Genomic DNA, 57,671 nt, shown 5'->3' with positions numbered 1-57,671 from the left:
AAATTCATCGCCTAATGCGAATAGCAGCAAGCCTGCACCGGCAGAAACGGGCAAAAAAGCAAAGCCACTATCAACCAATAAGGTGTTACTTGCTTGGGTTAGCCAACTGGGCAGCCCTTTTACCAGTCGCCAAACCATCAAAATAACAAACATCGTCAGCAGACCAACGATATTGGCGGCTTTTTCGATACCGGCCCATTGGCAAACAATAACGGCGGATTCACGAACCACCACAACCAGTATCAGCGTCAATATTAACGCCATCCATAAGGGTATGTTCGAAGAAGAGGAAGGCTTCATAAGCAATTTTGGCCAAATAAAATATAACAAGAGAAGGTATAAATGGGAGCTAATAAAAGTACATAGCATTTAATGCTGTGACTATAAAAAATCCTACTGCATCAATAGCTAGTAGTATTAATAACTGCGCAACTTAGCAACTGAGTGTTACTGGTATTATTTTTCGGATGCGTTTTAACATAGAGATTCTAACAGCTGCTTTTTAAATGTAACATTTTAACGCAATCATAGAGCCTGATTATATAGAGAGTAGGCGCACTAATAAAGCCTAAGCGTAGATTGCAGGTATGATAAGGGTATGAAGCAGTTTTAAATCTCTCATACAACAGTAACTAAGCACAGGGCATATAAAAAGGACGCTATCAAATAATAGCGTCCTTTTCTTAAATATCATTTAGAGTAAATGGTTTGAGGCAAAGCTGCTTAACTCTGCGAATCAGATTCTTGTGCCGCAGAATTTAACGCTTCAAACTCGGCAAAGGCATTTTCTTCTTCTGCCGTTAAAGATTCTTCTTCTCCAGTGTTAATGTCTTCATCAATCTGTTCAAACTCTTCAAGTATCGGCATTAGCAATGTTGCCTGTGCCAACGGCAAGACATCTAACGGTTTTAAATTGGCTTGACCTAATAGCTGCTTAAGCCTGTCGCTTGGCAGACGAATGGTTAAACATTCATGACCATTATCATCATAGCTTTCTTCTAAAATCACGCCAAGCTCATACAAGGTGTTTTTAAATTGACCCGCATTATAAGGTAGGGTCAAATCAAAGGTGGTCAAAGTGCCCATTAATAGCTGCTGCACAGCAAGTGACAGCTCTTCCATACCTAAGTTTTCGCGAGAAGAGACATAAACCCGATTTGGCTGACCTTCCTTAGCATAGCCAATGTGCGCAGGCTCATCAGTGATATCAATTTTATTGTAAACGTTGAGCACAGGCACATCGTTGTCGATTTCAGCAAGTACGTCTTTTACCGCTTGAATCTGCTCGTGCATATCTTCACTAGACGAATCGATAACATGCAGTAGTAAGTCGGCTTCTAACGTCTCTTCTAAGGTTGCATGGAACGACTCGACCAGTTCATGCGGCAGATGACGAACGAAACCAACGGTATCGACCAAAACCACGCGACCGACGCCTTGCCAGTCTAAACGGCGCAAGGTCGGGTCAAGGGTGGCAAATAATTTGTCCGCTGCGTAAATGTTTTCATCAACCAAGCGATTAAACAGGGTAGATTTACCCGCGTTGGTATAACCGACGAGTGAGATAGTCGGCACGTCTGATTTTTGCCTACGCGCTCGTCCTTGAGCACGAGTTTGGCGTACTTTTTCAAGTTTGGTTTTTAGCTGGGTTACACGCACTTGTAATAAGCGGCGATCTGTTTCAAGCTGGGTTTCACCCGGTCCACGTAGACCAATACCACCTTTTTGGCGCTCCAAATGCGTCCAACCACGTACCAAACGTGTCGATAAATGATTCAGCTGCGCAAGCTCAACCTGTAGCTTACCTTCGTAAGTACGGGCACGCTGGGCAAAAATATCTAAAATTAAGCCTGTACGGTCAAGGACGCGGCATTGTACCAAAGCTTCAATATTACGCTCTTGTGATGGCGATAAATTGTGATTAAAAAGGACGATATCAGCGTCGTGTTCGCGTACCAATTCTGCTATTTCTTGTGCTTTACCGCTACCAACGAAGTATTTGGCATCAGGACGTGCACGTGAGCCTGTGACCAGTGCCAAACGATCGGCACCAGCCGAATCTGCAAGTAGCTCAAATTCATTTAGATCATCAGGATCTTGAATTTGGCGGATGTCTAAATGTACTATAATGGCGCGCTCGCCACCTTCATGTCTTTCAAAATAATCCAAAGAGTATCACCTATGTTATTAAGTAAATAGATGGCTAATATCGGTTTGTTAAGCGTCGCTATAGCCTTCGTATGACCCTCTATATGTGGTCTTATCACTTGATATTAAAGCGTATTAAGGCAATTAGCCATACTTTTATGTTACAGCGTTTATTATTAAATGTTTTAATAATGAAAGTATGAGGGTTTTCGGAAAGAAGCTATTAACGACAAGGTTGGCTTTTCTAAACGTGCTAATCTGTCGAGCGGTGGTAAAGTAAAAATGAGAGGCGTAAAAATGAGCTGATAGCTAACTATTGCAAAATATTAACAAAAGCCACTCATAACTCAGTGTACAAGTCGTCACTGAATGAATAAATTTTGTTATACTCATGACGCTTGTTTACGAGATATAATCATACGTTTTTTAAGCAATGAGCTTTTTAGCCATATAAGCTATTTTAATAAATAGGCTTTTTAATAAATAAGTTTTTAACCACGAGGGACACAGATGAGCCAATCTAAGTCAGGCTTTTCACTCAAACAGCAATTAGGTCGCGGCAAACAAATCGCTGGCATGACCACCACTATCGCTGGCGGACTACGCGCCGCCCAACGTATTGGTGCCTTTAAACAGCCACCACGCGAAAAACTGCCGCGCTATATTCAAGCGTTTTGCCGAAAAATGGCAGGTTCTTTTGGCGTACAGGTCGTGGCAGTCGAGCGCGTAGAGCAACACCATGGTCTATGGGTTTCTAACCATGTGTCATGGATGGATATTCCGGTAGTGGGTACGTTGAGTCCTGCTTTTTTCTTATCAAAAGCTGAGATTGGTGATTGGCCGATATTTGGTAAGTTGGCGCATGCCGCAGGGACGGTATTTATCGAGCGTGGTTCCGGTGATGCTGGCACGGTCGCTGCCCAAATTGCTACCTTTTTAACCAAGGGCTTTTCGGTTATCTTTTTTCCAGAAGCGACCACCACCGATGGCAAAAAAATTAAGCGTATCCACGGCACCTTGCTACAAGCAGCGATAGATGCGGACGTTCCTGTACGCCCGCTAGTGATTGCTTATGTGAATAAGGACGGCACTTTGAGTGAAGCGTTACCTTATTACGGTAAGCTGACGATGAAACAAAGTTTAAAAAAGGTGCTTGATAGTAAAGATGTGACGGCTTTTGTCTTACCGCTTGAACCGATAGATCCTAAAGGCTTGAGCAAAAGTGAGCTGACCGATTTATTACAAGCGCATATGCAGGAAGGTTTGGCGGAGTTACACTCACGCGTATTAACGAAAGTAGCTAAAGTAGCTAAAGTAGCTAAAGTATAAGCAAGCATCAAACGGTCTAAAATAGAAAAGCTTTAATAGAAAAAGTAGTCATAAAAAAGGCGCAAATCTTAGTAGTCAATACTAACGATTTGCGCCTTTTTCTTTGCTATACCAATACCTGAGCGTCAGGTTATTGAAAGCTGAACAATATCAATCTATGACCACGTAAAATTATGGTGACGGATTAGGATGCTGGGTATGTACCGCTTCGATAGCAGCTAAGACGTCTGCGCTTAAAGTTAAGTTGATGCTATCAATATTGGATTGCAGCTGCTCAGTGGTGGTCGCCCCGATGATATTACTGGTGACAAACGAGCGCGAATTGACAAAGGCCAATGCCATTTGCGCCATATCCAAACCAGCATCTGCTGCGATTTTGGCATATTTGGCGGTGGCTGATAGTGCTTCTTCATTGGTATAACGAGCAAAGCGATCATACATCGTCAGGCGCGCGCCAGTAGGACGTTTACCGTCAAGATATTTACCAGACAATACCCCAAAGCCGAGCGGCGAGTAGGCAAGTAAACCGACATTTTCACGATGGGCAATCTCTGCCATGCCAACTTCATATACGCGGTTTAGCAAACTATAAGGATTTTGCACCGTGATAGGCGCGATTAAAACATTTTTTTCCGCTTCCCACAGATAGCGCATCAGACCCCAAGCGGTGTCATTGGATAGTCCATAAGCACGAATGCGACCTTTTTTAATCTCATCATTTAGTGCTTGGATAGTCTCTAAAAAAGGCGTCAAGTCATCTAGCGGCTGCGCTGCCATCTCTTCAGTATAACCGAGCTGGCTAAAATAATTGGTTTGACGCTCAGGCCAGTGTAGCTGATAAATATCAATATAGTCTGTCTGCAGGCGCTCAAGATTGCCATCGATAGCGCTACTAATATGCACGGCATTAAAACGCGTTTGACCGTCACGTAAAAAATTCATCGGTGATATTTTACTGGCAAGAATGACCTTGTTACGCTGTTTGGTTTTGTTAAACCATGTGCCCATAAAGCGTTCGGTATCGCCTTGTTTGTCTTTATCAGGCGGTGATGGATACATTTCAGCGGTATCCCAAAAGTTCACGCCTGCACTAAGTGCCATGTCCATCTGAGCATGCGCATCGCTTTCGCTATTTTGCTGTCCCCACGTCATCGTTCCTAAGCAAATTTTTGAAACTTTTTCATTGAGTTGCGGCAGTGTTTGATATTGCATGTATCTGTCCTTTTTGATTTTAATACAGAGCTATTTTTATACTACATCAGCTTGATACCCGTGACGCCCGGTGGGGTGACTTGGAATATTTTTACTTTAAAAAGTACCGATTGACCAGCAAGTGGATGGTTGAAATCGACTTCTACTTCGTCATCATTGATGGCACTAATGGTACCGGGCAGAGTGTTTTTGCCTTTGTCTTCAAACTCGACCAGCATACCGATTTCAGGATTGTCAGCGACCAAGGCAAATTGGGTGCGGCTAAAATGCTGGATGTTATCAGGATTCCACTCACCAAACGCTTGCTCAGGTTCAAGGTGAGCGCTACGCGTATCGCCAGCCCGTAGGTTCATCAGCACTTGCTCAAAGCCTGGCAATAAGCTCTCATCGCCAATCGTCAGCGTCACTGGCGCATCGCGGTTAAAGGTTGAATCAATCATCGTACCGTTTTCTAGCGATACTTCAAAATGCAGCTTCACAAGGCTGCCGTGAGTGATACGAATGTCTTCATTAGGCGTGATAAATTGAGAGTCGGTCATAGTAATGTGTCTTTTATAGAATAGGATTAAGAGGGTTAATTATAATAGAGAGTTTAGCATAGCCTATAGACTAAACCTCTTGATGTGACGGATATGTGTTAGGCCACTTTTATAAGCTGTTACCGATATTTTTACCAATCTATTTCATATGTCTTTTTAAAAAATTAATAAATACAATGCGTTAATATCTCGACTAAAAATTATAAACAATTAAAGTTGTTCAAGAATGAAATTAAGTTGACATTATCTTTCTTAATGTATATAAATGTAAACTTAATTTAAGCAACGTAACTTATCTATTAATAATTGTAAGTTAAACAACTTCTGAGATGATTATGAAAAAAGCGGTTTTAGTAATTGGAATGTTCGCATTATTGGCTCAAGGGTGTGCTACGCCACATGTTGTACAAACTAAAAAGGTAAGTGATGTTAATTTATCTTGTCAGCAAATTCTTAATGAAATAGCTGAAGCTGATGACTTTGAGCAAAAAGCACGTGCTGAGCGTAAAGCGACTGGTAAGAATGTAGCTGCCGCAATTTTATTTTGGCCAGCTTTGATTGGTACCTATTCTAATACTGAAGAAGCTATCAATGCGGCAAAAGATCGTCGCAATAATTTGACCAACTTGTATGAGCAGAAAAAATGCCGTTAATACCTTAATGTCTTGTTAAGGTATTTTTATGGTCACTAAAAAGCTAAGAGTAAAGCTCTTAGCTTTTTTTATGAGTGCAGGAAAGTTATATACTAGTTGTAAAAATAATCGATGATAAAAAACTATGAATATGAAAACGAAAAACCTAAGCACTAAACAACAAGGTCATATTAAAAAATGGCAGGACGATAAAGGTTTTGGTTTTATCGAAACCGCTGTGGGCGAGTCGGTATTTTTTCATGTTAGCGCGTTTAAAGCCCAGCGTCGTCCCGAAATTGGCGAGCAAGTGGTTTTTATAGTGAGGCAAGACAATCAGGGTCGCTTGCAGGCAAAGGATGTGCAAGAGCTCAGCTTTGTGCAGCAAAAAATGGCGCAAAAGAACCGCCAAATCCGGCAGCGGAATCATAAACGCAGCGCCCAAGCCGACTTTGAAGCAGGCCAAAAGAAACGCTTGTTTCTTGGCATTGGCTTTTATGGGGTTTTAATTTTATTGGTGGTCATGAATAAGCTAAACTGGCTGGTACTTGCTTGGTACGCGGTATTAGGCGTCATAACCTATGGCATGTATGCCAAAGACAAAGCTGCTGCTCAAAGTGGTGCTTGGCGGACGCCTGAGTCAACATTGCATCTGCTAAGTGCGCTTGGCGGTTGGGTTGGGGCGATGGTCGCGCAAACCTACTTGCGTCATAAGTCGCAAAAGCCTGAATTTCGTATTACTTATTATTTAACTGTGATTATTAATTTGGCAGGATTGTTGTTTATATTGGCGGGTAAAGACTTTGCATTCTTGGCAAACTTGCCATTTGATTAAGTTTTAGCATATACAGTGATTAAAGTATTGAATAACTGCCTAACTCGTCATTATTAAATGCTAGTTTTAACCAAATGACTATCTATTGCTAACTGATAGATGACAATAGCGGCTTTTATTATTGTTATGATACTTGAGAATTAAATAGAACCATTTGAATACTTAACGTAGCAATAACTTTAAAGAGGAAACTAATGAGTAATAACAATAATAATGCTAACGAAGTTGATTTAACACAAGATATTTTTACAGCCTTAATCGACAATCATGAGATACAGCGGGCTTTATGCGATAAGCTTGAAAGCACGAAAGATGAGGCGCAGCGTAAAGCCATTTATGAAGAGTTAAAGCTTGAATTACACTCGCATGCGGCGGCAGAAGAGCGCCATTTATATGTGCCCGTCATGCAGCATGATGATGGGCTTGATTTGTCTCGGCATGCCATTACTGAGCATCATGAAATGGATGAGATGATGGAAACCTTGGATGATGGGCGTATTGGTAAAGAGAAGTGGGATAGCACCTGTGCAGATTTGATTCATAAGGTACGCCATCATTTAAAAGAAGAAGAAAACAAGTTTTTTAAAGAGGCGAAAAAGATTTTAGATAGCGACTTGCAGCAACGCCTTGGCTCATTGTATCAAGTTGAGTATGCTGAGTTTAAGCAAACACATGCAGATGATGCATGATTACGTTGTTTTAAATGTATGAATGAATTGCAACGTTCAAAATAAAAAACCACTATTGCTAGTGGTTTTTTTATGTTTAATGATTTTATAAATATCGCTTTAAATCGACTCTAACACTTGTTTATAAACAGCGGCATCGCTGGCTGAAAAGCAGCAAAAGATAACCTCGCGGATAGAGAAATTAGTCGCCTGTTCTAGAGCATTTAACACATAATTTTGCACTGTATCAATTGCTATTTTGGTTGCTTTATCCAGCGGGTAACCATAAACACCGGTACTAATAGCGGGGAAGGCAATGCTGGTAAGATTGTGCTTGACGGCTAAATCTAGTGAGTTTCGATAACAGTTGGCAAGTAGCTCTGGCTCATGTTGATTGCCGCCATGCCAAACAGGGCCTACCGTGTGAATCACATATTGACAAGGCAGCTTAAACGCTGGACTGATTTTAGCATCGCCTGTCTGGCAACCATTCAATGTACGACAAGATGCTAATAACTCACGTCCAGCTGCCCGATGAATCGCGCCGTCTACACCGCCGCCGCCAAGCAAACTTGAATTGGCAGCATTGACAATGACATCTATATTTAACGTAGTGATATCAGCTTGTATCACTGATAAAGTTACGGTATTACCACTATTATTATCATCAATGTCGTCAGACGCTGATATTTGCTTCTGGGTAATAGGTTTTATTGGGTTATTAGACGTTTGACTATCAGACATGGCAGCAACCTTTTTATATTGAACTGATCATACTTTAGCGTTTTTCGCGCCATTCGACTATAGGGCTTACGTTATCGATAAGATTCGATATGCTATCTCTCGACAAAAACGCAAAAAAAATAGGCTACCGATTTGGTAGCCTATTTACAAAGTCATCTTATTTATATCATTTAAGCATCACGCTTTTTTTCCAAAAACAGCATATCAATAACAATCAACGCCACACCAATACAAATACCGATATCGGCAATATTAAAGATTGGATAATGCCAAACGTCCGCATAATGCACATGGATAAAGTCAATCACGTGACCATGTAGCAAGCGGTCAATCAGGTTACCAATGGCGCCGCCAAGCACCAAGGCTAGACCCAATGATAACAACTTGGCTTTACGCGGTGCTTTCACCAAATAGCCGATCAAAAATAGCGACATGATCAATGCAAGTCCAGCAAAGAACCACTTTTGCCAACCTGCTTGATCTGCTAAGAAACTAAACGCCGCGCCATAATTGTAAGCAAGCGTCCAATTTAAAAACGGCTCAATCACGGGCACTGGCTCGAGGAAGTTTAGCTTGGTTTCAGCCAACCACTTCGTCCACTGATCAATAATAATTACAACCAGTGATAGCAAGTACCACATAAAAGCGCGACTGCCATTAGCAACCATTTTTGGTGTCTTATTCAGGCGACTTTTGGGTGTGGTTGAGCTGCCCGTGGTCGCATGGGCAGGTTTAGGCGAATGATCAACATCCACCTGCGGCTGCTTATGTTCCGATGAGTCTGTCGGATTAGGCGTAGAGTTAGGCGCTGATTTAGGCATAATGGCGCACCTCGCCGTCGCCGCTGACGTTGGTCACGCAGCGTGCGCATAACTCTGGGTGCGTACTATCTGTACCGATATCATCGCGGATATGCCAGCAGCGTACGCATTTAGTACCAGTGGCGGCGCTGACTTCGACTATTAAATCGACTGATTCATCGGCATTGTTATCAGTTTGGGCAGTATTGTTTTGACTGTCAGCAGGGGCAGCGCTCATTGGCTTCAAAGTTGCGCTACTGGTGATTAGCACAAAACGTAGCTCTTCGCCAAGCTTGGCCAAGCTTTCATGCATCGCACCATCGGCATATAAATCAACGCCAGCAGATAAGTTGGCATTGATGATTTTTTCACCGCGTGCGGTTTCGATATGTTTATTGACCATATCTTTTGCCTGCATGATACGTTGCCAGTCATCGGTACTGATGGCGCTTAGCTCAAACTCTGGGAAGGTATACCATTCTTCGGTAAACACGTATCCTGCGTCATTGCCGTTTTTACCTTCCAATACTTCCCACGCTTCTTGCGCGGTGAATGACAAAATCGGCGTAATCCAACGAATCAACGCATGAGCGATATGGTAAATCGCCGTTTGCGCAGAGCGACGCGGCTGTCCATCAGTTTGGGTCGTGTACTGACGGTCTTTGATAATATCTAAATAGAAGCTGCCTAAATCCTGCGAGCAAAACGCAGTGATATGCTGGGTGACTTGGTGAAAGTCCATCGCATCATAGGCGCTAATGATTTGTGCTTGTATCGTCTGCGCACGCTCAATGATAAATTTATCAAGGCTGACCAGCTCATTAATATCAACGCTATTGGTCGCTGGATCGAAGTCATCGGTATTAGCCAGCAAGAAGCGCAAGGTATTACGGATACGGCGATACATATCGATGGCGCCTTTAAAGACCGTTTTACCTGCGCTCATCTCATAACGATAATCGCTCGACGCAATCCACAAACGCAGCATATCCGCGCCGGTTTTATTGATCTCGTCTTGCGGCGTGATGATATTGCCAAGTGATTTACTCATCTTGCGGCCGTTTTCATCGACGACAAAACCATGGGTCAACACTTGCTTAAACGGTGGGCGCTCGTACATCGCCTCAGAGGTAAGTAGTGACGTCTGGAACCAACCGCGATGCTGATCAGAACCTTCTAAGTACATATCAGCAGGATTGGTTAATTCATCGCGCTGCTCAAGGACGGCAAAATGCGTCGTTCCTGAGTCAAACCAAACGTCTAACGTATCCGTTGCTTTATCATAATCAGCGGCTTCTTCGCCTAAGAAATCTTCACAGCTGGCATCAAACCAAGCTTCTACGCCGCCAGCATCGATTTTTTGTGCAGCAACTTCCATCAGCTCAAGCGTATTAGGATGCAGCTCGCCGGTTTCTTTATGAGTGAAAAAGGCAATCGGCACGCCCCATGTACGCTGGCGTGAGATACACCAATCTGGGCGACCGGTCATCATCGCTTCGATGCGGTTTTGTCCCCATGCTGGCGTCCAGTTGACCTTAGGGATATCGGCAAGCGCACGCTCACGCAAACCTTTGGTTTCCATATTGATAAACCACTGCGGCGTTGCACGGAAAATAATCGGCGATTTATGACGCCAGCAATGCGGATAGCTGTGCTCAATTTTGGTATGGCTGATTAAATGACCGTTATCATTTAAGGTAGCGATAATTTGCGGATTGGCTTTATAGATATGCTCGCCTGCAAATACCGCCGCGCTCTCTAAATAAACGCCCGTACCACTTACTGGGTTTTCAACGGGCAAGTTATATTTCAGGCCAACGATATAATCGTCAAGACCGTGACCAGGGGCCGTATGGACGAGGCCAGTACCGCTATCGGTGGTCACGTGATCGCCTAGGATTAGTGGTACTTGGCGGTCTGCAATCAGTGGATGCTGGGCGCGCAGACCTTCAAGCTCGCGTCCTGATACCGTTGCCAATACGCCTTGATTGCTAAGTTTAAGCTCGCTTAATGCGGTTTCGACAAGTTCAGCGGCTAGTAACAAGTTACCTTTTTCAGTTACGACCACACTATAGTCATGCTCAGGATGTACGGCGATTGCTTGGTTAGCAGGTAGCGTCCAAGGTGTCGTGGTCCAAATAACGGCTGCGATATTGCCGTCAATTGCACTTAATGCTGCAACCTTTTCGGTATCAAGCACATCAAAGCTCACATAAATAGCGTCAGAGACTTTGTCTTGGTATTCAACTTCGGCTTCAGCTAGGGCAGAGCTACAGTCTAAGCACCAGTTAACAGGCTTCATACCGCGGGTTACGTGACCGTTGTCATAAATTTTAGCAAGTGCGCGCACGATATTGGCTTCTTGATGGAAGTTCATCGTTAGATAAGGGTTGTCCCAATCACCAAACACGCCTAGACGTTTAAAGTCTGCCTTTTGCAGCTCAATCTGCGTGCTTGCATACTCGCGGCATAGACCACGAAATTCGGTCGCAGAGACTTTTTGACCGACTTTGCCAACTTTAGCTTCGACCTTTTGCTCGATAGGCAGACCATGACAGTCCCAACCTGGCACGTAAGGCGCATCAAAACCCGATAAGGTTTTTGACTTCACGATAATGTCTTTTAATACTTTATTGACCGCATGACCTAAGTGAATCTGACCGTTGGCGTATGGAGGGCCATCATGCAAAATGTATTTGGTCGCACCTGTACGCGCCTGACGAATTTTGCCGTACACGTCATCCGCTTCCCATGCAGCCAGCCAATCTGGCTCACGTTTGGCAAGGTTTGCACGCATCGCAAAAGGCGTATCGGCAAGGTTTAGGGTGTCTTTATAATCTTGGCTTGGTGTATCGTTACTTTTATCAGTCATAGAAGGTGTCTTATAAGATGATGGTTAGAGGTTGCGTTTGAAATTCAGGCTTAAGGTTAAATATAATATGGGGCCAAATATTTGATAATCGATGCTAGCCTTTTGCTTAAAAAACTTTACTTAGAAGATATTGCTTATAACGTGTTGCTTATGAATTGCTTATAAAAATAGTTACGTCCATCATAAATACTAATGAGACGATTGCAACAAAAAATATCTTTAACAGATAGCAGAATAATGAGAAAAGTGAATATGATAACGGCAGCTATTATATGACAAAACGCGGAGGGTAAAAAGAGCTGACCAGTATCGCCCTGTTTTTGGCCAAAACCAAGCACTTATGCCAGCATCAATACCTTGTCTATTAAATCATACGTCTGGAAAATTTGATTGTCTATTTATTAGATTATACCTAATGGGCTAAGCGCTAAAAAACTTCTGATAACCATAAGCGCAATTTCAGCGACCAAAGTGGCTGCATACCAGTCAAGCCTTGCGTCATTTCACCATCTTTTAGAACGACATAAGACGGCGTGACTTGCCCTTGCCAATCCGCGAATATCTCACCTTCTTGGTCATTGACGGTGGTAAATTGATAATTATGTTCAGCAAGGTAGCTGTGTAGCTCTTGGTCAGAGCCTGATTTAATCGCAATGGTTACCACAGGATAGTCATTTGCTGCGGCAAGCTTATCTATCGTCGGCGAGGTCACCCGACAAACCGGACACCAGGTTCCCCAAAAATATACCAACGTTGGCTTATCCCGACTCATTGCTGCTAAGTCAACGCTCTGCCCTTGATAGTCGGTCAACTGCAATTGCGGATTGGCTGGCATGACCGGTTGGCGCCACCAGTTAATAGCGGTATAAATGACAGCAAATACCAAGCCATAGATAAGCAGATTTTTAGCAACAGACAATATCTTTTGCTTTGGCGTTTTTTTTGGCGTCTCAAGGCTTTTTTCGATATCAAGGTTTTTTTCAGTATTAGAATCAGTCGTCATAGTGGCTGCTTTTTTGCTCTCAATGTGTTTGATAGATAAAAATAAACGGCTGAATGGTCAGCCGTATTATTCGTAAAATCTATGGAACTGTTATGAGTGGTTACTTTTTAAAATAACCGCTTTTTAAAATAACCGCTTAAGGTTTTTGCGCACGGTCTTGCAGTGGATCGCCGATAAGCACGCTGCCTGAATTTTCACGACGCTCTTCATCGGTCAATTTGCTTGCTGGAATTTTAGCCTTTCTCTTCCATTTTAAGCTAAACAAATCATCACGGCGGTCAAGCAGGTTATGCACCGAGCCTTCATTACGAACATGAATAAGCTTGTCTAAGTTTAAATCAGAGAAGAATACCATTTCGGTATTGGCCGTGGTTTCCGCCATAATCGCATCATGCGGGAAAGCAAAATCTGACGGTGAGAAAATAGATGACTGTGCGTATTGGATATCCAAGCTTTCAACTTGCGGTAAGTTGCCGACTGAACCACAAATCATCACATAGCATTCGTTTTCAATCGCCCGAGCTTGGGCGCAGTGGCGTACGCGCAGATAGCCGTTCTGGGTATCTGTCCAAAATGGGACGAACAAGATATCCATGTCATCAAGCGCCATCAAACGAGCAAGCTCTGGGAACTCAACGTCATAGCAAACTAGGATACCGATACGACCAGCATCGGTATCAAATACTTTGACTTCGTCGCCGCCTTCAATCACCCAAGCGCTACGCTCATGCGGGGTAATGTGAATTTTGCGCTGCTCTTCAACCGTACCGTCACGGCGGCATAGATAGCTGACATTATACAAGGTATCGTCGTCGTCCAAGAACGGCATAGAACCGGTGATGACGTTGACGTTATAGCTGACCGCCAAATGCGAAATCTCGTTTTTAAACCATTCGGTATAACCGGCCAAAAAGCGAATCGCCACATTTTGATCAGTTGATTCACACAAACCCATTAACGGCGCGTTAAAGAATTCTGGCAAACAAGCAAAGTCAGAGTTGTAATCAGCCATAATATCGACGAAAAATTCAACTTGTTGCAACAGCTCTTCAGGCGACTCAACTTCACGCATTTGCCACTGAATACCGCCGATTCTGACCTCTGATTTACGCGTATTGGGCTTATAATCCTGCGGCTCATAATAAATATTTGCCCATTCTAGTAAGGTCGCAAAACCTTTAGATTGGGCATCATCTGGCAAATAAGCCGTCAAAATACGTTTAACGATAAAGCCATTTGATAACTGAAACGACAGCGCAGGGTCGTGAATTTCACGAGCTTCAACGGCTTCAATATATTCACCAGGGGTCAAATCTTGGTGATTGTGATAATTGGGAATACGACCACCGGCTAAGATAGCACGGAAGTTTAACTGGCGGCACAGCTCTTTACGCGCATCATAAAGCCTGCGACCTAAACGATAACCACGATATTCAGGGTCGATTAACGCATCTAAGCCATAAATAGCATCGCCATCCGGATTGTCTCTAATAATCTCTTTATGACCAATCAAATCATCATAAGTATGCGGGTTAGAAAACTTGGTGTAATCAACACGCATCGATAGCACAATACCAATCAGCTCATCATGGTCAAAGAGCGCAATTTGTCCTTCAGGGAAGGCGTCAATTAAGGTATGAATGGTGTTTTTTGACCATGCACCGCCTAAGTTGACATAAACGCGATCCATTAAGGCTTTAAGTTGTGGATAATCTTTTTTCTTAATCTCAGCAATGGTGAGGTGAAAGTCGTCTGGTTTTTCTATCTTACTCATAATGTTCCTGTCTGTCGTTGCTATAAATCAGTGATAATAAATCAGTGGTAATAAATCGGTGTGAATAATAAAGCGATATTCATAGATGTTGATAAAGTGAGTTATAAAAACTCGGCAGTAAAGGGCGTAATAAGCGGTTTGATATTGCTGCATTTACTAAATAAAAAAGCTAGCAACTCATTTTTGCTATAACTTTTCAGATAATAATGTCGAGAAAAATATACCAATAGGCGCATATAATCGTTACAATCAATTATCTTTGTATTTACAATAAGTTATAGTCAATAAGTTATAAACATTGCGTCTGTTATTATTAATTTTAATGAGGCGATTTAGCCCATTTACAAGTGCTTATCTTGGCACTGCATCTTGCCTTTATTTTATAGGGTTTGTGCTGCTGTGCTAATAAATTCATTTTAACTGCTATGACGCTTAATCATGACTGACACTGCGCTGCTTATAATAGCAATTCCCGTAACCAATGACAGTCAAGCGGCGTAAATATTTGCTAGGTTTTTGTGACTTACTATCTTTTATGAATGATGGTTTTATTTGCTTAAGCGTCATCTTATTTAGCGTATTTTTTCAATTGCCTGTTACCGTGACCTTTTAGGATTTTTATTATGCCCCTAACTCATCCTAATGCCTTGAGCAAATTAGATGAAATAGCAGACACGGCCTTGGTGCAGCTGGTGTATGTTAGCAGCTTGACGCTTGCCTCACGGTTGAATGCGACGATATTTGATGAAGTGGAAGGCCACGCGCGTGATTATAATGAGCAGCACGGCATCACCGGTACATTATGTTATGGCAATGGTCATTTTTTACAATGTATGGAAGGCGAAAAAGCGAAAGTCGCGGCGCTTACCCAGCGTATCTTTGCGGATACCCGCCATAAAAATGTGCAAGTATTGCTCTTAAAAACCATCAAGCAGCGTCATTTTTCAGACTGGCGGATGCGTTTGCTGTTTTTGGAGCGTTGGTTGTGGTCACCAACGACTAAGCAGCAAGCCGCTCAACTGTCAGCATATTTGCCATTTGCGCCGCAAGATTGGTCGCCTGAGCGTACCGAGCAGTTTTTGCAGATTATCCAAACCTTTGATACTCCGCCACATGTTAAAGCGGCAGGCATTACTTATAATGCGCTTGGCAATATGGTGCGTCATGTCGCCGCCCCGCATCAAGCCTTTTTAATGGTTCAAGGTTGTTTAAGTATATTGCTAATTATCGCCTTGGTACTGCTTTATTTATCATAAATATCTTATAGATTAACTACTTTCACGCTTTTAATTTTTTATAAAAATGATGCATGGCCAGCTCAATAGTAAAAAAGACGCTAGACTTAACGTTTAGCGTCTTTTTTTTTGTCATCAAACTTTCTAATATTTTGGTCAAGCAATTAATTACATATCAAAAATCTTACCACGGTTCATAATATTATTTGGATCAAAGACTTTCTTAACCTCTCGTAAATAATCAATCTCAGTCTCGCTACGGCTATAATTGAGATACGGCTTTTTTGTCATGCCCACACCATGCTCAGCAGACACGGAACCGCCATACTTTTGCACCGTTTCAAATACGTATTTATTGACGATTTGACACTCGGCAAAGAAATCATCCTTGCTCATGTTTTCAGGCTTTAAGATATTCAGATGCAAATTACCATCACCGATATGCCCGAACCAACAGACTTCAAAGTCAGGGTAGTTACTGCTGACGATATGATCAATCTCAGCGATAAATTCAGGTACGTAGCTGATTAGTACAGAAACGTCATTCTTATAAGGGGTGAATACTGAGATGGTTTCAGAGATGTATTCGCGCAGCTTCCACAGCTCTTCCGCTTGCGCAAGACTCTGACTCATCACCCCATCGACGACCCAACCTTGCTCCATACAATGCTCAAAGATTGCCATGGCTTTATCCATGATAGGCTCATAAGGCGCTTCAAACTCTAGCAGGGTATAAAACTTGGTACGTGATTCAAACGGCTCTTGTACTTGACCGTGCGCCATGAGCTTATCAATCGCTACATCATCAAAGAACTCAAACGCGGTCAAATCGATTTGTGCTTGAAAGGCAGAGAGCACATTCATCACATCATTAAAGCTGTCCATGCCTAAGACCATGACGTTTAAATCTTGCGGCTGACGTTCAAGTTTGATTTGGGCATGAGTGACAAAGCCAAGCGTACCTTCGCTACCGATAAACAATTGGCGCAAATCATAACCAGTCGCGTTTTTTACCATACCGCGGTTAAGCTGCAAGATATCACCTTTACCGGTGACAACTGTGAGCCCCATAATCCATTGACGGGTCATGCCATATCGAATGACTTTAATACCGCCGGCATTGGTGCCGATATTGCCACCTATTTGACTTGAGCCAGCAGAAGCAAAGTCGACAGGGTAGTATAGGTCTTTTGATTCGGCAAATTGTTGCAACTGCTGCGTGACCACGCCCGCTTCAATCTCAACCATACGGTCAGCAGGATAGAATTGTCCGATTTGGTTCATTTTATCCATACTGACGACAATCTCACCATTAGCGGCGACTGCACCAGCAGACAGACCGGTACGACCGCCACTTGGCGTTAATACTACGTTGTGCTCATTGGCAAGCAGTACAATCGCTTGTACTTGCTCGGTGGTCTTTGGAAAGACAATCGCAGCAGCAGCGGGAGCAAAGTGCTTGGTCCAGTCTTTGCCCCAATGTTCCAAGCTTTCGCTATCGGTTTTGATTTGGCTGGCGTCAAACTGATGCACATCAAGCAAGTTGCTTAAGATGCTTTGGACAGCAGTAGTAGGGGTTGTAGCATTGTTTTGGGCGGTAGTGTTGCTTTGGCTAGCTAAAGAAGTCATGGTCAAATCTCGGTAGAAACGTAAGCGCTATGCATAAAAGGGATTATTATATCGCTAAATGGATATAACTCAGCGGTTATAACTGTGTTTATATAAATAATTGAGTATAAATAATTGGGTTTATGGGTTTATATAAGCAACTGGGTTCATATAATTGATATAAGTATAAGTGAGCGCGTGTTGCAATGATAGATAGATATGCGGTCATGCGCCTAACTAGTGTAAGTAATATTCATAATTAAAAAAACAGTTTAATAAAATTTAGATACAGCGTTTGCATGCAAATTTTAAGTACAAGTTCTAAGTGCAAAGTTTAAGCGCAAAATCTAAGTACAGGGTTTAGATATCAGGTTTATATACCGTGATTCACTATAGCATAAAAAGTTTTCAGGCTTGATAAGCAATAATTCATCTAATCTGCTAACATCGCTGCCAAATTTTGTGTAAGATATCCAGACTGTTTTCGTTTCATCCATCATACTTATCCCACTGATGATTTTTATAAGACAATTATAGGACAGTTCTCACATGGCGTTATCACTACAAAAAGACAAAATCCGGTTTTTATTGCTTGAAGGTCTACATGACAATGCGTTAAAAGTATTGGAAGGGGCTGGTTATCATAACATCGAGAATATCAGTCACGCTTTAGATCAAGATGAGCTTATCGAAAAGATTAAAGATGCTCACTTCATCGGTATCCGCTCGCGCACGCAGCTGACGCGTGAAGTCCTTGAACACGCACACAAGCTTATCGGTATTGGCTGCTTTTGTATCGGTACCAACCAAGTCGACTTGGACGCCGCTCGTGATTTGGGTATTCCTGTCTTTAACGCGCCATATTCGAACACCCGCTCGGTTGCTGAGCTGGTATTGGCCGAAGCCATCATGCTATATCGCGGTATCCCTGAAAAGAATGCCACCGTTCATCGCGGCGGTTGGGGCAAGTCTGCGACCAACTCACATGAAGTACGTGGCAAGACGATCGGTATCGTCGGTTATGGCTCTATCGGCTCGCAATTGTCGGTATTGGCTGAAAGCTTCGGTATGAAAGTCATTTATCATGATGTCTTGACCAAATTGCCACTAGGTAACGCCGTGCAAGTAGGTAGCTTAGAAGAGCTATTATCAACCGCTGATATCGTCACCTTGCATGTACCTGATGTACCAAGCACCCGCTATATGATGGGCGCGGCGCAGTTTGCGCATATGAAAGACGGCAGCTACTTTATCAACGCCGCTCGTGGTACTTGTGTTGAGATTGATGATTTGGCGGCAGTGCTTGAGTCAGGTAAAATCTTGGGCGCGGCGATTGACGTGTTCCCGAAAGAGCCAAAATCTGCTGATGAAGAGTTTGAATCACCACTACGTAAATTTGACAACGTTATCTTGACGCCGCATATCGGTGGCTCAACGCAAGAAGCTCAGGCCAATATCGGTCTTGAAGTTGCCGATAAGTTCGTTAGATACTCTGACCAAGGCGATACTGCAACTGCCGTAAACTTCCCAGAAGTTTCTGTGCCGTTTAAAGAAGGCTCGCATCGTTTGCTACATATCCATAGAAACGTCCCAGGCGTACTATCACAGATTAACCGTCTGTTCGCCGAAGCGCACATCAATATCTTAGCGCAGAGCTTAATGACGGAAGGTGATGTGGGTTATCTGGTGATGGATGTTGATTATAACGATTCAACAGCCGCACTTGATCAACTAAAAGACGTTGAAGAAACCATTCGCGTACGTATCTTGTTCTAAAATTAAGCGTTATTATTTAATTTTACGACTGGTATAAAAAAAGAGAGGCTCTATTAATAGAGCCTCTCTTTTTTATGGCTAATCATTTAAACGTCTAACATTCAAAGCAGGGTATGGCTTTAACTGATTAAGCTTTGGCTTTATTCGCAGCTTCCGCTTGACGGCGAGCTTCAATCTTAGCTGCTTTACGCTTTTCTATAACATCCATCACATCGCTACCGATATGCGCTTCGCCACGTTTTTTCGCTAGTTGCATTTGATGCTCGCGCTCACGGAAGCGGGCTTTTTGTTCTTCAGTCGCTTTATCGATACAATGCGGGCACGACTCGCCTTTGATATAGGCGGCACTTTGCATTTCCTCATGAGTAATCGGCATACGACAAGCAAAGCATTGCTCATAGTTGCCTTTTTCTAGGTTGTGATTGACCGACACGCGGTTATCAAAGACGAAGCAATCGCCTTGCCACATAGATTCGCTGGCTGGGATTTCTTCTAAGTACTTTAAGATACCACCTTCTAAATGATAGACCTCTTCAAAGCCTTGCTCGCGCATATAAGCAGTAGATTTCTCACAACGAATACCGCCGGTACAGAACATGGCGACTTTTTTATGTTTCGCTGGGTCGAGCTCTTTTGCCACGTACTCTGGAAACTCGCGGAAGGTTTCGGTATTTGGATTAACAGCATTTTGAAACGTACCGATTTGAACTTCATAATCGTTACGGGTATCAATCAAAATAACGTCAGGATCTGAGATAAGCGCATTCCATTCGCTTGGTTTTACATAGCGACCGACCGATTGTAACGGGTCGATATTCTCAACACCCATGGTGACGATTTCTTTTTTAAGCTTCACCTTAGTGCGATAAAAAGGCTGTGCATCAGTATAAGATTCTTTAAAAGTAAAGCTGCCAATCGCTTCGATACTGCGCAAATAATCTAACACATTATCAATACCTTGGCGGCTGCCAGAAATCGTGCCGTTAATGCCTTCGCTGGCCAGTAATAAAGTGCCTTTGACATCATTATCAAGCATGGTATTTAAAATTGGCTCACGATATTGCTCAAAATCGCTAAAGCGCGTGAACTTATAAAGTGCTGCAACGACGATGTTATTGGTCATGCTATCGTAAGCAGGCGCTGCTTTGTTATCAGTTGTAGTGCTATCTTGGGTATTGCTATTTTTGGTGCTGCTGTCTTGATTGGTACTCATGTTTTTCTCCTGCTGGCTAGGTCGCAAACCTAGTGCATTGGGTTTAAGGTGCTTTTTAAAATTAACGGTTAAAATGAATTGGTAAGATTCATAACACTAGCGCAATTGTGGAATTCGCTAATGCGCGCGTAGTTTAGCAAATTTTGGGAAGATGTTGGAGGTTTTATCATTCTAAAATCTCATAGAAATATGAGAGATAATAAAATTGGCAAACAAAAAAGCCCAGTATGATACTGAGCTTATTTATTAAAGCTTAGTGATTTGCTAAATCTTTCTGATAGATATGCTCTCTGTGATACTGTAAGTAATTCTCATGTTCAGGTGAAATTCTTGATAGTTTCATATCTCTATTGATAGATAAAGCTTTTAGGTCATTATCACTTATATTGCTTGAAATAATTATATGACCAAGAGTATCAAAACTAATTATACCAGCATCAAAACATGAATCTAAGTTTGGAGATAAAAGTAGACCGTTATACAAACTGAGACGTTCTATATCGTTAGACTTAGACCATGGTCTGATATGTGATGCTATTAACAGTCTTGGTTCTTTACAACCAGTAACAGCACAGGCAGTCCAATAATCAATCAGAGCCTGACGAAATTGACCTTGTCCAACACGCGCTCTTATAATAGCGTTTCTTTCAGTATTACTAAGATTCAAATAGCTGCTTACGTCTGCAAGAGCATTTTCTTCCTCCATTTGTGCTGACAGCATCCAAGTAAATGAGTGAGCATCTAACAAGCTAACTTCATTTTTAAGCTCTTCAATTAACATTGCTTTAACGGAATTAATCAATTGTAAGTACGAAGAATAATTCTCCCATGAACAACGTTTACTAGTCTTGAAATCTGTTCCTAATATTACAAAGGCTCTATCAAAATATCTAGGTGCAATAGGCAGGTATTTTGAAGAGTCTTTAATGAAGTAGAGGTAAGCTAAAATAGAATAATTTCTTCCAAAAATTCTAGTCAGTTCATTAAACGATTTTTCATCACTAGACGTATGATAAAGGTTAAATAAGGCAGCCTCGATTTCTTCTGTTTTGATATGATTATTAATCGCTTCATAAAGAGGTTGATGTGGTCGATTTTCAGCACCGTACCGATTTTGCCACTGAACCAAATTATTATTTTGTAATTCAATAGCTTCGATAGTTGCTGATATAATTTTACCACGACCAATATCTGATTTTTTCCATGCTTGAAAAGAAAGCTTATTACGAGCCGTCCTATATATTTGGTTCTTATATCCTTCTTGCTCATCAGTATAGGGGTGAGAAGCAAATGAGACAAAAGATATATTTGACTTTCTTTCTACGAAAATTATAAAGGCTTGATATTGTTTTTCAAAAAGATAAGGATCTAGAGTGGGAGTAAGTGATTGCATAATATTCCTGTAATTTACAGTAGGAAAAGCCATATTAGGTTTAAAAATTGTGTTTAGATAAGTTTGCCTACCTTATATAAACTTCTGGATTTAATAATAAAAAATCCAGCTCAAAGGCTGGATTTTCTATTATTAAATTAATAGCTATTAAAGCTTACTTGCTCTGAAACCAAGTATCGGCTTTGCTACGGGCACTAGCAATGTCTGAGCTTGATAAGTTCAATGCTAGCTGACCGATTTTACCGCGAGCTTTGTTACGTACTTTTTCATCGAGCATACCATCACGGGCAGCCAAGTCGTACCATTTATAAGCATCAACTAGGTTTTTTTGCTTCTCATCTAGCAAAGCAAGCGTATAGCTAGCACGGTTATCGCCGCGCATTGCCGCTTTTTCTAACCAAAGGCGTGCTTGCTGTAGGTTTGGTTGGACACCTTCACCGCGCAAGTACATGATGGCAAGATTCAACTGAGCAGGGGCAACGCCTTGCTGAGCTGCTTTGGTATACCATTGGACAGCTTGTTGGGTATTTTGAGCAACGCCTTCACCTTTTTGCAAACGCTTGGCTAAGTAAAACTGAGCGTGATTGTTACCTTGGGCAGCGCTGGCAGACAGCTCACTGATAGGCATTAGCTCAAAACGTGAGGTATCAAGTGGCACGTTTGATATTAACTCAGCGTTGGCAAGGCCCGCACAAGAAAACAGGGCAGTAAACAACGCAGCTTTTAATAATTTCATAGCAGCTCCAAAATTAGGCAGTTAATAAGCAAAAGATAGGTTGCACCGCTAAAAATTGTCTCGCTAAAGACAGTTAGACGGCGATAACAATTAGGTGAAATCTTGCAATACCAACTTACCTAATCATTAGCAAAATAATTCGTATTGGTAGTGTTTCGTATCGGTAGTGTCCTAGTCGTCCCTGATTAACCCGACAAACGGTCGTAATTAGGGGGTGATTGACACTATTTCGCTAGCTTAACACCCAAACTTACGAAACTCAAATACTAATTACAGGATTTAATTCCTAACTGTACCGCATTGTCCTCAATAAAATCATAGAGTTACTGAAGGGTAAGAAGAAATTAACAATCGCTTAAGATTAAAATAGGTAGTAATGGCGTTAAATTCACTTTAATAAACGACAAAAAATACGATTATTAATCCCGTTTTTGCTTGCTGACGCGATAGATAGCGACGTCTGCTAAAAGGTTGGGTGCTTGGCGTATTAATGCAGTCATCAGCGGGTTATGACCTTTTTCTGAATCACTGACAGCAAAGCGGTTGATGATATGAATATCATGCTGCGCGCACAGTTGCTCAAAGTCCTTAAAGGTACACAGATGAATATTTGGGGTGTTATACCACTCATAAGGCAGCGCTTCTGAAACTGGCATCAGACCTTTTAAGCCCAAATGCAGGCGGTTTTGCCAATGGGCAAAGTTAGGGAAGGTGATGACAGCTTCGCGAGCGACGCGTAGCATATCGAGCAGGAGCACATCAGGCGCTTTTACCGCTTGCAGTGCGCGCGCCATAACGACGGTATCAAAGCTATTATCTGCAAAACGGCTTAAGCCATCATTGAGGTCTTGCTCGACGATAGATAAACCTTTAGTAATGGCTTCATTGATTTTGTCTTTATCAATCTCAAGTCCATAACCGGTCACGCCTAGATTTTGCTGTAAATGGGCGAGTAGCTCACCATTACCGCAGCCTAAATCAAGCACATGCGAGTGCGGTGCAATCCAACGCTCAGCCAATTGATGGTCCATTCTCATGAGCGTGCTCCTTTAGCTATCATGCTATTAGCAATAAATGGCGCGGTCAAAAAGCCTTTAACGGCACCCATATAACGCGGAATATCGAATAAAAACGAATCATGACCGTGCGGTGCATCGACATTAATATAACTGACCGGCTTACCAGTCGCCATTAATGCATCGACAATCTCTTGCGAGCGCTCAGGGGCAAAGCGCCAATCGGTGGTAAATGACACCACCAAATACTGACACTGGGTATGGGCGAAGGCGGCTTTAAGTGCGCTTAGCTCTTTTTCATTGGCAACATTAACGTTATCAGCATTATCAATATGCGCGCTACTTTCTAACGTTTTCTCAGTTTCGTTCTCGGCAGATTCAGCTTTTACTGATGCGGATTCTAATGTTACGGCTGATGGATAGTCACGCGTCGGGTCAAAATAATCTAACGCTTTGGTCATCAGCAGATAGGTATTGGCATCGAAGTTTTCACTAAAGCGTTCGCCTTGATAGCGCAAATAGCTCTCAACTTGAAACTCAACGTCATAGCCATACATAAACTTACCAGATTTTAAATCACGACCAAATTTTGCCTTCATCGCGTCATCAGTCAAGTAGGTGATATGACCAACCATACGCGCAAGAATAAGCCCGCGACGAGGATAAGTACCTGCTTGCAAATAGCGTCCGTCTTTAAAATCAGGGTCGGATAAAATAGACTGGCGTGCAACTTCGTTAAAGGCGATGTTTTGCGCAGAAAGCTTTGGCGTACTGGCAATAACCACGCAGCGTTTTAAGCGCTCTGGATAATCGACCGACCATTGCAGGGCTTGCATACCGCCCATTGAGCCGCCGACAATGGCATGCCACACCTCAATGCCCAAGCGGTCTGAGAGCATGGCTTGGGTTTTTACCCAGTCTTTAATGGTGACAAGGGGAAAGTCAGGGCCATAAACTTGTGGCTCGCTGTTCTCACTATTCTTGTTTGTGCTTTTTTGGCTTGAATTGACGGTGTCAGGATTGATGGTCGTTGGACCGGTAGAGCCAAAGCAGCTGCCGATATTATTGACGCACACGACAAAAAATTGATTGGTATCAATGGCTTTATTAGGGCCAATCATATTGTCCCACCAACCCGCTTTTTTATCGTCGTCACTATGAAAGCCTGCCGCATGGTGGCTACCTGATAAGGCGTGACAGATAAGGATGGCGTTTGATTTGTCGCTATTGAGCGTGCCATAAGTTTCAAATATTAAATCGAATGAGGGCAGGGTGCGATTGCACTCCAAGGTCAACGGCTCAGCGAAATGAAAAGTCTGCGGCGTGACGATGCCAACTGAGCCTACCGAACCGACGGTATCGGTTGCATTAGCGGCATGATTGGTGGAATGCTCACTGGTACTATCAGAACGTGCGCTCAAAGCTACCTCACAAAACAACAGTTATGGATAAAACAATAGTCATGGATAAAAAAACAGTTATAAATAAAACAAACCTAGGATGGCGACAGTAATTGGTCTAACTAGTTTATTGTTATAAGCTTGTCTATTGTATGGCGATGTGCGTAGGAGTACAACCTTCGCGCCAAGTCTTTATTTTAAGCGTCGATTAAGGGCAGTATTAAGACAAGTATCAAGGCAGGTATCAAAGCACATATTAAAGTGTATAACGGTTGCCTTTACTATGCGTTCTGCTCTTATAAAATGCTACACTAAAGGCGAACAATAGCAGCTATTTTAAACCTTATAATATCTCGTTTATAAGCTTCTCTGCTTGCTCGTTATATTTCTATCTAATATATTTCCTGATGATTTAATAAGTGAATAAATAATACTCTATGAAACCTAAATTGCCGCCACGTATTGCCGTCTTGTTAGTCAACCTAGGTACGCCTGATGAGCCGACTGCACCAGCCGTACGCCGCTACCTTAAACAGTTTTTATCTGACCCGCGCGTGATTGAAATTCCTAAATTCTTATGGGCAATTATTCTAAACCTGTTTGTGTTGCCAAACCGACCAAAACGGGTGGCAAAAGCCTATGCTAGTATTTGGGAAGGCGACTCGCCCATTCGCAAAATACTAAAAAGCCAAGTTGAGCTGCTCGAGCCGCGCTTGGCTGATAGCGTGGCGCCATTTCGGGTGTCTGTGCATCCGGCGATGAGCTATGGCAATCCTGGCCTGCCTGATGTGATGGATACCTTGCGTAGCGAAGGCGTTGATCATTTTGTTATCTTGCCATTATTTCCGCAGTATTCGGCATCATCTGGCGGTGCGGTATATGATGCGTTAACCAAATGGACGCTCAAGCAACGTAACTTGCCGAACTATAGCATTGTCAAAGATTACTTTGCCCATCCGCTGTATATCAAAGCATTGGCCAATTCGATTCGCCGCTTTCAAGCGGAACATGGCAAGCCTGAAAAGCTGATGTTTAGCTTTCATGGGATTCCGCAGCCTTATGCTGATAAAGGTGATCCGTATCCAAAACGTTGTAAATGTACCGCCGCACAAGTCGCGTATGAACTTGGTCTGCAAGATGACGAATGGATTATCAGTTTCCAGTCGCGCTTTGGTAAGCAAGAATGGGTCAAGCCTTATACCGATGTGGTGTTAGAAGATTGGGGCAAATCTGGGGTGCGTTCGGTACAAGTGATTAGTCCGGCGTCCTCCGCTGATTGCTTAGGAACACTGGAAGAATTGGCGATTGAGAATCGAGATAATTTTCTTAACGCGGGCGGGCAAGAATATCATTATATTCCCGCGTTGAACCTAGATGAGGCGCATATTGATTTGCTAGAAGCATTAAGCTTGCCTTTGGTCAAAGGCTGGGCAGGAACCTTGGATGGCTGGGCTTAATTGTTTTCTTAAGCCATAAAAAATACCGGACATAATGTTCGGTATTTTTTTCTGAATTATTTTCTATTTTACGAATAGGTGATTTCTAAAAATTGTCATCATTAGAAATCTTTGCCGCATCTCTGTCTGCAATATCAACAATATCAGGATAATCTTTATCGTCTAAATTGTCTTCGACCAACACTTCATCAATCCGAGCTTCATCAATATTTTGCCGATGCATCGGTGTCAGCCCTTGGGTTGCGTCTGTTCCAACTTCTGAGTTATTAAATCCTGCGCTATTATCAATCATATCGTCATTATCAAAGGTGTGCAGCATAGGGTTGTTCAAATCAATCTCTTGGCTACCGACTTCGTTGTCATTCATATTGTCGTCACCTTCAATATGATCCATCTCTTCTGGTAGTGGGGTTTTTGTATTGTCCATGGATATGTCCTCATTATAGTTATAAATGCCATTCACGTTATTATTGGTCATTGGTCATTGGTCATTGGTCATTGGTCATTGGTAAGATCTGCTTATCAGTGTGCCGCGTTATGATGGTAACTGATAGTAGTAAGGTGTCACAGGATGTTCAAAAAATGTAAGAAGGCAAGTCTATAAAGGCAAAAAACGGCTGCCCATATTGAGCAGCCGTTTTTCAGTTGTTATCATTAATAAAGGTTTTTCTGGTTGATAACCTTAGCGAGTAGACAATTTCTGTTAACTGGCTTTGCACGGTGCATGATAATTTTGTTGAGGTAAAAAATGTCTTTCAAACTCACCGAGTTTAAATGTCCATAAATAAATCAAGGCAATCGTATAAACGCCGGTCTCTGCGATTTCTTCTACTATCTCGCCGATACTTTCTGGTATAAAAATGGCATTTTCACCCATATATTCTAACAGTGCTAAGGCAACCACAGCGATATATAGCGACACAGGAACCTTTTTTAATACCATCCAAAGATAACGCCAACTATAAGCTAATAAGCCCACAATCAGCAGATACACCGTTAACAGCACAGCATCTTCCCACCAATCGTACGAGTGATTCATAAATGTAAAACCACTAGGAATCAAGAGCTCGGGTACATAATTCAACTCACGGCGAATCACAGCAAAAAATGTCAATACAGATGCCAACCAAAAATAGTGCCCCAGTTTCAGCTCACTCTGTATCACATATTGAACGCAGCGTAATATGCACGCGATTAATATGATAATACCCGGTAATTCGATGATGCCATCTGCAATCAAAATAAAGCTTCCTAGTTTTCAAAAATGAAAAAAGTGAGCGCACAGGCTCACTTTAAACCGTCATTAATATGTTAAAAATTAATATATATAAAAGTAACGTGTGCTTTTTATACTGCTAAGAGTCATTGCACAGCTATGGCAGAGTATAAACGCCAGTGTTCAATTACCATCTTTAGCTGCATTAATAGAAGCATTAATAGCAATATTAAAGGCCATTATAACTGCCTTTGTTTGCACGATTAATGCGCTTCATCCCAGTTCTGACCACTATCTGTTTCAACTAATAACGGTACAGAAAAATCTACCTGCCAACCTTTTTCAACAGCAGTGTTAGTTAAGACGTCTTGCATCGCATCAGTAATAAGCTTGCTGATTTCATCAACCTTGTTGCTATCGACTTCAAACACCAGCTCATCATGGACTTGTAGCAGCATTTTAGCCTGCTCTTTTGGCAACACTTTATCAACGGCAATCATGGCAAGTTTAATCAAGTCAGCTGCCGAACCTTGTAATGGCGCGTTAATCGCAGCACGTTCAGCGCCTTGTTTGACCATGCGATTGCTATGGCTGATATCAGGTGTATAAAGCTTACGGCCCAATATCGTCTCGACATAGCCTTTATCATGGGCGCTGGCACGAGTATTAATCATATAGTCTTTGACACCTGGATAGCGCTTAAAGTACATATCGATATAGTCTTGCGCTTCACTGCGGCTCATTTGTAGCTGCTTGGCAAGGCCAAAAGCGCTCATACCATAGAGTAGACCAAAGTTAATGGCTTTGGCATTACGGCGCTCGGTCGGGGTGACATCAGTAACATCTTTGCCTAGCACTTCAGCTGCGGTGGCCGCGTGAATATCTAGCCCTTCATTAAAAGCATGCGTTAGGTTTTTATCGCCTGAAAAATGCGCCATCAGACGCAGTTCAATTTGCGAGTAATCCGCGGCTAAAATAACGCGACCTTCTGGCGCGATAAAGGCTTGACGAATTAGGCGGCCAGTGGCAGTACGAATCGGAATGTTTTGTAAGTTAGGATCAGTTGATGATAAACGTCCGGTACTGGTCAGTGCTTGGTGATAGCTGGTATGCACGCGGTCAGTCTCAGCATCTGCAACATTATCAAGCGCATCGGTATAAGTACTTTTGAGCTTAGACAGACCGCGATATTCAAGGGTGATATCGACCAATGGGTGGTCAATTTTTGATAATACTGCTTCGCCAGTAGAGTATTGACCAGACTTGGTTTTTTTACCACCAGGGACGCCAAGCTTATCAAACAGCATCTCACCAAGCTGCTTTGGCGAGCCGAGATTAAATTCTTCGCCAGCGATTTCATAAGCACGTTTTTCAAGCGCAATGATTTCTTCATCAAAACGCTTTGATAGCTCATTTAAAAATGGGCGCTTAATTAAAATACCGTTTGCTTCCATCTGGCAGAGTATTTCGGCGGTTGGAATCTCTAGCTCATGTAGTAATTTGGCGTTATTTTCGTCATCAGATAGCTTCTTATTAAAGACATCAAACAGCTGATAAGTAATATCGGCATCTTCGCAAGCGTAGTCGCTGGCAATATCGATGGCGACTTGGTCAAAGCTAACTTGCTTAGCGCCTTTACCAGCGACATCCTCGAAGCTGATAGTCTGCGTTTGTAGGTAATGTCGCGCCAAGTCATCCATACCATGACGAGTAATGGCGGCATTGATGACGTAGCTGGCAAGCATAGTATCCATCGCCCAGTTATTAGGGCTGGAATGAATGCTGCCTACTAAGTCGATATCATAATGACTGAGAATATGGGCATCATATTTGAGATGCTGACCGATTTTACCGATGTTTGGATTTTCTAAGATAGGTTTAAGTTTTGCTAATACCGTATCGCGATCAAGTTGCTTTGCAGTCAGCTCATCGCCTTCTAGATTATGCGTGAGCGGTACATAATAGGCTTCGTGCGCTTTTACCGCAAAAGACAAACCAACCAATTCAGCCTGACGCCAATAAACGCTGGTGGTTTCGGTATCGATAACGAAGTGCGGTGCGTCTGCTAATAGTTTAACTAAGCTATCAAAAGCGGGCTCATCTAAAATCGTATGCCATGCTCTATCATGACTTTTAATGTCGGTGATATTATCAATAGTGCTTGACTGTAAGGATTTAGCGATTTGTGCTTGTGATTCAGCATCCGCCTGACTATTGGCGACACTTTGCGAACCATTGGCTGGGTGATTGGGGTGATCCAGTGAGGCCAACTCATTTCTAAATTCAAGCTCACTATACAGTGCGCGTAGCTCATCGATATGCGCGCAAGGGTCGGTATTGATTTTTAAATCTTGCCAGTCTTGGCCAATTTCTAAATCAGTAACGATGGTCGCCAGCTGCGCATTCATCGGAATATCATCGGCATATTCGACCAGATTTTTGCCCGCACGCCCTTTGATATCAGCGACGTTTTTGAGCATATTTTCGATAGAGCCATACTCATTAAGCAAGTCTTTGGCCGTCTTTTTGCCGATACCCGGCACGCCTTTGATGCCGTCAGAGGAGTCGCCCATCAGGGTCAGAAAGTCAATCATTTGCTCAGGATTGATACCAAATTTTTCGACCACGCCTGTGCTATCGGTAATTTTACCGGTAAAGCTGTCTTCTAATATCACGCAGTCATTAATCAGCTGCATCATGTCTTTATCACCAGTCGAGATGACTACATGATGGCCTTCAGCGACGGCACGATAAGCGAGGGTACCAATGATATCATCGGCTTCTGCACCTTCGATACGGAGTAAGGGAATCCCTAGGGCGGCAACTAAGCTATGGATATACGGAATTTGCTCAGCCAATTCCACATCCATTTTTGGACGATTGGCTTTATATTCCTCTGACATCGCATGGCGAAAAGTCGGTGATTTGGTATCAAAGCAGACCGCCATATGGGTTGGGTGATAGCGGCGCATTAATTTCAATAGCGCATTCAACGTCCCACGTATGGCATTGGTTATCAGACCTTGAGAGTTTTGCATGGTCTTTGGTAAGGCATGATAAGTGCGAAACAGATAGTAAGAGCCATCGACCAAAATAAAGGGCGGCTGGTTTTTGTCCACATGACTGGTATCCATCGTCGCCACATTTGGCATGGAGGCAAAGTTTGGTAGCGTATTGGGATTAATGGGCGAGTGCGAGTTGTGGTCGTTGGCAGTCATAAAAAGTCACTTATCAAATATGGGGCAGCAAGTATTGAGTAAAAAATTGGATAAAAAGATACCTTCATTATAACGATAAAAAACCTTCTTGCCGAATTGATGGCAAACTAATCAATGGATCGTGGAAATAATAAACAATTACGATGTTGACGAGCTAAATTCGTCGCCAATAAAAAAAGAACCCAGACCAGCTGAGTTCTTTTTTATTTTTAATAGCTGTATATATTTAATAGCTGTATATATTTCATGACATTGTCATTATTAAGCGCTTATTTTACTTCTGAAGTCACTTCGCTATCGACATTACCATGGGTAGCTTTCGAGTATGGGCAGACTTTATTGGCTTTCTCAACCAACTGTTGGAATTCATCCGCTGATAGTTCTGTATTTTCACCAACCACATGGATTTTAACGGCCAATTGAAAATCTAGGCCTTCGCCTTTCATCAAATCTACCGATACTTCAGTAGTAGAATCAAACTTTGCTTTTTCTTCGCCTTTAACTGCCGCAAGTGCACCATCAAAGCAAGCAGCATAGCCCATGGCGAATAGTTGCTCTGGATTGTTGCCTTCTTTACCAGAACCCGGTGCAACCATATTAATCGTCAAATCACTATCTTGCAGGCTTGCTTTACCAGTACGACCGCCAGTAACCGTGCCTTTAGTAGAATATAGAGTTTTCATAACACATCCTTTGTTGTCAGTTTTTATAATTGAAGGGTAAATATTGGCTATCAATCTCGATAAGCCTTTTCTTAATAGGACCTATAGCATAGCAAGCTGCTCGATTAGCGCAATGGGGCAGTAGTAAACATATGCTACAAGTTTGTAAGTGGGTAAATGCATCATGTCTGTCAGGTTAGCGATAATCGAAGCATTTTGATATATAAATCATGAATGTGTTAATGTAAACTCATTGTATAAATGGTCATAGTAAACCCATCAGCATAGATGGCAAAAAACCGAGCTATAAGGACGTTATGTGATGAACGGGTCAATGAAGAAATTAATTGTAATACCAAGTATTTTATCTTTAATGATGATTGCTCTTGTCGGTTGCGAAGAAGATAACGGTATTTATGGCTCGGGCGGCAGTAATAACATTACATTGACCAGCTTTGCTAATAGCTATGATAGCCAAGTAAACGCTACGGCGATTGCACGTATTGATGAGAGCTACCGCACAGGCGCGCGCGAGATTAAAATAAAAAATCTTGTCAATAATTATAGTAATCAGAGTTTAAATACCTTAGATAAAACGATATTGGCAAATAACTTTGAAGGGCGACTGGAAAATAAAAATATTGAGGTGAATGGTCGCACGGTTAAACGTCCTATTTATGAGAAAAACACCAATAACAAGTCTAGCTATGAAATCACCTATAAAACTTTAGATTTATCAGGTGTAAAAGCGGACAGTTATCTTGCAGGGAATACGATAAGCGACAGTCGCGGCATCATTACGAGCTTAAACCATTATCCTAAAATTCCAGCGACATTGGCATTTCCAGCCGGCTCCGTTTGTTATATTCCAGTCGTTACAAGCGAGCGCGCGTTTTTAGCATTTAATGAAAAAGACAAAACCGGTTATTCAGCATTGGACAAGTGGATCGACGCCGCCGAAGCAAGATTTGATGATAACAGAGGCTATAGCACTTCTAAGTTTGGGGTTGGAGCGGACAATAAACAACACGCTGCACAGGTGACGTTTTTTGCCTATAAAAACCAACCTGCTTACCAGTACAACGGCGTTGAATATGCTACGGGCATCTACGAAGCCGATTATGTTGCCAAAGGCAGTAGCAATCCGAACACCAATAGCTTTCGTAGTGTGGTTGATTGCACCATCGTCAATGAGGTTGCCGCCGACTTTTTGGAAAGAGAAATCAAGCGCTATTATTAAATATAAAACCATCTAAACACTCCCTATTTGATTATCAGGGAGTGTTTTTTTATGCGCTAATTCTGCACCCAGACGCTAAATCCGTTACAATATGCCCATTATTGACACTATTTATTTAGATTGATTTCTAAATTAGCCAACGTTGAAGCCAAAAATTATGAGCGTAGATCCAAAAAAATTAAGCAAAGAAGTTGCCAAACGCCGCACCTTTGCCATTATCTCGCATCCCGATGCGGGTAAGACCACCATGACAGAAAAGCTATTGCTTTGGGGTCAAGCGATTCAGGTGGTTGGTGAGGTTAAAGGCCGCAAAACCGACCGCCATGCGACATCTGATTGGATGAGCATGGAGCAAGAACGTGGCATCTCTATTACCACCTCGGTCATGCAGTTCCCTTACAAAGACCATATGGTCAACCTGCTAGATACACCGGGTCACGCCGACTTTAGTGAAGATACTTATCGTACTCTGACCGCTGTAGACAGTGCGCTGATGATGGTCGATGGCGCAAAAGGTGTCGAAGAGCGTACCATCAAATTGATGGAAGTTTGCCGGATGCGTGACACGCCCATCATCTCATTTGTCAATAAACTTGACCGCCAGATTCGTGAGCCACTTGAGCTCTTGAGTGAAATCGAAGCGGTATTAAAGATTAAATGTATTCCGGTTACTTGGCCTATCGGTATGGGGCAAGATTTCGTTGGCGTCTATCATTTAACCGAAAACAAAACCTATCTATATGAAAAAGGTCACGGCGGTGATATGACGGTCGCTGAGACGCGCGAAGGCTATGATTATCCTGATATTCGTGAGCGTTTGGGCAAGCTGATGTTTGACGCTTTTGAAGAGTCACTTGAGCTGGTACAAATGGCGCTAGAAGAGTTTAGTGTTGAGGCGTTCTTGGCGGGCGAGATGACACCGGTATTGTTCGGTACGGCGCTGGGTAACTTTGGTGTCAATATGGTGCTGGATACTTTAATCAAATATGCGCCGCCGCCAAAATCGCACCCGACCAATGAGCGCGAAGTGGCAGCAACCGAAACCGAATTTAGCGGTTTTGTGTTTAAGATTCAGGCCAATATGGATCCGCGTCACCGTGACCGCATTGCGTTCTTACGGGTTTGCTCAGGTAAGTACGAAAAAGGCATGAAGATGAAGCATGTGCGCTTGGGTAAAGACGTGCGTATTGCCGATGCTTTGACTTTCCTTGCTGGTGACCGTGAAGCGTTAGAAGAAGCTTATCCGGGTGATATCATCGGTTTACATAACCATGGAACGATTTCTATCGGTGACAGCTTTACCGAAGGCGAGGAGCTGAACTTTACCGGTATTCCGCATTTTGCCCCTGAACTGTTCCGCCGTGTGGTATTAAAAGACCCGCTTAAATCAAAAGCCTTACAAAAAGGTCTGCAGCAGTTGAGTGAAGAGGGCGCAACGCAGGTCTTTATGCCGCAGATTAATAACGATTTAATCTTGGGCGCGGTCGGTGTCCTACAGTTTGAAGTGGTCGCGCATCGTCTAAAAGAAGAGTACAAGGTACAATGTATCTTTGAACCGGTATCTATCGCAACCGTACGCTGGATTCATTGCGATGACGAAGTGGCATTAGCGAAATTTAAACGCAAAGCGCATGACCAGTTATCGATAGATGGCGGCGGCTATTTGACCTATTTAGCCCCATCACGCGTGAACTTGCAGCTGATGCAAGACCGCTATCCAGAAGTGACGTTTAGCAATACACGCGAGCATTAAAATCAGCTTATCCATCTTCCTGCTTACTTTTAAAAGACACGATATCGTGTCTTTTTTATTACAGATAATTTTTACAACGAATAAACGGATAAAGGCTGGTTTGCCAAAAGCACTGGTCATTAAAAACACCAATTATCAAAAATACTAAGTATCCAAAAACACAAACAGTGTACCTACAATACTACAGAATGGTTACGGTAGAATATCAAGATATCTTATCTGCATATTAAAGAGGCTATATGAAAGCGGCACTCCAACCCCATACTAATAAGTCAAAATGGTCTCAAAACTCTGCCTCACAGACGGCTTGGCTGCGACTAATAACCTCATTAGGTGGTGGGCTGCTGCTTGGCGCATTAAGCTTATCAGCGCATGCTGGGAGCCTGATTAGCCACACTGAGTATTTAGAGTATGAGCTACCCCAAAAAATAGAAGAAAAATGCGCGGCGCGTGATAACTGCCCAGAGATTGAGGTTAAATATCTCAAGACCAATCATCCTTGGATAAATAAGCTGACCAATGAGCGTATCAATCATTTGGTCGTTAATAGTAAACCGACCGAATCTGCGCCCATTACTAAAAAAAGTAGCCCAGCAGATGTCAAAGCTGCTATCGATGGGTTTGTTAACTCACAGTTTGCTGATTTGCCGGAAGACAGCGTTTTCGTCTATAACTTAATGGTCACGCCTGAATACTTGGGTCATGTAAACGATTTCGAGCTGTTCGAGATTAGCTCGTATGTTTATACGGGCGGCGCTCATGGTATGCCATATAGCGAATATCTGGTGTTTGACCAACAGAGCAAAAAACAAATCCAATTAGCAGATATGCTCCAGCCTAACAAGAAACCTCGCTTTAAAGCCTTAGCTTATGATGCCTATAAAAACTGGGTCAAAACGGTCGATGAAGACGTTGCAAGCTATGAGAAAAGCTGGCCGTTTACCTTAAGTGATAACGTAACCATGACCGATAAAGGGGTCGATATTCGTTATCAGCATTACTCTATTAGTCCCTATGCCTATGGTATGCCCGTGCTTAGTATCCCCTACGAGAAACTTGGCGGTATTATAAAACCCCGCTTTATTCCTAAATAATACAGACGATAAATATCAGCGGATATTAAGCTCATCATTTGAAGACAGTTATTGAATAAGGAACGCTATTTAATAAAGAGAATTATTTAGAAAGATAGCCATTGAACATTTAATAAAAATAAGGAGTGATAGCATGACGAACCATATAGAAAATGCCAATACACCAGTCGCCACAGATGGCGCAACATGGCAGCTTAACGCCCTAACCGAAGCCTTGGGTGATCTGACGTTGACAGTCAGTGACAGCCTGTCTGTGGGACGCGGTAGCGACAATGATGTGGTGCTCGGCAGCAAGCAAGTGTCACGCAATCATGCGGTGCTGAGCGTATTAAACGGTGAGTTGTACGTTAAAGATTTAGATTCGTCAAACGGTACTTTTATCAACGAGCAGCGCATTGAGGCCAATAAATCTACCAACCTTGCTGCCAATGATAAGCTAGGTTTTGCCAGCTTTAGCTTTCAGGTAAGCGCGCCAGTTGCTGCGACGTTGGCTAATGAGCAAGCCGCTCCACTTGTGACAGATGAGCCAGCACTAAGCTCAAGCGCTGACACGGTTGGCGAATTAGCACCTGCTGCCGCTATACCTGTGGTTAAAGAGGCTGTTATTAAAGAACCTGTGGTCAAAGAAACGAAAATTGAAGAGTTCTTACCTGTTGCAGACACTCCAGCCGAACCTGTTGAAATTGTAGAGGCTGAGCCAGTGGTAAAAGAAACAGGTATCGATGAAGTCTTGTCAGCGACAGATGATAGTAGTGAAGCAATACCCGTCGAAGCCGCACCGATTGAAACAGCAGCAGTGGCCACTGAGCCTACTAAACAGGCGGAAACCAAGCCTACAGAGACTATAGAGGTAGCAACAGAGGCAGTAACGAGCGCGCCTGTTGTAGAAGAACCAAGACAGAAGGCAGCTCGTCAAGCACCAGAAGAAGCAGACGCTGTAAAGCATGACAAAACCACCAAAACCGCTCTGCAAGAAGAAGCAGATCCTGATGTATTACGCGCCAAGCAAGCTGCTACTTCGCAGTTCTCAGGCACTGCCAACTTGGGTCAACCTCGCGACCTTGGTACAGCTGGTAATAATGCCATGGATCAAGCCATCAATAACCCTGCTAATGCGGGACAGGTTGAGAAAAAGCCCAGCGGCGGTTGGTTTATATGGGTCTTTGTGGCAGTTTTAATTATTGGCCTAGCATTATGGTTGTTTAATATGGGCATCGTATAAGGCGATTTATCCTTAAAAATCGCTTATAACATTCCTTAAAAAACGCATCTGCCAGCTGATATCATTTATTTAACCTGCAAAATTGTAAAGGTTATCTAATAATCACTGGCAGTTTGCCGACTTACTGCATAAATTGTCCGTTTATAGATTAACTTTATGAATCATTTGTTAATAGCCATAAAATATAAAGTTAATTAAAAGGTTTTATTATTGATTTAGGTAGTAAAAATAATCGGTACTAGAGGACGTAGTGCCAAGCTATTTACTTTTCCGCGTGGCTGATAATATCAATCGCGATAAAAAGAGCGATTTAATGCTAGAAAAAACAGTAATGTAATCAAGTGTTTGACGGTTTTTATGAAAATAATGCTAAAAAAACCAAAAAAGAGCTTGCGTCTATCAAAATATTTGATAGAATAGCCACCACTTTGAGAGAACAAGCCGACTTAGCTCAGTTGGTAGAGCAACTGACTTGTAATCAGTAGGTCGCCAGTTCGATCCCGGCAGTCGGCACCATCTCTTTCAAAGTCGCTTTTTATGAATTTGCTTTAAATTAAGGTGATTTTATATCAAGCAATCTAGGTGGGATTGGGGAGCGGTCAAACCCAACAGACTGTAAATCTGTCGCGAAAGCTTCGAAGGTTCGAATCCTTCTCCCACCACCATATTTTTTCAAAGTTTGTCCTAGCGCCAAGCATACTCTATATCCTGAACGACTCGCTATCAGAGTCAAGCAGCATAAGAGTAAATGCGGGTGTGGTATAATGGTAACACCTTAGCCTTCCAAGCTAATGACGCGGGTTCGATTCCCGCCACCCGCTCCATATATGCACCATCGCAGCAACTATCAATCATCACGACAGTCAGTTATTATTGCTGTATCGTGATATTTTTTTTAGTGCAACCCAGTGGTTGGCTACTGTAGTTTTTAAAAGCACGCTCATATAGCTCAGCGGTAGAGCACTCCCTTGGTAAGGGAGAGGTCTTGAGTTCAATTCTCAATATGAGCTCCATTTATTATTCAAGTGTTTTATATTGGCTTTGCTCTTTTGACAAAGCGGGGCACTTTAATAAAGTATTGTATTTTACAAAATATACATATCGATATCGAAATTATAGAATATTGAAAATTATAAACAGAGTGTGGCAGATAATGATTTAAGGGTGACACTGAGGTGTTGCCTTTTAGTGCTGTCAGTTTATTAATAAATTCGTTTATTAATAAGTCTGTTTATTAAAAAAACACAGGAAGACAATGTCGCATTGTAGCATTGCCAATGTGGGTTATAATACGCGGCAATGTGCAAGAGATTGAAAAGCACGTATAATGTCTCTATATAAAGATATAGACAGTTGTAGCGCTATCAATCCTTGTTAATAAATAAGCTTTAGTAGTAAAACCATAGCGTCAACGGTTTGATGGTTTTTATGCATCATGAGCCGTCAAACAGCTATTTACCGATCTTTGATTGTTAAAGATTCATCAAAAAAGAGGAAATACCCATGGCAAAGGCCAAGTTTGAACGCAGCAAGCCACACGTCAACGTCGGTACCATCGGACACGTTGACCACGGTAAAACAACCCTAACCGCCGCTATCGCAACCGTAGCAGCAATCACCTCTGGTGGCGAAGCCAAAGACTACGCGTCTATTGACTCAGCACCAGAAGAAAAAGCACGTGGCATCACCATCAACACCTCACACGTAGAATATGACACCCCATCACGTCACTACGCACACGTCGATTGCCCAGGTCACGCCGATTATGTTAAAAACATGATCACCGGTGCCGCTCAAATGGACGGCGCAATCCTAGTTGTATCAGCAACTGACGGCCCTATGCCACAAACCCGTGAGCACATCTTGCTTTCACGTCAGGTTGGCGTACCGTACATCATCGTCTTCATGAACAAGTGTGACCTTGTTGATGACGAAGAATTGCTTGAGCTAGTAGAAATGGAAGTTCGTGAACTTCTTAACGACTACGACTTCCCAGGTGATGACACCCCAATCGTAAAAGGTTCAGCCACCCAAGCCCTTAAAGGCGACGAAGGCAAATATGGCCAACCAGCCGTAGTAGAACTACTAGGTATCCTAGATACTTATATCCCAGAGCCAGAGCGTGACATCGACAAAGCATTCCTAATGCCAATCGAAGACGTATTCTCAATCTCAGGTCGTGGTACTGTTGTTACTGGTCGTGTTGAATCTGGTATCGTACGTGTTGGTGACGAAATCGAAATCGTTGGTATCCGTGACACGCAAAAAACCACCTGTACTGGTGTAGAGATGTTCCGTAAACTGCTTGACGAAGGTCGTGCAGGCGAAAACTGTGGCGTACTACTACGTGGTACCAAACGTGAAGACGTACAACGTGGCCAAGTACTTGCTAAGCCAGGTTCTATCACCCCTCACACCAAGTTTGACGCTGAAGTATACGTACTGTCAAAAGAAGAGGGCGGTCGTCACACACCATTCCTAAACGGCTATCGTCCACGGTTCTACTTCCGTACTACTGACGTAACTGGCGCAATCCAATTACAAGACGGTACTGAAATGGTTATGCCTGGTGATAACGTTGAGATGGGCGTAGAGCTTATCCACCCAATCGCTATGGACAAAGGTCTACGCTTCGCTATTCGTGAAGGCGGCCGTACGGTAGGCGCTGGTGTTGTTGCTAACGTACTTAGCTAAGCATTAAAGCACTAACGCTATTAGAGCAATCTGATCACGTTAAGCAGTTAGAAAAAAGCCATCCTTGTAAGAGGATGGCTTTTTTTGTGGGCGCTTTATCTTGAAGTCAGATGATTAAATAATAATAAACATTTAAGATAGAACGAGTGTTATTAAATTTAAGTGAACGTGGATAAGAATAATAAAAGGAACAACTGTGTTTATTATCGAGAAGCTAGCAACCCATACAGCACGGCTGCAACAAACAATAGAAGCGGTCGCAGATATCGAATTACTAGTACAGCCGCATGATGCATGGACGTATCAGACGCTAGTTGAGATGCTGGCGCAAGACAGTATGCATATGCTGATGGTTTATGAACAAGAAGATAAAGCCGATAATAATAAAGTAATTGGCTACTGCCTCTATCAAGTTATTTTTGAGCAAGCAGAAATATTGCGTATCGGCACCCATCCTGACTATCAGCGTCAGGGTATCGCCTCGCAAATTTTTGCACAATTAAATGAAGAGTTAATAAGCAATCAGGTAGAGAGCTTATTATTAGAGGTGCGGGCAGATAATGCGCCTGCGATTGCTTTGTATCAGCAGCAAGCGTTTGCCGTGATTCATACGCGTAAAAACTATTATCAAGTGCCACATCAGCCAGCAGTTGATGCGTTAATTATGCAGCGCGTTTATGTTTAATAGTTATAACTAACGCTGATAACTCTGCTTGAAGATAAAGTTAATATATTTGCCGGTAACTTGACTAGGGTTGTGAGGGTATTTTCTTTTTACAGATTTCAACATTGAGCTTATAGTCACTGTCTGCTTTCATGCGCTCAAGAACCTCAATGCGTTCAGCCAACATCTCTATCATTAAGCCAATGGTCGCTTGCTGCTTTTTTACTTGGGCGAGTTTCTGCTGGGTAAGACTTAGCTGCAAATCAATATCGAGCTGGCCATCATAATAATCATTAAGGCTATCTTTGATTTCAGTCAGCGTAAAACCGATGGCTTGGGCGCTTTTAATCAGCTCAATACGCTCAACGCATTCTGGATGAAACTCAGTATAAAGCCGTGAGCCTGCTTGGCGTTTGCGAGATTTTAGTAGCCCCAGTTGGTCGTAATGACGAATGGTATCTTTGGTGGTATTGGCCTCGGTCGCCAGTGTACCAATCAATAAAAATGCGGTATCAGGTGCCATGCTAACCTCGTAAGTAAAATATTTAACTTACTTATTGTTTAATGATGATTGGAAGCGTTGTTTAAAGCTATGTTTGTTTAAAGAGAGTTTGCTTAAAGTTATATTGGAAAGCAATAAATACGCTCATTTTTAAACCAAGCTATTTGCCTTGTGAATTTGCGTTATATTTTTAATTGCCACGGCTGTGGTTTATCAAGTAATGATACGGCTAGAGGTTGATGAGAGTCCTTTTGCCATTTGACTGAACGGTTGCCAATAAGGGTATCTAACTGCGCTAAAAATTCAGCACGCGGCAAGGTTTCAGCGCCCAAGCTCAGCAGATGCTCATTTGGCAACTGACAGTCTACCAATTCGACTTTGCTTTGGGCACATAAACGCATCAAACCCCAAAAGGCGAGCTTTGACGCGTTCGATGCGACATGAAACATCGATTCACCAAAATAAATACCGCCTATCTTTAATCCGTATAAACCGCCAATCAACTGCTGCTGATCATCCCAAACTTCAATGCTATGCGCAAAGCCTTGAGCATGCAGCTCGGTATAAGCTTCAATCATCTCGCTATGAATCCAAGTATGTTCGCCCTCGGGCAGCGTGTCATTGTTACCGTCGCTACGCGGTAGACTACAAGCATGAATAACGTCATCGAACGCTTGATTTAGGGTTAATTGCCAACGCTCGCGACCCGCTTGCTTGCGCAGCGATTTACTGGGCTTATAGTCAGTGGGCAGCATAATACAGCGCGGCTCTGGACACCACCACGCGATAGGTTCATCGTCATTAAACCACGGAAATAATCCCTGCGCGTAAGCAGAAATCAGCGTTGTAGGCGCTAAATCTCCGCCAACGGCAACGATACCAATGCCATCAGGATCAACCATCGTAGGGTCAGGGAAGTTGTAACGCCCAAGACTTCTGATGTGTTTACGGAAGGTCTCAGGCGTTATATCAGTCGCATTAATATCGATATCAATGCGGCCGTCGTCTTTAGCAAAGTTGCTCATTTATGCTTCTTTATCAGCAGTCAATGTCGACGCATACGTATGATCGGTTGCAACCGTCTCACCGATAGCATCCAAGTATTTCTCGGCATCAAGCGCTGCCATACAGCCAGTGCCCGCAGAAGTAATGGCCTGACGATACACGTGGTCGGCCACGTCACCGGCGGCAAATACGCCCTCGATACTGGTTTGAGTAGCATTACCATTTAGGCCACTATTAACAACAAGATAGCCGTCTTTCATGTCCAACTGGCCTTTGAACAACTCTGTGTTTGGCTTATGGCCAATGGCGACAAACATACCCATGGTATCTAATTGCTTGGTGCTGCCATCAATCATAGATTCTATGATCAGACCATTGACGCCCATATCATCGCCGACCACTTCTTTGACTTTATGGTTCCATTCGATTTTGACGTTACCGTTTCTAGCTTTTTCAAACAGCTTATCTTGCAAGATTTTCTCAGAGCGCAAGCTGTCGCGGCGATGGACCAAAGTGACCTCAGAAGCAATGTTTGATAAATATAAAGCTTCTTCAACGGCGGTATTACCACCGCCAATGACGGCGACTTTTTGGTCTTTATAAAAGAAGCCATCACAGGTGGCACAAGCCGATACACCTAAACCACGGAATTTGGTTTCTGACTCTAAGCCTAAATACTGCGCAGAGGCACCCGTTGAAATAATTAGGGCATCACAAGTATAGCTGCCGTTATTACCAATCAGGGTAAAAGGGCGCTCATTAAGATTAACCTCATTGATATGGTCATAAACCAATTCAGTACCAAAGCGCTCGGCATGGGCTTTCATACGATCCATAAGCGCAGGACCGGTTAAATCATGAGCATCGCCCGGCCAGTTATCGACCTCAGTGGTGGTGGTCAGCTGACCGCCCACTTCCATACCAGTCACCATCACTGGCTTTAGGTTGGCACGTGCAGCATAAACGGCCGCGGCATAACCGGCAGGACCTGAACCTAAAATAATCAATTTTTCGTGGCGTGGAGCCGTATTATCAGTTGCCATAAAATTTCCTTGCTAGCTATCAAAATGAAAACGATTAGAATGAAAAATATAAAAATTAGAATGATAAAAGTGCGTCGTATAAATGACAAATATTATAAAAGATAGTCGCTAAAAGTAGCGATGAATATGGTTTTTCTCATTGCTATGTGATAATAACATAAGGGCAGATAGCAAAAAGTGCAAGTTTGCTAAAACGAATATGGGTATCATTAGAATCAAAGCATCATAAGCTTGAAAAATGTGCCTGAAAACATGGCAGCTAAAAAGAATGCATCTACAAATACTGACTCTAAAAATATAATGCCTGAAAAAACAATGCCCAAAAATAATCGCCTCTTTTTTATAGGGCAGCCATTTATTACGCAAAGGTGTGGCGAATGTTCGGTTAATGAGCGCATTTTTTGCTAAACCACTGATAGATTTATTTTCTTACCCTCTTTCTTGATAACACTGTCGCCACTACGCCTATGTATTTGTTATTATAAGAAGTTATGCAAGGGTAGTAGTAGCTAGAGTAAGTGATTTACTTATATTGGTATATTGTCACTTATCAGCATAAAACCATTTCAGCATAGTAAGCATAACTAGCTTTATTCATAAACTGGCGACCATTTAATATTAATAACGAGTATTAACAACAAGGCAGATCTTACGTGATATCAGCACCACTTATTGAGTATTTAAAAAAGGGCATATTTACCCTGCTTGGGTTAATACTGGCGGTTTATTTATTCGTCATTTTGATGACTTATACCGGTAATGATCCGAGCTGGTCGCACATCAGTAGTGATATGACTGCCGTGAATAATATGGGCGGCGAGATGGGCGCGTGGCTGTCTGATTTACTCTATAGCTTCTTTGGTTTTGGAGCTTGGTGGTTGCTGGCGTTTTTGGTTTATGAGTCGGTGCTGATTTGGTGGGATAACAAACCAACGTTTTGGTTATTACGCTTAGTTGCCTATGTGTTTTTGCTATTAAGTGCCAGTGCCTTGTTTGCGCAATTGGTAGCGCTAGTACAGCAAGTGGCAGATCCGATGGTGTCCGGTCTGAAAGGCGTGGCTGGTGGTATTATTGGCCTTGAGCTGCAAGCACGTTTGGCACAGCTATTATCGCAGTGGGGCAGTGTGACCTTTTTAACGGTATTTGTGATAATTACCGCCACTTTTGCCTTTAATATCCATTGGCTGGCGATTTATCAAAAAATTAAGACATGGTCATGGCGCGATGCTGCGCTCCAAGACAATGATAGTAAACGCGATAATAGACAAGCCGCGCAGACAGCGTCTGAACAACAGCAAAATGATGAAAGTGTGAGCGATGAAAAAGCGGCGCAAGCATTTGAGCAGTTACCATTGGATTTGCCAACTGCTGACCATGCAAATCATGCTCAAACAGCCGATAAAAGCGGTCGTTTTAATAACGTGTTGAAAGATTTTTTAGCGACGTCGGGTCTAGGTGCTAGCGTCAAAGCATCCATGTCGGCCGCGGCAGCAGTGGCACAAACTGCAACCAGCAGCACAGCGCAGGATGAGCAATTACAAACGGCTTCAGCTAATGCAAGCAGTTTTAGTCATGTTAACCAACAGCAAGTGTCAGCGCCTGCCGCAAATCCTGTGATGGCGCCTGCGCGCAAAGTTGAACCAAGTTTTGCTTGGAATGATGCCGATACGGTCGATGATTTGTTGGCAAGTGAGGCCATTGCTGGTCAAGATACGTTTGTTTATGATGCAGCTGCTGCTTCAAACACGAACGTCCAAGGTTTCGATAAATCTGCTGCTGCGTCTAATACTTCTGATAATATTGTTAATGATGCTGCTGATGAAATTGAGACTACAGAAGACGTTGATAGCTCAGCAGTTGATAGCTTAGTTGATGCTTGGCTAGCAGAACATGCGGCGGTTCCAGTAGCGCCTAAGTTAGAAGAAGATAAAACCTTGATTGAAGCGCCGGTATTAGACACCTCGTTTGATACCGCAGCACAGGAACAGAAAGCGGATCATTCATTAAATGTTAATTCATTAAATAATGTGATTGCTGACTCAATAGATGACCTTTCTGAAAGTTGGTCTATCGAACAAGCTGATTCTTCTTATGATGCTGAGCCTTTAGCTAAGCCTGAAACAATCATTACATCGGCAGTAGATTTTGCTGCGCCAGTGGATACGATTATTAACGTTGCTAAAGTTACTGATATGACACCGACCAATACGCCGCCTGCAAATCCTAAACTCGCGCCGACAGCAGCAACTGGTATTGCAGAAACAAATACTTCGCCCGTAACTGCGGCTAAACCAACGGTAAGCTTTGCGGTGCCAGAAGGCGATAGCAGCAATCATATTGCTGACATGATGCCAGAAGATGACAGTCGAGCTGACGACACTGGCCTGCCGGTGATGCCGCATATTAGCGATGATGCCGCCTTCAGTCAAAAATCACGCTCGATGCAAACGGCTGCTTATCGCAGTAGCCTTACACCTATCCCTGAGATTTCTATTTTAGATAAGCCTGACCCTGACCGTAAGCCGAGCTATACATTGGCTGAGCTTGAGCAATTGTCCGAGCTATTAGAAATCAAATTGCAAGAGTTTAATGTCAAGGCTGCTGTGGTTAATGCGATTCCAGGGCCGGTAGTAACGCGCTTTGAAGTAGAGCTTGCTGCTGGGGTAAAAGCCAGTAAAGTGACGGGTATTTCACGCGATTTGGCGCGTTCGTTATCGATGGCGTCCTTGCGTGTGGTCGAGGTCATTCCAGGTAAGCCGTATATTGGTATTGAGGTGCCAAACAAGCAGCGCGAAATGGTACGTTTGATTGAGCTGTTAAATACAGAAAAATTTAACGACCCTAAAGCCCAAATCAGTATGGCAATGGGTAAAGACATCGGCGGTAATCCGATTATTACTGACCTTGCTCGCGCGCCGCATATGCTCGTTGCCGGCACCACAGGCTCTGGTAAATCGGTCTTGGTCAACTCGATGCTACTGTCGATGCTGCTAAAATATACGCCGAATGAGCTGCGCCTTATTTTGATTGATCCAAAGCAGCTTGAGCTTGCCAACTACAACGATATTCCGCATCTGCTAACGCCAGTGGTCACTGATATGACCGAAGCCGCTAGTGCCTTGTCATGGTGTGTGGCAGAGATGGAGCGCCGTTATCAGCTCATGAGTTTATTAAAGGTGCGTAAACTTAACGAGTTTAATAAAAAAGTTATCGCAGCTGAAAAATCGGGCAATCCGATGTTGGATCCTTTATGGCGTCCCAATGATAGCGTCAGTATTAGCCAAGCGCCAAAGCTAAAAACCTTGCCAATGATTGTCATTGTCGCCGATGAGTTTGCCGATATGATTATGCAGGTCGGTAAGCAAGCCGAAGAGCTTATCACTCGTCTTGCACAAAAATCGCGAGCAGCAGGGATTCATTTAATGCTTGCTACGCAGCGTCCGTCGGTCGATGTCATTACTGGTCTGATTAAAGCCAATATCCCCGTCCGTGCAGCGTTACGGGTGAACTCAAAAGTGGATTCACGCACGATTCTAGACAGCGGCGGTGCCGAAGACATGCTTGGTAATGGCGATATGCTGTTTTTAGGACCAGGGCAAATTGAGCCTGACCGTGTGCATGGCGCGTATGTCAGTGATGAAGAGGTCAACCGTGTTTGTGATGCGTGGCGTGAACGCGGTGCGCCCGATTATATTGATAATATGGCGGGTAATTTTGAATTAATGAGTCCTGGCGGTGGTGCTAGTGCGGCCAATGCTTCTGGCGAAGACGACGACCTTTATAATGACGCCGTGGCCTTTATCATGGAAACGCGTAAAGTATCAGCCTCTAGTATCCAGCGTAAATTCAGCATTGGTTATAACCGTGCGGCACGTATTGTCGACTCAATGGAAGAGGCTGGCTTGGTCAGCTCTATGGGTAAAAGTGGTAAGCGTGAACTGTTAATGTAGCGCTGAGATATCATTAGATAGCAAAAAGGACGAGTGACGAAAGTGACTCGTCTTTTTTATTGGGAAAAGATGATATAGGCGATCCGCTATAAAATGAACGCAGAGCTACTGGTATTCATTTTGCGCAGCCTCTGTCTGCGTAGGCACAGCAAGCAAGGGAAATGAATACCAGTAGCGCGTTATAATGCTTGTACTTATTTCATTTGGCCATTTTTAGCCTATCTAGATGTCAATCGATTGAATTGAGGACACGCCCTAATACCCGAATGACTAATGAGTTTGTTTATCGATTATAAACAGCGGCTTTTTATACTAAACTGGTGATGGTTTATCAGATAAATATCCATAAATTCTAAGAATACACCTTAACGCAATTACTCTCCAAGGAAGGTCAGTTATGTTTAAAGAATATACCCAATATGATGCGATAGCGCTGGCAGCATTGGTTAACGCAGGGGAAGTCAGCGCCAAAGAATTGCTCGATGCGGCCGTTGAGCAAGCCAATCAGCTTAACCCTAAATTAAACGCTATTATCCATCGTTTTGATGAGCGCGCTTATGCCGCGGCGCAAAAAAGCTTACCAGCAGGCGTATTTAATGGCGTGCCTTATTTACTTAAAGACCTGTCTTTCTATTTTGCTGATGAGCCGATCACCATGGGCAGTCGTAGCGTCAATATCGTGCCTGATGATGACAGTGAAATAGTTAAACGCATGAAAGCCAGCGGCGTAAATACTTTTGGTAAAACCAATACGCCTGAGTTTGGTTTGATTATTACCACTGAACCAAAAGCGCATGGCGCCACCCATAATCCGTTTAAAAAAGGCTATAGTTCTGGTGGTTCATCGGGCGGTAGTGCGGCGGCTGTGGCAAGTGGTATCGTACCTATGGCAGGCGCGGGTGATGGCGGCGGTTCGATACGCTTTCCTGCTGCATGGTGCGGCGCGTTTGGACTCAAACCTAGCCGTGGTCGTAATCCGATGGGTCCAGCCATTGGTGAAGGCTGGGAAGGGGCGGTCGCTGACCACGTAATTACGCGCTCTGTACGTGATAGCGCCGCGATGCTGGATGCGACTAGCGGTGCGGAAATCGGTGCGCCTTTTATCATTGCCCCGCCGGATGGCACGTTTTTGCAAGCAGCGATGCGCGCACCACGGCAATTAACCATTGCCCTGCATCAACAGCCATTGGTGGCCAATACCGTGGTTGATAAAGAGGTACTCGCTGTATTAGAGCAGACCGCTAAGCAGCTAGAAGCCATGGGACATCGCGTGATACCGGCTGAGCCTAATATCAATATTGAGCAGTTTTGGCATGATTTTTTAGTGGTAGTCTGCGCCCATACCGCCTTTACCATCGATTATGTCGAGCGCTGCTATGGTGCCCAGCATATCCAAAACCTTGAGCCACAAACCTATAATATGGCGATGCTCGGACGCTCATTATCCGCCGTTGATTTGGCGCATGCTAAGCATGGCTGGCATCATAGTCAATATCAAACCGGTTTATTGCTTGAAACCTACGATATGATTTTGTGCCCAACTGTACCGACCCCTGCCGTTAAACATGGCGTGCTACCGCCAAGCCGTATGGATGAGATGCTCATGCGTAGTGCCGGATTGCTAAATAAAGGCATTGATATGGGTAAATATGCCTTTAGCTCAGGCGTGATTGAAAAACTCAGCTCACCCGTACTCGGTAAAATGGCCTTTACTTTATTAGGTAATGTTACGGGGCTACCAGCAATGTCATTGCCAGTTGGGATGAGTAAAAAAGGCTTGCCGATTGGTATGCAGCTGATTGGGCGTATGAATGATGAAACGACGCTATTTAGTATTGCTGGCGAGATGGAGCGCGCGGGGTTATTTACCAAACCTGCCTTTGAGAAATAGTTTTATATGCTCGAAATGATTTCTAATAAATGTATTTTATAAAAAGCGTTTTGATTAAGACAGCTTAATCAAAACGATAAATATCCATACCCAAGCTATGGTGCGCCATGCTTTGGTGTACCACAGAGACGCGTTGACCCGCACCTAATGCAAAGAATAGCGGCAGTAGGTGCTCATCACTTGGATGTACATTCTGATAATTAGGATACTGCTGCCAGTCTAAGGCGCTCGGAATGTCTGTTTTAAGCTGTTGTAATAGCCAAACTTTAAAGTCTCTAGCGGTTTTATCGATACTCTCTGCTTGCCAGCGTAGTGCTTGCAAATTATGGGTGATACTTCCTGAACCAATCAAAAGGATTTGCTCATCCCGTAATTGCGCCAGTTGCGCGCCCAATTGATAACAAGCGACACTGTCATAATGCCGTGGTAGCGATATTTGCACGATAGGGATATCAGCTTCTGGATACAGATGCAAAAGCGGCGCCCAGACCCCGTGATCGCTAACGCGCAAAGGATTTACGCGGCAGGTGATACCGCGCGCAGTCAGCTGCTGTGCTAAAGTTTCAGCAAGCGCTGGTTGTCCGGCGGCAGGGTATTGCAAATCATATAGCTCAGGCGTAAAGCCTGAAAAATCATGCCAAGTTTTTGGTTGCGGATTGCTACTGATTTCAAGCTTTGCTGACTGCCAATGCGCCGACATAATGATAATAGCGCGAGGTTTAGGTAAATTTTGCCCGATACGTGCTAGCGCGCTGGTTGTCGCTGACTGCTCGATTGCAAGCGTTGGCGCCCCATGCGAGATAAATAGCGCGGGCAATTTTGGTCGCTTCGATACTGTCGCTGCCCGCGCTATCGCAGGTCCATCTGCCCAAGCAGCCGCTGCCGTGATAGGCGTCGGCTTTGAGTTCGTTAGATGTTGGCGTTTGTCATCAGCTTGCGTATGAGCGCTTAAGGCTTTAGGTACTGCAGATTTAGGATGTTTCATGTTTCATGTATTAGGGCGCGCGCCTATATTTCAATCTGTTCTGCGATTACGATTACTCATTGTTTTTTAGGTAACGCAGTTATTCTTCTATAGCAAATAAACAATCTTTGTAGGCGTTTTAATTACTACTTTTAATTACCGCGATGATAAGGGTGATTGTGACTGATACTCATCGCCCGATAAAGCTGCTCCATCAGTACCACGCGCACCAGCGGATGCGGTAGGGTCAGCGCGGATAACGACCATTTTACATCGGCTTTTGCCAGCACTTCTGGCGATACACCGTCAGCACCACCTATGACTAGGGCAATATCGTCGCCTTGCTGCATGCCATCGGCTAATTTATCAGCCAACTGTTCGGTAGAGAGCATTTTACCTTTTACATCCAGCACCCATAGTTGCTCACGCCCTCCTGCCGCATGGGCGGCTAATATCGCCTGACCCTCTTGCTCGCGGTATTGCGCCAAATTGGCCTCTGACGGATTTTTGGCGCGTTTTGCCGCCGCAATTTCTACGATTTCGGTGCTAAGCATCGGTTGAATACGTTTGAAATATTCATCAAAACCGGTTTGTACCCACTTGGGCATTTTATTACCGACGGTCAATATTCTTACTTTCATAATACATACCACTTTGATCATTGAGTAAATGTAACAAAAGAATTCTGCGCTTAAGTTATTGTAACAAACAGACCTTTTACAACGCATAATTTTGTGCTTTACTAGCATTCGACAAACAGTTGTTCTTTATTTTGCTGGTTTTTGCTTATCATTATTAAACTCTGCGCTATAAAAATAGTGGCAGAACGTTAAAAGCAATAAAGTAAATGAACGAATAATGACTCAAGCTATAAAACCAGTCATAAAATAACGAGCAACACTGTGAGGTCTTTATGATAAACCAAAAGACAGTTTGAAACATTTTTTTAAACGAAAGGAGTCGTTCATGAAACGTACTATATCAAGTCTAATTGCCCTTAGCGCAGGCGCGCTGCTCTCTACTTCTGTGTTTGCTGTTTCGTTAAATGGCACGCAATGGCAAACCATCGATGATAAAACCGGCGAAAAAAAGGCCGTCATTCAGTTAACAGAAAACGGCGGTAAAGTGTCAGGGAAAATCATTAAAGTGCTGAATAAAGAAAAGGCGGATGCGCTTTGTACCAAATGTCCTGGTAGCCTAAAAAACAAACCGGTTGAAGGCTTACAGATACTCTCAGGCTTAAAAGCAGATGGTAATAACCAGTGGAGTGATGGCAAGCTGGTCGACCCTGAATCCGGCAAAACCTATTCTGGCAAATTGACCCTAAGTGATAATGGTCAAAGTTTAAAACTCCGCGGCTTTGTCGGCACCCCAGTCTTTGGTCGCTCGCAAACGTGGCAGCGCATTAAATAAATTCTGCACTAGGATTGTTATTGATAAATAACGATTATAGCGGTTAGTAATCATTGAAGATAAAAGTAAAGGATAGTCGGTTTATAGCGGCTATCCTTTTTTATACTTTAACTTTCAGCAGTCTTTAACTTTTGCCAATTATTTTACATAAGTGGGGCGATGGTTTCTGATACCGTGTTTTCTTCGCTTTGATGATTGTCATTGTTATCAGAAGAGGTAGGTTTTGGGATAATGGTCAGCTGAGCATCTGATTCAAAAACGATCGCCTCGACATCATCGAAGCTATTCACCCCTTCAGAACGCATGGCGCATTCAAGCTCTTGACGGGTCAAGCGCTCAGCACGCATCGCATCGGGTAAAAACTGCCCTTGATAAAAGACAATACGCGGCTCGGATAAAATAAAGCTGCTAAATTGCGGTGAAATAGAGGCGTATTTGGTGACCAAAAACTGCATGACATACAGCACCAAGATAGAGGATATACCTTCGATAAGCGGAATGTCTTTGAGTAAAATAGTGCTGGCACCGAGTGAGCCAATCATCACGGTGACAATCCAATCAAAGTTATTAAGCTGCGAAGTGGAGCGTTTTCCAGAGACTTTAGTGATGATGACAATCAAAACGTAAACCGTTACCGCCGTCAGCACGATACGTCCGAGCTTGTCTATATTGTCGAAAAAAAGCATGTCCATTGCTTGAGCTCCTATTGATTATTTATGTCACTTAAATACTACTTAACATGAAATCTTATAGAAACAGCGTACCGTAATTTACTCATGCATAGGACAAAAACTTTGTATGTGCTTGGATAGTGATAAATAGGTAAGGTTACTGGCTATTTAAAAGCGCTAAGTATTTCAATAATAATTAAATGGTTTTGCGCTTAGGGTCAAGTAAGTGATTGACGGCCCAAATGCTAATGCGTGCACTGACCAAGCTCAGCACCAATATCATGACCAATGCTGAAAGCAGTGGTAGTGGCTGCTGCATGCTCATCTCCATCAACACTTCACGGCTCACCGCATCAAATAAGAAAAACCAGATGCCCAAGAAATAAATAATCGTCAGTAGCCAAACCACTGCAACGCCGCCAAACATTAAGCGGTTGATCTCGCCTCTATCTAGCGCGCGCTGTTGATGTTTGATAAATTTATGCACGGCAATATAAGCGCCGATGACGATAGAGATGACTGTGACCAATTGCGAGTTTAAGGCAAGTTTGGTTTGAATCATCATAAATATCGCGCTAGCTAAAATATAACCAACGGCAAAAAAACCAACATATTGCGCCATTTTAGGTTGAGTGGCTTTTGGGTTTGATAGCGGTGTCTTGCTTCCCGACTGACTAGCTCCTGACTGACTATCTCCTGACCTACTGGGAGACTTGTTAAGCTGCGTTGGTTTACGTGACATAAAATGACCTTTATAAAGGGGTGAGCATAGGGTTTTTAAAACAAATAGCGCTAAAAAAATAGCAGCTAATACTCCATTATCAATGCTGCGCCGTCCAATCAAGCATCGCATCTAATACGGGTCTGGCAGTATAAGCGTTGAGTGCTTGGTCGCTATTAATCAATCCGACCACTACATAATCCTGTCCAGATAAGCCTTTAACATAGCCTGCCATCGAGGTAACGTTATTTAACGTGCCGGTTTTTATCCAAGCGCGACCGATGGCTTGCGATTCGGGCAAGCGCTCACTATGAGCACTAATCGTACCACTGACGCCAGCGATACCTAATGAGCTCACGTAAGCATCAAAGTTTGGTTGCTCATAAGCGTAGGTTAATAGCTCGCTTAGATTTTCGGCACTGATGGTGCAGTCGCGGCAGAGCCCTGAGCCATTGGTTAAATGAGGTGGCGGCGTAGTCAGCTTGGTTTGCCACCAATGATTAATCGCTTGTAACGCTTGCGAATAATCGGTCGCTGGTGGCTGACCAAATTGATATAAGCTCGTTGCTTGCTGATAAATGACTTTATCTTTATCAGTGCCTTCTTGATTAACGTCTACTTTATTAACGCCCACTTTATCAGCGTTGACTTTATCGCTGCCAGCTTTATTAATGCTAGTGCTATTAATGCCATTTCTATTAATACCGGCTTTATCATAAGCGCCTATAGATAGCGCCACTTGCTCAGTCATCACATTATTAGAAAAATGATTAATATCATAAATCTGCTGGGTAAGGTTTAAAGAGGGATAACTGACAATAGGTAACGGCGATATCGCGATAGCGGCCAGACCGCGTGGCGACTTTCCTTCTTTAACATTTTTATTAGAAAGGTAAGGTGCTTCTTGGCTGATGACTTTACCAGTTAAGGTATTGCCAAGCGTCTGCCATTTAGAAGCAATGACGCGGGCGGCGAAATCTTTGGCATCAGGATAGGCGACATAAAAGGCATGCTCACCGCAGCTGTCCGGTAAATTGGCATTGAGCGTCAGCTGGGTCGGTTGCCACTGCGGCGCTAGACTATAGCGCGCTTGACCGCAGGCAGCTGAGCGTATATTTATCATACTAGGTAATTGATAATTTGCCAGTTGCGGCGTATAGGTCAGCTGTGCGCGCGTATTATCTAGCGGGTAGCTTTGGATACCGATACTGCTAAAGTTAACTAAAAAACCATCAGGGCTGGCGTTATAAGGTCGTAGCGGTGAGCTATCAAAGGCAGCAGGGTTTTTTGTCACATTTTTAAAGATTGCGCTATCGACGATAATATCGCCGTTAATATGGCGAATACCAGCTGTTTGCACTTTATAAAGTAATTGCTGTAAGCGCTCGTGGGTCATTTTTGGATCGCCACTACCTTGAATAATCAAGTCGCCATAGAGCTTATCGCCGATGATAATGCCCGTATGATAAACGCGGGTATGCCAGACAAAGTCAGCGCCCAAAGTATCTAATGCAATAAAGCTTGGAACCAGCTTCATGGTGCTGGCAGGCGTGCGCGCGATATCGGCTTGATGGCTTAGTAATGGCGAGAAAGAGATTTTAATATTGTTAGTCGTAACGTTACTGCCATTATTTTTACTACTTGTATTGTCACTATTTTTGTCAGGATTGTTTTTATTAGGCACTGAAGATGTTGATTGGCCGTCATTTGGCAGTAGCGATGGGCTGCTTTCTAAACTTTGATAAGTATAAGGGTCATCGGTATAAGCATGGAGCTGTTTTTCGTGTTGCTTAATCGTCTGCTTCTCGATAGTCATCAATGGGCTTTGATGAACACTTACTTCTTTAGCATTAGCATTATTATTTTTAAGCGTTTGTTTTTGGATGCTACTAGGTTCAGCAGTGCCATCGTCAGTAGTTAACGATTCTGGTTGATTAGCGGGTTTATTGCTATTAATCACCTGAATCGGCGCAGGCAAGCGACTGGCATTTTTATCGCCAACTGGGGTAATGACGATACTGATATCGGTAGCGCTTAGGTTCGCTCGGCTGAGCGCCGCTTGAATCGCTTCTGGCAGGGCAGCTTGCGCATATAGTGGCGTCAACATAGCGCTGGCAAATAATGCTAACGTGGATAACGTGGCTAGGTATTTGGCAGGCTGATTCAGCGAGCATAACGGCTTAATAAAAGGCGTCAGTTTGGCAGTAGTAGTAGGGCGATTATTAGTTTTAGAAGTGGGTAGCATGAGCAGTCTATCATCAGGTGGCAAAAACACCCTATGGTAACATGAGTTGCTATTTTCGCGTAGGTACAGCCTTTGCATAAATGCAGCGTCCGGCTAAAATCTGTCAACAGGCTTAAAGGTAATGGTTTAAAAATTTTTGAGTGGAGAATTATCAAAGTTATAAATAATAGTGCTTAATATGTATTTTTTTAGTATTTATCGTTTATTAGCCATCAATTTTAACGCATATGCAAAAACGCCATCGCGGTCATAATGGCATCATTATAAGCATCATGAATGCCAAGCTCAGGAATCTCATAATGCGCTAATATTTTGGTCAAATGCTGCGATTGATTGGGATCGCCCTGAGTAAGATTGCCCATGCGCCGACTGTATAACAATCGCACATCAATGATATTGTTAGGCAATGTCGTACCCATATAGCGCTTAACCAAAGGATTCAAAAAACCTGTATCTATCTGCGGGCAAAACCCAACTATCGGTCGATTATCGATAAAGGGCAGTAGTAACGCTAACATCTCATCATAGCTCATGCCGTGCTCGACATCAGCGGTACGCAAGCCATGAATCACAATGGTGTCACGGTCAGGCATGACAGGCGGCCGGCAAACCAGATGCAGACCATTGCCCGTATCGATGCTATTGCCATTGATATGAATCGCGGCGACAGACAGTAGGTGATGCTTTTTTGGATTAAGTCCCGTCATCTCGCAGTCAATCGCGACCCATTCATTAGCCAAAGGTTTATCAAACATTGATGCCAGCTCAGGGCGCTGCAAATGTGTCTTTTGCCAATGAGAAGATAATTGTTTTAGCCAACTCATTTTATTTTTGCTCCCTTTTTTGTTTACTGGCTGACTGAATGGTTCTGATTGTAATGGTGCTAATTGAATGGTCCTGATTAATCATGGAATGCTTCTAACCAAATTCCAGCTGATAATGCCGACTGAGCTGACCTTTAAAACTTTTGACCACTGCCAAACACTCTTTTAATAAATCTCGCTCAAGTGCAGATAAAGTTGTCGGATCAACGTGTCGAGCATACTTATCATCTGTCAATAGCGCAACGGACAAACGCTGCGCCATAAAAAACTCTAAAGCCTCAAGCAGAGTATCAGCACGCTGTTGGGTCAAGGCGCGTGCTTGCACCAAGGCTTTTAAGCGTCCTTTACTACTAGGCGCATCAAAAATATCGTTTTCTAATGCCAAAGTACGAATACCATGCACCAATGGGAAAATACCGGCTTTTTTAAGGTCAATATCATAAGAGCTAGGTTTGCCGCTAAGTAACGGCACAAACTTTTGCCACCATTGACCGACATCGCCAAATTGTAGAGCAGCTCGGGCAAACTGACGTACAAACATCAGGTCTGATTGGCGGTGGGCGATTTTTAAATGTTCGCGGACATGGGTCAGCAGCGACTCATCGCCGCAGACATACTCGCCATCTAATATCGCCGACAGATAAATACTGTGTATCGGGTCGGTATTTCTAAACCATAAGCCAATCTGCGCTTCAAACTGCTTAAGCGGCTGCCGCCACATTGGATTGGTCATCATGATATTGCCATCGCAAAGCGGATACCCCAATGCGGCTAAATGATTGTTAAAGGTTTCAGCGAACTGAGCCAAATCAGGATGGGTATAACCATCACGGATAATCAGCGCATTATCTTGGTCGGTACGCATGATTTGCTCGCCGCGCCCCTCTGAACCCATGACGATAACGCAAGTATTTTTCATTACTTCATCAGGTACGATAAGCTGCCACAGCTTGGTAAAAACTTGCGCGTTAAGCGTTTGTACCATGCGGCTGACGTTACCGATTTTTACCCCATTTTGATGCTGCGCACGAATATAGCGCCCAATAAGCTCAACCGCAGTATCTAAGCTTGGCAAGTCTTTTGCTTTTTCAATCTGAATACTAATCAGCTGAGAATGATGACCAATATGGGCGAGCATATCGCTTTGCCCAAGTACACCTGCGACTTCACCATTAGCGTCAATCACAGGCAGCCTATGGATACGGTAGCGCGTCATGGTCAATAGCGCATCGCCAATCTCATCATGAGCATCGATAGTACGCAAATTGAAGCTCGCATAACGCTGGCAAGGGGTTGTCGCCGGATTTTGCTGGTCGCTCACCGCGCGGCAGATATCGGTATCGGTCAAGATGCCTAACGTACGACCAGAGTAAGCCTTAGGAGCTTGCAAACGGCCATTATCACTGTCTAAGTTACTATTTAAATCGCTATCTAAATCATTATCTAATGTTTGCGCGTGTGTTTGTGTTTTACTTTGGCTTAATTGGTTGAGCGGTCGCACCAACACATGCTTAAGCCCCTCCTTAGTCATGATATGCGCAGCGTCGTATAGGCTACTAGTGGCGTCGATGATATGTACCGGCAATAAGCGGACATCAATCACCGGCTGCATCATAATCTGCTGCACTTCCTGCTGCTCATTATAGCCATGGTAGCTAGTGGTACTTAAACGCTGGCTGCTACGCCGCTGCTGCAATGCTTTTAGGCGTTCGGGTAAATCCTCTGATAGTAATTGACGCACCAGATGATTTTGCGCACTTATTTTGTCAATAGTTGCGCCATTGACTTGTAACAGCAGCGTGTCTTCGATAGCTCGAAAATCGTAGAGTGATATCGGGTTTTTACTTGTAGGTTCAGCACTGCTAAGGAGTGCGTTAGTTGGCTCGCTGCTTTCTGGCAAATCACCTTCTATAAGTGATTTTGGTAGCCGCCGACTGTCAAACCAATCGTTGCTATTCAGATGGTCGGTATGATTGCTGCCTAAATAGGACGCGACAAACTCACCATTAAGCAGCTGCTCGATTTGTCCTTTGAGGACCACATAAAAGTACTGTAAATCGTCTGCAGGCAAGTACTCATCTTTAGCAAGATAACGAATTTGGGTATTTTTTTTGATACTTTGGCGTTCAGCCGCGCTCAATACATCAAAGGGCGGCTGGGTAAAATCAAGATGGGGCATGGCATCATCCTTGATGGCATATTTAACAAAAAATTTAATAAGAAAGGTTTTACAGTTTTACTGATACTAAATAAATAGAGAAACTGAGACGCGTTATTTTAACTATAGCATTG

45 protein-coding genes and 4 tRNA genes (1 of these 49 running past the window's edge) are annotated in these 57,671 nt (G+C 43.2%); 20 read left to right on the top strand and 29 right to left on the bottom strand.

What is annotated here, in order from left to right:
- Both JMX94_RS00245 and hflX read right to left on the bottom strand, forming a co-directional pair.
- Positions 1-300 carry the 5' portion of a CidA/LrgA family protein gene (locus JMX94_RS00245; RefSeq protein ID WP_201562195.1) on the bottom strand. It extends 153 nt beyond the left edge of the window, so only the first 300 of its 453 coding nucleotides appear in the window; the start codon lies at positions 298-300; its stop codon lies beyond the left edge, outside the window.
- A 423-nt stretch (positions 301-723) separates the two neighbouring features.
- Positions 724-2,169, bottom strand: a complete 1,446-nt coding sequence (gene hflX, locus JMX94_RS00240; RefSeq protein ID WP_201562193.1) for a ribosome rescue GTPase HflX — start codon at positions 2,167-2,169, stop codon at positions 724-726.
- A gap of 489 nt (positions 2,170-2,658) precedes the next feature.
- Here hflX and JMX94_RS00235 point away from each other — a divergent pair, with 489 nt between their 5' ends.
- A complete protein-coding gene (locus JMX94_RS00235) occupies positions 2,659-3,477 on the top strand; it encodes a 1-acyl-sn-glycerol-3-phosphate acyltransferase (protein WP_201562191.1) in 819 nt (272 codons plus the stop codon).
- Positions 3,478-3,648: 171 nt separating this feature from the next.
- Here JMX94_RS00235 and JMX94_RS00230 read toward each other — a convergent pair whose 3' ends face one another.
- Together JMX94_RS00230 and fkpB are read right to left on the bottom strand one after the other, a co-directional pair.
- Entirely contained in the window at positions 3,649-4,689 is a 1,041-nt protein-coding gene (locus JMX94_RS00230) for an aldo/keto reductase (protein ID WP_201562189.1), read from the bottom strand.
- A 41-nt stretch (positions 4,690-4,730) separates the two neighbouring features.
- On the bottom strand, positions 4,731-5,228 hold the full coding sequence (gene fkpB / locus JMX94_RS00225; protein WP_201562187.1) for an FKBP-type peptidyl-prolyl cis-trans isomerase: 498 nt from the start codon (positions 5,226-5,228) through the stop codon (positions 4,731-4,733).
- Between the two features lie 335 nt (positions 5,229-5,563).
- Here fkpB and JMX94_RS00220 point away from each other — a divergent pair, with 335 nt between their 5' ends.
- From JMX94_RS00220 to JMX94_RS00210, 3 genes are all read left to right on the top strand, one after another.
- On the top strand, positions 5,564-5,881 hold the full coding sequence (locus tag JMX94_RS00220; RefSeq protein WP_201562185.1) for a hypothetical protein: 318 nt from the start codon (positions 5,564-5,566) through the stop codon (positions 5,879-5,881).
- A 124-nt stretch (positions 5,882-6,005) separates the two neighbouring features.
- Positions 6,006-6,692 (top strand): DUF1294 domain-containing protein, encoded by a 687-nt coding sequence (locus tag JMX94_RS00215; RefSeq protein WP_227673447.1) that lies wholly within the window; start codon positions 6,006-6,008, stop codon positions 6,690-6,692.
- 194 nt (positions 6,693-6,886) lie between these two features.
- Positions 6,887-7,381 carry a hemerythrin domain-containing protein gene (locus JMX94_RS00210; RefSeq protein ID WP_201562183.1) on the top strand — a complete coding sequence of 165 codons (495 nt, stop codon included), beginning with the start codon at positions 6,887-6,889 and terminating at the stop codon, positions 7,379-7,381.
- A gap of 99 nt (positions 7,382-7,480) precedes the next feature.
- Here JMX94_RS00210 and JMX94_RS00205 read toward each other — a convergent pair whose 3' ends face one another.
- From JMX94_RS00205 to JMX94_RS00185, 5 genes are all read right to left on the bottom strand, one after another.
- Positions 7,481-8,104 (bottom strand): O-acetyl-ADP-ribose deacetylase, encoded by a 624-nt coding sequence (locus JMX94_RS00205; protein WP_201562181.1) that lies wholly within the window; start codon positions 8,102-8,104, stop codon positions 7,481-7,483.
- A gap of 170 nt (positions 8,105-8,274) precedes the next feature.
- Positions 8,275-8,925 carry a signal peptidase II gene (gene lspA, locus JMX94_RS00200; RefSeq protein WP_201562179.1) on the bottom strand — a complete coding sequence of 217 codons (651 nt, stop codon included), beginning with the start codon at positions 8,923-8,925 and terminating at the stop codon, positions 8,275-8,277.
- Positions 8,918-11,776, bottom strand: coding sequence for an isoleucine--tRNA ligase (gene ileS / locus JMX94_RS00195; RefSeq protein ID WP_201562177.1), 2,859 nt, complete (start codon positions 11,774-11,776; stop codon positions 8,918-8,920). The genes lspA and ileS overlap by 8 nt, the downstream gene beginning before the upstream one ends.
- Positions 11,777-12,203: 427 nt before the next feature.
- Complete coding sequence (locus tag JMX94_RS00190; protein WP_201562175.1) at positions 12,204-12,779, bottom strand: protein disulfide oxidoreductase; 576 nt, start codon at positions 12,777-12,779, stop codon at positions 12,204-12,206.
- Positions 12,780-12,915: 136 nt separating this feature from the next.
- A complete protein-coding gene (locus JMX94_RS00185) occupies positions 12,916-14,553 on the bottom strand; it encodes a carbon-nitrogen hydrolase family protein (RefSeq protein WP_201562173.1) in 1,638 nt (545 codons plus the stop codon).
- Between the two features lie 623 nt (positions 14,554-15,176).
- Between JMX94_RS00185 and JMX94_RS00180 the strand changes: the two genes are divergently transcribed.
- Positions 15,177-15,809, top strand: a complete 633-nt coding sequence (locus JMX94_RS00180; RefSeq protein ID WP_201562171.1) for a BLUF domain-containing protein — start codon at positions 15,177-15,179, stop codon at positions 15,807-15,809.
- 147 nt (positions 15,810-15,956) lie between these two features.
- Here JMX94_RS00180 and JMX94_RS00175 read toward each other — a convergent pair whose 3' ends face one another.
- Complete coding sequence (locus JMX94_RS00175; RefSeq protein ID WP_201562169.1) at positions 15,957-17,417, bottom strand: FAD-binding oxidoreductase; 1,461 nt, start codon at positions 17,415-17,417, stop codon at positions 15,957-15,959.
- A 528-nt stretch (positions 17,418-17,945) separates the two neighbouring features.
- Here JMX94_RS00175 and serA point away from each other — a divergent pair.
- On the top strand, positions 17,946-19,172 hold the full coding sequence (gene serA / locus JMX94_RS00170) for a phosphoglycerate dehydrogenase (protein WP_201562167.1): 1,227 nt from the start codon (positions 17,946-17,948) through the stop codon (positions 19,170-19,172).
- Between the two features lie 127 nt (positions 19,173-19,299).
- Here serA and JMX94_RS00165 read toward each other — a convergent pair whose 3' ends face one another.
- The 5 genes from JMX94_RS00165 to JMX94_RS00145 all read right to left on the bottom strand — a co-directional run bounded on the left by JMX94_RS00165 (position 19,300) and on the right by JMX94_RS00145 (position 24,861).
- Positions 19,300-20,295 (bottom strand): rhodanese-related sulfurtransferase, encoded by a 996-nt coding sequence (locus JMX94_RS00165; protein WP_201562437.1) that lies wholly within the window; start codon positions 20,293-20,295, stop codon positions 19,300-19,302.
- A gap of 343 nt (positions 20,296-20,638) precedes the next feature.
- The gene (locus JMX94_RS00160; RefSeq protein ID WP_201562165.1) at positions 20,639-21,778 is read right to left on the bottom strand and encodes an HNH endonuclease; all 1,140 of its coding nucleotides are present in this window, start codon (positions 21,776-21,778) and stop codon (positions 20,639-20,641) included.
- Between the two features lie 154 nt (positions 21,779-21,932).
- The gene (locus JMX94_RS00155) at positions 21,933-22,514 is read right to left on the bottom strand and encodes a tetratricopeptide repeat protein (protein WP_201562163.1); all 582 of its coding nucleotides are present in this window, start codon (positions 22,512-22,514) and stop codon (positions 21,933-21,935) included.
- Positions 22,515-22,933: 419 nt separating this feature from the next.
- A complete protein-coding gene (gene metW, locus JMX94_RS00150) occupies positions 22,934-23,551 on the bottom strand; it encodes a methionine biosynthesis protein MetW (protein WP_201562161.1) in 618 nt (205 codons plus the stop codon).
- Positions 23,548-24,861, bottom strand: a complete 1,314-nt coding sequence (locus tag JMX94_RS00145) for a homoserine O-acetyltransferase (protein WP_227673456.1) — start codon at positions 24,859-24,861, stop codon at positions 23,548-23,550. The genes metW and JMX94_RS00145 overlap by 4 nt, the downstream gene beginning before the upstream one ends.
- A 506-nt stretch (positions 24,862-25,367) precedes the next feature.
- Between JMX94_RS00145 and hemH the strand changes: the two genes are divergently transcribed.
- A complete protein-coding gene (gene hemH, locus JMX94_RS00140; protein WP_201562157.1) occupies positions 25,368-26,387 on the top strand; it encodes a ferrochelatase in 1,020 nt (339 codons plus the stop codon).
- Between the two features lie 85 nt (positions 26,388-26,472).
- On the opposite strand, the gene JMX94_RS00135 is transcribed toward hemH, so the two are convergent.
- The 4 genes from JMX94_RS00135 to JMX94_RS00120 form a co-directional block, all read right to left on the bottom strand.
- Positions 26,473-26,814: a hypothetical protein gene (locus JMX94_RS00135; RefSeq protein ID WP_201562155.1), complete on the bottom strand. Its 342-nt coding sequence runs from the start codon at positions 26,812-26,814 to the stop codon at positions 26,473-26,475.
- 276 nt (positions 26,815-27,090) lie between these two features.
- The gene (locus JMX94_RS00130; protein WP_201562154.1) at positions 27,091-27,627 is read right to left on the bottom strand and encodes a hypothetical protein; all 537 of its coding nucleotides are present in this window, start codon (positions 27,625-27,627) and stop codon (positions 27,091-27,093) included.
- Positions 27,628-27,866: 239 nt separating this feature from the next.
- Positions 27,867-30,821: a DNA polymerase I gene (gene polA, locus JMX94_RS00125; protein ID WP_201562152.1), complete on the bottom strand. Its 2,955-nt coding sequence runs from the start codon at positions 30,819-30,821 to the stop codon at positions 27,867-27,869.
- 269 nt (positions 30,822-31,090) lie between these two features.
- Positions 31,091-31,504, bottom strand: a complete 414-nt coding sequence (locus JMX94_RS00120) for an Ohr family peroxiredoxin (RefSeq protein WP_201562150.1) — start codon at positions 31,502-31,504, stop codon at positions 31,091-31,093.
- A 301-nt stretch (positions 31,505-31,805) separates the two neighbouring features.
- Here JMX94_RS00120 and JMX94_RS00115 point away from each other — a divergent pair, with 301 nt between their 5' ends.
- The 10 genes from JMX94_RS00115 to rimI all read left to right on the top strand — a co-directional run bounded on the left by JMX94_RS00115 (position 31,806) and on the right by rimI (position 40,171).
- Positions 31,806-32,723: a hypothetical protein gene (locus tag JMX94_RS00115; protein WP_201562148.1), complete on the top strand. Its 918-nt coding sequence runs from the start codon at positions 31,806-31,808 to the stop codon at positions 32,721-32,723.
- A gap of 157 nt (positions 32,724-32,880) precedes the next feature.
- On the top strand, positions 32,881-34,476 hold the full coding sequence (locus tag JMX94_RS00110; protein WP_183620030.1) for a peptide chain release factor 3: 1,596 nt from the start codon (positions 32,881-32,883) through the stop codon (positions 34,474-34,476).
- Between the two features lie 239 nt (positions 34,477-34,715).
- Positions 34,716-35,570: an RsiV family protein gene (locus tag JMX94_RS00105; protein ID WP_201562146.1), complete on the top strand. Its 855-nt coding sequence runs from the start codon at positions 34,716-34,718 to the stop codon at positions 35,568-35,570.
- Positions 35,571-35,703: 133 nt separating this feature from the next.
- Positions 35,704-36,792, top strand: coding sequence for an FHA domain-containing protein (locus JMX94_RS00100; protein ID WP_201562144.1), 1,089 nt, complete (start codon positions 35,704-35,706; stop codon positions 36,790-36,792).
- Positions 36,793-37,232: 440 nt separating this feature from the next.
- Positions 37,233-37,308, top strand: a tRNA-Thr gene (locus tag JMX94_RS00095).
- A 65-nt stretch (positions 37,309-37,373) separates the two neighbouring features.
- Positions 37,374-37,457, top strand: a tRNA-Tyr gene (locus tag JMX94_RS00090).
- Positions 37,458-37,542: 85 nt separating this feature from the next.
- Positions 37,543-37,616, top strand: a tRNA-Gly gene (locus tag JMX94_RS00085).
- A 114-nt stretch (positions 37,617-37,730) separates the two neighbouring features.
- A tRNA-Thr gene (locus JMX94_RS00080) sits at positions 37,731-37,805 on the top strand.
- 490 nt (positions 37,806-38,295) lie between these two features.
- On the top strand, positions 38,296-39,486 hold the full coding sequence (gene tuf / locus JMX94_RS00075; RefSeq protein ID WP_201562142.1) for an elongation factor Tu: 1,191 nt from the start codon (positions 38,296-38,298) through the stop codon (positions 39,484-39,486).
- A 196-nt stretch (positions 39,487-39,682) separates the two neighbouring features.
- Positions 39,683-40,171 carry a ribosomal protein S18-alanine N-acetyltransferase gene (rimI, locus tag JMX94_RS00070; protein WP_227673446.1) on the top strand — a complete coding sequence of 163 codons (489 nt, stop codon included), beginning with the start codon at positions 39,683-39,685 and terminating at the stop codon, positions 40,169-40,171.
- A gap of 64 nt (positions 40,172-40,235) precedes the next feature.
- On the opposite strand, the gene JMX94_RS00065 is transcribed toward rimI, so the two are convergent.
- From JMX94_RS00065 to trxB, 3 genes are all read right to left on the bottom strand, one after another.
- Positions 40,236-40,673: a MerR family transcriptional regulator gene (locus JMX94_RS00065; protein WP_201562140.1), complete on the bottom strand. Its 438-nt coding sequence runs from the start codon at positions 40,671-40,673 to the stop codon at positions 40,236-40,238.
- A gap of 161 nt (positions 40,674-40,834) precedes the next feature.
- Complete coding sequence (gene aat, locus JMX94_RS00060) at positions 40,835-41,677, bottom strand: leucyl/phenylalanyl-tRNA--protein transferase (protein ID WP_201562138.1); 843 nt, start codon at positions 41,675-41,677, stop codon at positions 40,835-40,837.
- The gene (gene trxB, locus JMX94_RS00055) at positions 41,678-42,700 is read right to left on the bottom strand and encodes a thioredoxin-disulfide reductase (protein ID WP_201562136.1); all 1,023 of its coding nucleotides are present in this window, start codon (positions 42,698-42,700) and stop codon (positions 41,678-41,680) included.
- Between the two features lie 653 nt (positions 42,701-43,353).
- On the opposite strand from trxB, the gene JMX94_RS00050 reads away from it, so the two are divergent.
- Both JMX94_RS00050 and JMX94_RS00045 read left to right on the top strand, forming a co-directional pair.
- Entirely contained in the window at positions 43,354-46,650 is a 3,297-nt protein-coding gene (locus JMX94_RS00050; protein ID WP_201562134.1) for a DNA translocase FtsK, read from the top strand.
- 397 nt (positions 46,651-47,047) lie between these two features.
- Positions 47,048-48,541: an amidase gene (locus JMX94_RS00045; protein ID WP_201562132.1), complete on the top strand. Its 1,494-nt coding sequence runs from the start codon at positions 47,048-47,050 to the stop codon at positions 48,539-48,541.
- Positions 48,542-48,605: 64 nt separating this feature from the next.
- On the opposite strand, the gene JMX94_RS00040 is transcribed toward JMX94_RS00045, so the two are convergent.
- Entirely contained in the window at positions 48,606-49,526 is a 921-nt protein-coding gene (locus tag JMX94_RS00040; RefSeq protein ID WP_201562130.1) for a class III extradiol ring-cleavage dioxygenase, read from the bottom strand.
- 131 nt (positions 49,527-49,657) lie between these two features.
- The gene (gene rlmH, locus JMX94_RS00035) at positions 49,658-50,146 is read right to left on the bottom strand and encodes a 23S rRNA (pseudouridine(1915)-N(3))-methyltransferase RlmH (RefSeq protein ID WP_201562128.1); all 489 of its coding nucleotides are present in this window, start codon (positions 50,144-50,146) and stop codon (positions 49,658-49,660) included.
- Positions 50,147-50,471: 325 nt separating this feature from the next.
- Here rlmH and JMX94_RS00030 point away from each other — a divergent pair, with 325 nt between their 5' ends.
- Complete coding sequence (locus JMX94_RS00030; RefSeq protein ID WP_201562126.1) at positions 50,472-50,918, top strand: DUF2147 domain-containing protein; 447 nt, start codon at positions 50,472-50,474, stop codon at positions 50,916-50,918.
- 143 nt (positions 50,919-51,061) lie between these two features.
- On the opposite strand, the gene JMX94_RS00025 is transcribed toward JMX94_RS00030, so the two are convergent.
- From JMX94_RS00025 to JMX94_RS00005, 5 genes are all read right to left on the bottom strand, one after another.
- Positions 51,062-51,610, bottom strand: coding sequence for a DUF421 domain-containing protein (locus JMX94_RS00025; RefSeq protein ID WP_201562124.1), 549 nt, complete (start codon positions 51,608-51,610; stop codon positions 51,062-51,064).
- 175 nt (positions 51,611-51,785) lie between these two features.
- Positions 51,786-52,331: an ABZJ_00895 family protein gene (locus JMX94_RS00020; protein WP_201562122.1), complete on the bottom strand. Its 546-nt coding sequence runs from the start codon at positions 52,329-52,331 to the stop codon at positions 51,786-51,788.
- Between the two features lie 79 nt (positions 52,332-52,410).
- Entirely contained in the window at positions 52,411-54,555 is a 2,145-nt protein-coding gene (locus JMX94_RS00015; RefSeq protein ID WP_227673445.1) for a D-alanyl-D-alanine carboxypeptidase/D-alanyl-D-alanine-endopeptidase, read from the bottom strand.
- Between the two features lie 218 nt (positions 54,556-54,773).
- On the bottom strand, positions 54,774-55,379 hold the full coding sequence (locus JMX94_RS00010) for a 3'-5' exonuclease (RefSeq protein ID WP_201562118.1): 606 nt from the start codon (positions 55,377-55,379) through the stop codon (positions 54,774-54,776).
- 94 nt (positions 55,380-55,473) lie between these two features.
- Positions 55,474-57,558 carry a DUF294 nucleotidyltransferase-like domain-containing protein gene (locus JMX94_RS00005; RefSeq protein WP_201562116.1) on the bottom strand — a complete coding sequence of 695 codons (2,085 nt, stop codon included), beginning with the start codon at positions 57,556-57,558 and terminating at the stop codon, positions 55,474-55,476.
- Positions 57,559-57,671: the final 113 nt, after the last annotated feature.

This window comes from Psychrobacter sp. CMS30 (genome assembly GCF_904846565.1).
GTDB classification, from domain to species: Bacteria; Pseudomonadota; Gammaproteobacteria; order Pseudomonadales; family Moraxellaceae; genus Psychrobacter; species Psychrobacter maritimus.
This window is presented reverse-complemented; position numbering and strand designations above follow the sequence as displayed.

Excerpts from the sequence above, each read along its gene's own strand:
- JMX94_RS00160 (WP_201562165.1), bottom strand. The coding sequence starts at position 21,778 with ATGCAATCACTTACTCCCACTCTAGATCCTTATCTTTTTGAAAAACAA.
- JMX94_RS00220 (WP_201562185.1), top strand. The coding sequence starts at position 5,564 with ATGAAAAAAGCGGTTTTAGTAATTGGAATGTTCGCATTATTGGCTCAA.
- JMX94_RS00205 (WP_201562181.1), bottom strand. The coding sequence starts at position 8,104 with ATGTCTGATAGTCAAACGTCTAATAACCCAATAAAACCTATTACCCAG.
- JMX94_RS00235 (WP_201562191.1), top strand. The coding sequence starts at position 2,659 with ATGAGCCAATCTAAGTCAGGCTTTTCACTCAAACAGCAATTAGGTCGC.
- lspA (WP_201562179.1), bottom strand. The coding sequence starts at position 8,925 with ATGCCTAAATCAGCGCCTAACTCTACGCCTAATCCGACAGACTCATCG.
- JMX94_RS00215 (WP_227673447.1), top strand. The coding sequence starts at position 6,006 with ATGAATATGAAAACGAAAAACCTAAGCACTAAACAACAAGGTCATATT.
- JMX94_RS00025 (WP_201562124.1), bottom strand. The coding sequence starts at position 51,610 with ATGGACATGCTTTTTTTCGACAATATAGACAAGCTCGGACGTATCGTG.
- fkpB (WP_201562187.1), bottom strand. The coding sequence starts at position 5,228 with ATGACCGACTCTCAATTTATCACGCCTAATGAAGACATTCGTATCACT.
- JMX94_RS00030 (WP_201562126.1), top strand. The coding sequence starts at position 50,472 with ATGAAACGTACTATATCAAGTCTAATTGCCCTTAGCGCAGGCGCGCTG.
- JMX94_RS00015 (WP_227673445.1), bottom strand. The coding sequence starts at position 54,555 with ATGCTACCCACTTCTAAAACTAATAATCGCCCTACTACTACTGCCAAA.
- JMX94_RS00210 (WP_201562183.1), top strand. The coding sequence starts at position 6,887 with ATGAGTAATAACAATAATAATGCTAACGAAGTTGATTTAACACAAGAT.
- JMX94_RS00155 (WP_201562163.1), bottom strand. The coding sequence starts at position 22,514 with ATGAAATTATTAAAAGCTGCGTTGTTTACTGCCCTGTTTTCTTGTGCG.
- aat (WP_201562138.1), bottom strand. The coding sequence starts at position 41,677 with ATGAGCAACTTTGCTAAAGACGACGGCCGCATTGATATCGATATTAAT.
- ileS (WP_201562177.1), bottom strand. The coding sequence starts at position 11,776 with ATGACTGATAAAAGTAACGATACACCAAGCCAAGATTATAAAGACACC.
- tuf (WP_201562142.1), top strand. The coding sequence starts at position 38,296 with ATGGCAAAGGCCAAGTTTGAACGCAGCAAGCCACACGTCAACGTCGGT.
- trxB (WP_201562136.1), bottom strand. The coding sequence starts at position 42,700 with ATGGCAACTGATAATACGGCTCCACGCCACGAAAAATTGATTATTTTA.
- JMX94_RS00045 (WP_201562132.1), top strand. The coding sequence starts at position 47,048 with ATGTTTAAAGAATATACCCAATATGATGCGATAGCGCTGGCAGCATTG.
- JMX94_RS00185 (WP_201562173.1), bottom strand. The coding sequence starts at position 14,553 with ATGAGTAAGATAGAAAAACCAGACGACTTTCACCTCACCATTGCTGAG.
- serA (WP_201562167.1), top strand. The coding sequence starts at position 17,946 with ATGGCGTTATCACTACAAAAAGACAAAATCCGGTTTTTATTGCTTGAA.
- JMX94_RS00065 (WP_201562140.1), bottom strand. The coding sequence starts at position 40,673 with ATGGCACCTGATACCGCATTTTTATTGATTGGTACACTGGCGACCGAG.
- JMX94_RS00005 (WP_201562116.1), bottom strand. The coding sequence starts at position 57,558 with ATGCCCCATCTTGATTTTACCCAGCCGCCCTTTGATGTATTGAGCGCG.
- hemH (WP_201562157.1), top strand. The coding sequence starts at position 25,368 with ATGAAACCTAAATTGCCGCCACGTATTGCCGTCTTGTTAGTCAACCTA.
- JMX94_RS00110 (WP_183620030.1), top strand. The coding sequence starts at position 32,881 with ATGAGCGTAGATCCAAAAAAATTAAGCAAAGAAGTTGCCAAACGCCGC.
- JMX94_RS00230 (WP_201562189.1), bottom strand. The coding sequence starts at position 4,689 with ATGCAATATCAAACACTGCCGCAACTCAATGAAAAAGTTTCAAAAATT.
- JMX94_RS00120 (WP_201562150.1), bottom strand. The coding sequence starts at position 31,504 with ATGAAAACTCTATATTCTACTAAAGGCACGGTTACTGGCGGTCGTACT.
- JMX94_RS00175 (WP_201562169.1), bottom strand. The coding sequence starts at position 17,417 with ATGACTTCTTTAGCTAGCCAAAGCAACACTACCGCCCAAAACAATGCT.
- JMX94_RS00180 (WP_201562171.1), top strand. The coding sequence starts at position 15,177 with ATGCCCCTAACTCATCCTAATGCCTTGAGCAAATTAGATGAAATAGCA.
- JMX94_RS00135 (WP_201562155.1), bottom strand. The coding sequence starts at position 26,814 with ATGGACAATACAAAAACCCCACTACCAGAAGAGATGGATCATATTGAA.
- JMX94_RS00115 (WP_201562148.1), top strand. The coding sequence starts at position 31,806 with ATGAACGGGTCAATGAAGAAATTAATTGTAATACCAAGTATTTTATCT.
- metW (WP_201562161.1), bottom strand. The coding sequence starts at position 23,551 with ATGAGAATGGACCATCAATTGGCTGAGCGTTGGATTGCACCGCACTCG.
- polA (WP_201562152.1), bottom strand. The coding sequence starts at position 30,821 with ATGACTGCCAACGACCACAACTCGCACTCGCCCATTAATCCCAATACG.
- JMX94_RS00040 (WP_201562130.1), bottom strand. The coding sequence starts at position 49,526 with ATGAAACATCCTAAATCTGCAGTACCTAAAGCCTTAAGCGCTCATACG.
- rlmH (WP_201562128.1), bottom strand. The coding sequence starts at position 50,146 with ATGAAAGTAAGAATATTGACCGTCGGTAATAAAATGCCCAAGTGGGTA.
- JMX94_RS00100 (WP_201562144.1), top strand. The coding sequence starts at position 35,704 with ATGACGAACCATATAGAAAATGCCAATACACCAGTCGCCACAGATGGC.
- JMX94_RS00020 (WP_201562122.1), bottom strand. The coding sequence starts at position 52,331 with ATGTCACGTAAACCAACGCAGCTTAACAAGTCTCCCAGTAGGTCAGGA.
- JMX94_RS00165 (WP_201562437.1), bottom strand. The coding sequence starts at position 20,295 with ATGACCAATAACATCGTCGTTGCAGCACTTTATAAGTTCACGCGCTTT.
- JMX94_RS00010 (WP_201562118.1), bottom strand. The coding sequence starts at position 55,379 with ATGAGTTGGCTAAAACAATTATCTTCTCATTGGCAAAAGACACATTTG.
- JMX94_RS00190 (WP_201562175.1), bottom strand. The coding sequence starts at position 12,779 with ATGACGACTGATTCTAATACTGAAAAAAACCTTGATATCGAAAAAAGC.
- JMX94_RS00105 (WP_201562146.1), top strand. The coding sequence starts at position 34,716 with ATGAAAGCGGCACTCCAACCCCATACTAATAAGTCAAAATGGTCTCAA.